This is a genomic window from Actinomycetes bacterium (genome assembly GCA_036000965.1).
Classification (GTDB): domain Bacteria; phylum Actinomycetota; class CALGFH01; order CALGFH01; family CALGFH01; genus DASYUT01.
Map to the genome: position 1 here is coordinate 1 of DASYUT010000133.1, position 55,338 is coordinate 55,338.

Annotated in this window: 58 protein-coding genes (1 of these 58 only partly in view); 28 read left to right on the plus strand and 30 right to left on the minus strand. The window is 73.4% G+C overall.

Annotation, left to right across the window (positions count from 1 at the left end; translation table 11 throughout):
• Nucleotides 1-161 precede the first annotated feature (161 nt).
• From VG276_11480 to VG276_11500, 5 genes are all read right to left on the minus strand, one after another.
• The gene (locus VG276_11480; protein HEV8649997.1) at nt 162-572 is read right to left on the minus strand and encodes a nuclear transport factor 2 family protein; all 411 of its coding nucleotides are present in this window, start codon (nt 570-572) and stop codon (nt 162-164) included.
• Between the two features lie 126 nt (nt 573-698).
• Nucleotides 699-1,160 carry an SRPBCC family protein gene (locus tag VG276_11485; GenBank protein HEV8649998.1) on the minus strand — a complete coding sequence of 154 codons (462 nt, stop codon included), beginning with the start codon at nt 1,158-1,160 and terminating at the stop codon, nt 699-701.
• Nucleotides 1,157-2,104, minus strand: coding sequence for a fumarylacetoacetate hydrolase family protein (locus VG276_11490; GenBank protein ID HEV8649999.1), 948 nt, complete (start codon nt 2,102-2,104; stop codon nt 1,157-1,159). Before VG276_11490 ends, VG276_11485 begins: the two co-directional genes overlap by 4 nt.
• Nucleotides 2,101-2,997 (minus strand): NAD(P)-dependent oxidoreductase, encoded by an 897-nt coding sequence (locus VG276_11495; GenBank protein HEV8650000.1) that lies wholly within the window; start codon nt 2,995-2,997, stop codon nt 2,101-2,103. The genes VG276_11490 and VG276_11495 overlap by 4 nt, the downstream gene beginning before the upstream one ends.
• Nucleotides 2,998-3,028: 31 nt before the next feature.
• Nucleotides 3,029-3,394, minus strand: coding sequence for a YciI family protein (locus VG276_11500; protein ID HEV8650001.1), 366 nt, complete (start codon nt 3,392-3,394; stop codon nt 3,029-3,031).
• Nucleotides 3,395-3,502: 108 nt separating this feature from the next.
• On the opposite strand from VG276_11500, the gene VG276_11505 reads away from it, so the two are divergent.
• Nucleotides 3,503-4,279, plus strand: coding sequence for a GntR family transcriptional regulator (locus VG276_11505; GenBank protein ID HEV8650002.1), 777 nt, complete (start codon nt 3,503-3,505; stop codon nt 4,277-4,279).
• Between the two features lie 112 nt (nt 4,280-4,391).
• On the opposite strand, the gene VG276_11510 is transcribed toward VG276_11505, so the two are convergent.
• Nucleotides 4,392-5,354, minus strand: a complete 963-nt coding sequence (locus VG276_11510) for a VOC family protein (GenBank protein HEV8650003.1) — start codon at nt 5,352-5,354, stop codon at nt 4,392-4,394.
• A 296-nt stretch (nt 5,355-5,650) separates the two neighbouring features.
• On the opposite strand from VG276_11510, the gene VG276_11515 reads away from it, so the two are divergent.
• From VG276_11515 to VG276_11525, 3 genes are all read left to right on the plus strand, one after another.
• Nucleotides 5,651-6,154 (plus strand): redoxin domain-containing protein, encoded by a 504-nt coding sequence (locus VG276_11515; protein HEV8650004.1) that lies wholly within the window; start codon nt 5,651-5,653, stop codon nt 6,152-6,154.
• Nucleotides 6,151-6,714, plus strand: coding sequence for a DsbA family protein (locus tag VG276_11520; GenBank protein HEV8650005.1), 564 nt, complete (start codon nt 6,151-6,153; stop codon nt 6,712-6,714). Before VG276_11515 ends, VG276_11520 begins: the two co-directional genes overlap by 4 nt.
• 119 nt (nt 6,715-6,833) lie before the next feature.
• Nucleotides 6,834-7,259 (plus strand): cupredoxin family copper-binding protein, encoded by a 426-nt coding sequence (locus tag VG276_11525; GenBank protein ID HEV8650006.1) that lies wholly within the window; start codon nt 6,834-6,836, stop codon nt 7,257-7,259.
• Nucleotides 7,260-7,392: 133 nt separating this feature from the next.
• Here the strand turns inward: VG276_11525 and VG276_11530 are convergent, their stop codons facing one another.
• The gene (locus VG276_11530) at nt 7,393-7,821 is read right to left on the minus strand and encodes a nuclear transport factor 2 family protein (GenBank protein HEV8650007.1); all 429 of its coding nucleotides are present in this window, start codon (nt 7,819-7,821) and stop codon (nt 7,393-7,395) included.
• A 381-nt stretch (nt 7,822-8,202) separates the two neighbouring features.
• Here VG276_11530 and VG276_11535 point away from each other — a divergent pair, with 381 nt between their 5' ends.
• Nucleotides 8,203-9,528, plus strand: coding sequence for an NADH-ubiquinone oxidoreductase-F iron-sulfur binding region domain-containing protein (locus tag VG276_11535; protein HEV8650008.1), 1,326 nt, complete (start codon nt 8,203-8,205; stop codon nt 9,526-9,528).
• Between the two features lie 219 nt (nt 9,529-9,747).
• On the opposite strand, the gene VG276_11540 is transcribed toward VG276_11535, so the two are convergent.
• The 5 genes from VG276_11540 to VG276_11560 all read right to left on the minus strand — a co-directional run bounded on the left by VG276_11540 (nt 9,748) and on the right by VG276_11560 (nt 13,092).
• Complete coding sequence (locus VG276_11540; protein ID HEV8650009.1) at nt 9,748-10,140, minus strand: hypothetical protein; 393 nt, start codon at nt 10,138-10,140, stop codon at nt 9,748-9,750.
• Nucleotides 10,141-10,225: 85 nt separating this feature from the next.
• Complete coding sequence (locus tag VG276_11545; GenBank protein HEV8650010.1) at nt 10,226-10,675, minus strand: cellulose synthase; 450 nt, start codon at nt 10,673-10,675, stop codon at nt 10,226-10,228.
• Nucleotides 10,676-10,982: 307 nt separating this feature from the next.
• Nucleotides 10,983-11,696 (minus strand): DUF2461 domain-containing protein, encoded by a 714-nt coding sequence (locus VG276_11550; GenBank protein ID HEV8650011.1) that lies wholly within the window; start codon nt 11,694-11,696, stop codon nt 10,983-10,985.
• 53 nt (nt 11,697-11,749) lie between these two features.
• Nucleotides 11,750-12,412, minus strand: coding sequence for a nucleotidyl transferase AbiEii/AbiGii toxin family protein (locus VG276_11555; protein HEV8650012.1), 663 nt, complete (start codon nt 12,410-12,412; stop codon nt 11,750-11,752).
• Nucleotides 12,409-13,092, minus strand: a complete 684-nt coding sequence (locus VG276_11560) for a helix-turn-helix domain-containing protein (protein ID HEV8650013.1) — start codon at nt 13,090-13,092, stop codon at nt 12,409-12,411. Before VG276_11560 ends, VG276_11555 begins: the two co-directional genes overlap by 4 nt.
• A 269-nt stretch (nt 13,093-13,361) precedes the next feature.
• Here VG276_11560 and VG276_11565 point away from each other — a divergent pair, with 269 nt between their 5' ends.
• Nucleotides 13,362-13,859, plus strand: a complete 498-nt coding sequence (locus tag VG276_11565; protein ID HEV8650014.1) for an Lrp/AsnC family transcriptional regulator — start codon at nt 13,362-13,364, stop codon at nt 13,857-13,859.
• Entirely contained in the window at nt 13,856-14,389 is a 534-nt protein-coding gene (locus VG276_11570) for a DinB family protein (protein HEV8650015.1), read from the plus strand. The genes VG276_11565 and VG276_11570 overlap by 4 nt, the downstream gene beginning before the upstream one ends.
• An 89-nt stretch (nt 14,390-14,478) precedes the next feature.
• On the opposite strand, the gene VG276_11575 is transcribed toward VG276_11570, so the two are convergent.
• Nucleotides 14,479-15,429, minus strand: a complete 951-nt coding sequence (locus tag VG276_11575) for an LLM class F420-dependent oxidoreductase (GenBank protein HEV8650016.1) — start codon at nt 15,427-15,429, stop codon at nt 14,479-14,481.
• 453 nt (nt 15,430-15,882) lie between these two features.
• Between VG276_11575 and VG276_11580 the strand changes: the two genes are divergently transcribed.
• Nucleotides 15,883-16,395: a hypothetical protein gene (locus VG276_11580; GenBank protein ID HEV8650017.1), complete on the plus strand. Its 513-nt coding sequence runs from the start codon at nt 15,883-15,885 to the stop codon at nt 16,393-16,395.
• 57 nt (nt 16,396-16,452) lie between these two features.
• Here VG276_11580 and VG276_11585 read toward each other — a convergent pair whose 3' ends face one another.
• The 3 genes from VG276_11585 to VG276_11595 form a co-directional block, all read right to left on the minus strand.
• Entirely contained in the window at nt 16,453-18,585 is a 2,133-nt protein-coding gene (locus VG276_11585; GenBank protein HEV8650018.1) for an FAD-dependent oxidoreductase, read from the minus strand.
• A gap of 66 nt (nt 18,586-18,651) precedes the next feature.
• Entirely contained in the window at nt 18,652-19,212 is a 561-nt protein-coding gene (locus VG276_11590) for a sigma-70 family RNA polymerase sigma factor (protein HEV8650019.1), read from the minus strand.
• 67 nt (nt 19,213-19,279) lie between these two features.
• Nucleotides 19,280-20,635, minus strand: coding sequence for a hypothetical protein (locus tag VG276_11595; protein ID HEV8650020.1), 1,356 nt, complete (start codon nt 20,633-20,635; stop codon nt 19,280-19,282).
• 959 nt (nt 20,636-21,594) lie between these two features.
• Between VG276_11595 and VG276_11600 the strand changes: the two genes are divergently transcribed.
• The gene (locus VG276_11600; protein HEV8650021.1) at nt 21,595-21,738 is read left to right on the plus strand and encodes a hypothetical protein; all 144 of its coding nucleotides are present in this window, start codon (nt 21,595-21,597) and stop codon (nt 21,736-21,738) included.
• On the plus strand, nt 21,735-21,905 hold the full coding sequence (locus VG276_11605; protein ID HEV8650022.1) for a hypothetical protein: 171 nt from the start codon (nt 21,735-21,737) through the stop codon (nt 21,903-21,905). The genes VG276_11600 and VG276_11605 overlap by 4 nt, the downstream gene beginning before the upstream one ends.
• Nucleotides 21,906-22,097: 192 nt before the next feature.
• Here the strand turns inward: VG276_11605 and VG276_11610 are convergent, their stop codons facing one another.
• Nucleotides 22,098-23,309, minus strand: a complete 1,212-nt coding sequence (locus tag VG276_11610; GenBank protein ID HEV8650023.1) for an MFS transporter — start codon at nt 23,307-23,309, stop codon at nt 22,098-22,100.
• A 295-nt stretch (nt 23,310-23,604) separates the two neighbouring features.
• Here VG276_11610 and VG276_11615 point away from each other — a divergent pair, with 295 nt between their 5' ends.
• Together VG276_11615 and VG276_11620 are read left to right on the plus strand one after the other, a co-directional pair.
• The gene (locus VG276_11615; GenBank protein ID HEV8650024.1) at nt 23,605-24,864 is read left to right on the plus strand and encodes a CAP domain-containing protein; all 1,260 of its coding nucleotides are present in this window, start codon (nt 23,605-23,607) and stop codon (nt 24,862-24,864) included.
• 129 nt (nt 24,865-24,993) lie between these two features.
• On the plus strand, nt 24,994-25,500 hold the full coding sequence (locus VG276_11620) for an FABP family protein (GenBank protein ID HEV8650025.1): 507 nt from the start codon (nt 24,994-24,996) through the stop codon (nt 25,498-25,500).
• 222 nt (nt 25,501-25,722) lie between these two features.
• Here VG276_11620 and VG276_11625 read toward each other — a convergent pair whose 3' ends face one another.
• Both VG276_11625 and VG276_11630 read right to left on the minus strand, forming a co-directional pair.
• The gene (locus VG276_11625) at nt 25,723-26,217 is read right to left on the minus strand and encodes a thioesterase family protein (protein HEV8650026.1); all 495 of its coding nucleotides are present in this window, start codon (nt 26,215-26,217) and stop codon (nt 25,723-25,725) included.
• A gap of 28 nt (nt 26,218-26,245) precedes the next feature.
• Complete coding sequence (locus tag VG276_11630; protein HEV8650027.1) at nt 26,246-26,914, minus strand: haloacid dehalogenase type II; 669 nt, start codon at nt 26,912-26,914, stop codon at nt 26,246-26,248.
• A gap of 334 nt (nt 26,915-27,248) precedes the next feature.
• On the opposite strand from VG276_11630, the gene VG276_11635 reads away from it, so the two are divergent.
• From VG276_11635 to VG276_11655, 5 genes are all read left to right on the plus strand, one after another.
• Complete coding sequence (locus tag VG276_11635; protein ID HEV8650028.1) at nt 27,249-27,617, plus strand: DUF2203 family protein; 369 nt, start codon at nt 27,249-27,251, stop codon at nt 27,615-27,617.
• 132 nt (nt 27,618-27,749) lie between these two features.
• The gene (gene bcp / locus VG276_11640; protein HEV8650029.1) at nt 27,750-28,220 is read left to right on the plus strand and encodes a thioredoxin-dependent thiol peroxidase; all 471 of its coding nucleotides are present in this window, start codon (nt 27,750-27,752) and stop codon (nt 28,218-28,220) included.
• 63 nt (nt 28,221-28,283) lie between these two features.
• Complete coding sequence (locus tag VG276_11645; GenBank protein HEV8650030.1) at nt 28,284-28,811, plus strand: DUF3995 domain-containing protein; 528 nt, start codon at nt 28,284-28,286, stop codon at nt 28,809-28,811.
• A gap of 195 nt (nt 28,812-29,006) precedes the next feature.
• Entirely contained in the window at nt 29,007-29,447 is a 441-nt protein-coding gene (locus tag VG276_11650) for a hypothetical protein (GenBank protein HEV8650031.1), read from the plus strand.
• Nucleotides 29,448-29,696: 249 nt separating this feature from the next.
• A complete protein-coding gene (locus VG276_11655; GenBank protein ID HEV8650032.1) occupies nt 29,697-30,554 on the plus strand; it encodes an MBL fold metallo-hydrolase in 858 nt (285 codons plus the stop codon).
• A 116-nt stretch (nt 30,555-30,670) separates the two neighbouring features.
• Here VG276_11655 and VG276_11660 read toward each other — a convergent pair whose 3' ends face one another.
• The 3 genes from VG276_11660 to VG276_11670 form a co-directional block, all read right to left on the minus strand.
• Nucleotides 30,671-32,554: an acyclic terpene utilization AtuA family protein gene (locus tag VG276_11660; GenBank protein HEV8650033.1), complete on the minus strand. Its 1,884-nt coding sequence runs from the start codon at nt 32,552-32,554 to the stop codon at nt 30,671-30,673.
• Complete coding sequence (locus tag VG276_11665; protein HEV8650034.1) at nt 32,551-33,342, minus strand: enoyl-CoA hydratase-related protein; 792 nt, start codon at nt 33,340-33,342, stop codon at nt 32,551-32,553. The genes VG276_11660 and VG276_11665 overlap by 4 nt, the downstream gene beginning before the upstream one ends.
• A gap of 94 nt (nt 33,343-33,436) precedes the next feature.
• Nucleotides 33,437-35,284 carry an AAA family ATPase gene (locus VG276_11670; protein HEV8650035.1) on the minus strand — a complete coding sequence of 616 codons (1,848 nt, stop codon included), beginning with the start codon at nt 35,282-35,284 and terminating at the stop codon, nt 33,437-33,439.
• A gap of 311 nt (nt 35,285-35,595) precedes the next feature.
• On the opposite strand from VG276_11670, the gene VG276_11675 reads away from it, so the two are divergent.
• A complete protein-coding gene (locus VG276_11675; protein HEV8650036.1) occupies nt 35,596-36,261 on the plus strand; it encodes a hypothetical protein in 666 nt (221 codons plus the stop codon).
• Nucleotides 36,262-36,387: 126 nt separating this feature from the next.
• Nucleotides 36,388-37,707 carry a histidine--tRNA ligase gene (gene hisS / locus VG276_11680; GenBank protein ID HEV8650037.1) on the plus strand — a complete coding sequence of 440 codons (1,320 nt, stop codon included), beginning with the start codon at nt 36,388-36,390 and terminating at the stop codon, nt 37,705-37,707.
• 205 nt (nt 37,708-37,912) lie between these two features.
• Here hisS and VG276_11685 read toward each other — a convergent pair whose 3' ends face one another.
• The 6 genes from VG276_11685 to VG276_11710 form a co-directional block, all read right to left on the minus strand.
• Complete coding sequence (locus tag VG276_11685) at nt 37,913-38,578, minus strand: DUF6766 family protein (protein ID HEV8650038.1); 666 nt, start codon at nt 38,576-38,578, stop codon at nt 37,913-37,915.
• A gap of 137 nt (nt 38,579-38,715) precedes the next feature.
• Complete coding sequence (locus tag VG276_11690; GenBank protein ID HEV8650039.1) at nt 38,716-39,132, minus strand: PRC-barrel domain-containing protein; 417 nt, start codon at nt 39,130-39,132, stop codon at nt 38,716-38,718.
• A 183-nt stretch (nt 39,133-39,315) separates the two neighbouring features.
• Nucleotides 39,316-39,702, minus strand: a complete 387-nt coding sequence (locus VG276_11695) for a TraR/DksA C4-type zinc finger protein (protein ID HEV8650040.1) — start codon at nt 39,700-39,702, stop codon at nt 39,316-39,318.
• 195 nt (nt 39,703-39,897) lie between these two features.
• Complete coding sequence (locus VG276_11700; GenBank protein ID HEV8650041.1) at nt 39,898-40,521, minus strand: response regulator transcription factor; 624 nt, start codon at nt 40,519-40,521, stop codon at nt 39,898-39,900.
• Between the two features lie 175 nt (nt 40,522-40,696).
• Nucleotides 40,697-41,905, minus strand: coding sequence for an ATP-binding protein (locus tag VG276_11705; protein HEV8650042.1), 1,209 nt, complete (start codon nt 41,903-41,905; stop codon nt 40,697-40,699).
• The gene (locus VG276_11710) at nt 41,902-42,390 is read right to left on the minus strand and encodes a MarR family transcriptional regulator (protein ID HEV8650043.1); all 489 of its coding nucleotides are present in this window, start codon (nt 42,388-42,390) and stop codon (nt 41,902-41,904) included. The genes VG276_11705 and VG276_11710 overlap by 4 nt, the downstream gene beginning before the upstream one ends.
• Before the next feature lie 234 nt (nt 42,391-42,624).
• Between VG276_11710 and VG276_11715 the strand changes: the two genes are divergently transcribed.
• Nucleotides 42,625-43,104, plus strand: a complete 480-nt coding sequence (locus tag VG276_11715; protein ID HEV8650044.1) for a phosphoglycerate mutase family protein — start codon at nt 42,625-42,627, stop codon at nt 43,102-43,104.
• Here VG276_11715 and VG276_11720 read toward each other — a convergent pair.
• Nucleotides 43,062-43,967, minus strand: a complete 906-nt coding sequence (locus VG276_11720; protein HEV8650045.1) for a glycosyltransferase — start codon at nt 43,965-43,967, stop codon at nt 43,062-43,064. The two genes, VG276_11715 and VG276_11720, sit on opposite strands and share 43 nt — an antisense overlap.
• 255 nt (nt 43,968-44,222) lie before the next feature.
• Between VG276_11720 and VG276_11725 the strand changes: the two genes are divergently transcribed.
• The 8 genes from VG276_11725 to VG276_11760 all read left to right on the plus strand — a co-directional run bounded on the left by VG276_11725 (nt 44,223) and on the right by VG276_11760 (nt 54,549).
• Nucleotides 44,223-45,863 carry a carbamoyltransferase C-terminal domain-containing protein gene (locus VG276_11725; protein HEV8650046.1) on the plus strand — a complete coding sequence of 547 codons (1,641 nt, stop codon included), beginning with the start codon at nt 44,223-44,225 and terminating at the stop codon, nt 45,861-45,863.
• The gene (locus VG276_11730) at nt 45,860-47,671 is read left to right on the plus strand and encodes an HAD-IIIA family hydrolase (GenBank protein ID HEV8650047.1); all 1,812 of its coding nucleotides are present in this window, start codon (nt 45,860-45,862) and stop codon (nt 47,669-47,671) included. Before VG276_11725 ends, VG276_11730 begins: the two co-directional genes overlap by 4 nt.
• Nucleotides 47,668-48,780 (plus strand): glycosyltransferase family 9 protein, encoded by a 1,113-nt coding sequence (locus tag VG276_11735; protein ID HEV8650048.1) that lies wholly within the window; start codon nt 47,668-47,670, stop codon nt 48,778-48,780. Before VG276_11730 ends, VG276_11735 begins: the two co-directional genes overlap by 4 nt.
• 98 nt (nt 48,781-48,878) lie before the next feature.
• On the plus strand, nt 48,879-49,877 hold the full coding sequence (locus VG276_11740; protein HEV8650049.1) for a glycosyltransferase: 999 nt from the start codon (nt 48,879-48,881) through the stop codon (nt 49,875-49,877).
• Complete coding sequence (locus VG276_11745; protein HEV8650050.1) at nt 49,874-51,178, plus strand: glycosyltransferase; 1,305 nt, start codon at nt 49,874-49,876, stop codon at nt 51,176-51,178. The genes VG276_11740 and VG276_11745 overlap by 4 nt, the downstream gene beginning before the upstream one ends.
• A complete protein-coding gene (locus VG276_11750) occupies nt 51,175-52,647 on the plus strand; it encodes a PfkB family carbohydrate kinase (GenBank protein HEV8650051.1) in 1,473 nt (490 codons plus the stop codon). The genes VG276_11745 and VG276_11750 overlap by 4 nt, the downstream gene beginning before the upstream one ends.
• 184 nt (nt 52,648-52,831) lie before the next feature.
• Nucleotides 52,832-53,500, plus strand: coding sequence for an SDR family oxidoreductase (locus VG276_11755; protein HEV8650052.1), 669 nt, complete (start codon nt 52,832-52,834; stop codon nt 53,498-53,500).
• Nucleotides 53,497-54,549 (plus strand): glycosyltransferase family 9 protein, encoded by a 1,053-nt coding sequence (locus tag VG276_11760; GenBank protein HEV8650053.1) that lies wholly within the window; start codon nt 53,497-53,499, stop codon nt 54,547-54,549. The genes VG276_11755 and VG276_11760 overlap by 4 nt, the downstream gene beginning before the upstream one ends.
• Nucleotides 54,550-54,597: 48 nt before the next feature.
• Here the strand turns inward: VG276_11760 and VG276_11765 are convergent, their stop codons facing one another.
• Nucleotides 54,598-55,338, minus strand: partial view of a spermidine/putrescine ABC transporter substrate-binding protein gene (locus tag VG276_11765; GenBank protein ID HEV8650054.1) — the 3' portion only. Its footprint extends 399 nt past the window's final position; the window shows 741 of its 1,140 coding nt (coding positions 400-1,140); its start codon lies off the right edge, out of view — the gene reads right to left on this strand; it ends in the stop codon at nt 54,598-54,600.

Genomic DNA, 55,338 nt, shown 5'->3' on the forward strand with positions numbered 1-55,338 from the left:
GTGGTCTGGACCGATGAGGTCGCCTTTGAACCGCGCGCCCAGCTGATCGGCGATGCGCAGCCGCATCTCCTGATCGATGGCAGGAGGTGCCACAGACGTTGTGCCAGAGGATGAATTGGCGCCGCCCGTGACGACGGCGACGCGCCCGTCGTGCCGCCCGCTCACGCGGTCACCGTCTTGGGCCGCTCAGCCGCCTGCTCGGCGCCGATCTGCTCGAAAAGCGGGGCCAGGTCGATGTGGACACGCAGGGAGGTGACCTTGCCGTCGGCGTTCCGGTCGAGGATGGAGACGCAGGGCACGGCGACCGCCGCGCCGCCCTTGGTCGTGTAGTGGGTGACGACCTCGACGACCCCCGTGTCGCCGTCGTTGACGAACCAGAGGTTGCGCCGCTCGTGGCGCAGACCGCCGATCATCGACCAGAAGCCGCCGATCGTCGCGCCGATCGCCTCCTTGCCGACGGCCGGCGGGTTGTTGCCGAACACGACGACCGCATCGTCGCTGTGCCGCTCGACGTACGCCTCCAGGCGCATGGCGTCGACGTCGGCGTAGTAGTCGTCGATCCAGGTGGACATGCTTCCTCCTCTGATGGTCTCGATGTGGGACGGGGGGACGAGTGATGGTCTCGATGTGGGACGGGGGGACGAGGGGCGGTGGTACAGGGTCGTGACGGGCATGCGGCTGAGCGGCAGGGCGGGCGGTCAGGCAGCCTCGCCGCGGGCGATGCGGCGCATCGCGTCGAGCGTGGCGGCGACGGCCTTGAGGTAGTCCGCCGTCATCCCCTCGGCGTACTCGCGCTCAGCCTGCGAGCCGCCCTGGACGCCGGCGACGACGAGGGCGAAGCTGAAGCGCAGCCGCAGGTCGTCGTCCGGGCCCTCGATCTCGTTGGCGATCGTGCCGAGCACGGGTCCCGAGATGCGGGTGAAGACGACGCGGTGCGGCTCCTCGAGGGTGATGCGCTCTCGGAACTGCTGTCCGCGGAACTCGATGTCGCGGTCGAAGCTCGCGGGTCCGTGCCGCTCCACGATGTCGCACCGCGTCATGGCGGGGACGAAGGGCAAGGCGTTGTCGGCCTTGAGCACGAGGCCGTTCCACACGGCCGCGCGGTCCAGGTGCGGCTGGCCGTCTTCGTTGACGGGCAGAGCGTAACTGACGAAGATCATGGCTCCTCCAGGCGCGAGCGGGGCGGGTTCCGCGGGCGGTGCGCGTGCACCGGCGAGTCAGCGGCGACGATGCGGTTGACGAGGACGCCGAGGTGCTCGATCTCCGTACGGACCACGTCGCCGGGCCGCAGGGACACGCCTCGGCCGGCGCCCACCCCGGCCGGCGTCCCGGTCGAGATGACGTCACCCGGCTCCAAGGTCACGGCCTGGCTCGCCGCGGCGACGAGCGTGGGGATGTCGCAGATCATGTCCGCCGTGCTCCCGTCCTGCTGGAGCTCGTCGTTGACCCACAGGCGAATTCGTAGATGTTGCGGGTCCGGGACGAGCCAGGCCGGGGTCAGGCCGGGGCCGAGCGGCAGCGAGCCGTCGCGGGCCTTCGAGGCGAACCAGTCGTAGCGGAAGGCGGGTGCGGGCACGCTCGCCCGACGGTGGTACCCGCGCGCCGTGATGTCGTTCGCTACGCAGTACCCCGCGACGTGCGCGAGGGCCTTCTCACGCGGGATCTCCCGGCCGCCGACGCCGATGACGACGGCGAGCTCGGCCTCCCAGTCCAGCCGCGCCGCCTCCGGGCCGTCGACGGGAACGTCGTCGAACGGACCGACGACGGTCGTCGTCGGCGGCTTGAGGAAGAAGAACGGCGTCCAGTCCGCCGGCGGCGGCTCGGTGCCCATCTCCGCGATGTGCCGCCGGTAGTTGACGCCGGCGCAGATCACCTTGCGTGGGTAGCGCAGCGGCGCGAGCAGCCGGACGCCGACGAGCGGGGCTGCGGCCTCGACGTCCATCGCGCGGAGGGCCTCGGCGGCCGCGGGCCAGCCGTCGACGAGCTCGGTGAGGCTCGCCCACCCCTTGAGCGCGGGCACCTCCCGCAGGCTCCCGTCGCCCACCCGGGCGGCGACGAACGGCTCGTCATCGGCGACGACGGTGACGAGGGACCAGATGGTCACGAGGCGCTCCCGGGCTCGGCGGACGCCGGGCTCTGGCCGGACAGGACATCGTGAACGGCGGCGATGTCGAGGGCTCCCCACCCGTCGGCGAGCGCTTGGTCATACAGCTGCTTGGCGACGGCGAAGAGGGGCAGCACGGTCCCGATCGCCTCGGCCTGGTCCTCGATCTGCTCGAGGATGTGGTGGAGCGTCGCGATGGGCCCGGGCGCGGGCGTCCAGCGTCGCTCTTGGACGAGAGGGCCGCGACGCTGCCAGATCGCCGACGAGGCGATCGAGTCGTCGAGGGTGCGCTGGACCAGCTCGAGGTCCAGGCCGCTGCGGCGGGCCAGCAGCATCGCCTCCGCGGTCGCGACGGTGTGCACCGCGACAAGGAGGTTGGCGACGTACTTCAGGCGCGCCGCGGTGCCGAAGGCGCCCGTGTAGACCCACGGCCCGGAGATCGCGTCGAGCACCTCGCGGACGGCGTCCACGCTCGCCTCCTCCCCCGAGACAAACGTCGTCGCCGCTCGGGGCCGGACCATGGCCGGCGTGCCGCTGATCGGGCAGTCGAGGAGGTCGCCGCCGGACGTCCGGACGCGGTCGCGCAGCGCCGCCTTCTCCGCGACGTCGAGCGTGCTCATCTCCACGTGGACCGTGCCCGGGCGCAGCTTCGTCATGGTGCCGTGCGGGCCGAGGAGGACCTCCCGCAGCGCCGCGACGTCCGGCAGGATCGACAGCAGGACGTCGCTCGCGGACGCCACCTCGGCCGGTGACTGCGCACCGGTGCCGCCGAGGGCGGCGAGCTCGCCGGTGCCCGAGCGCCGGTAGCCCACCACGGCGAAGCCACGGTCCATGAGGTTCTGGGCGATGGGCAGGCCCATCTTCCCGAGCCCGATGACCCCGACGGTCGTCATCGTCCGCCTCCCTCCGGCCGGCCCGCGGCCATCAGCTGATCCGGTAGGTCGTCGTGCCGAAGGAGACCCGCACGGTGAGAGCGCCCTCCATGACGCGCCACCCAAGGACGTCGAAGGTGCGTAGCCCCTTGGCGACGAACGGGTCCTGGGCCGCGAGCGCGGCGGCCTCCTGCTCCGTGGACGTCCTGAGCACCGTGAGGCCCGCGCCCGGCGTGACGCCCGGCCCCGAGGTCAGAGGGCCGGAGGCGACGACGTGCCCGGCAGCCTCCAGCCCGAGCATCCATTCCAGGTGGGCATCGAGGGCGGCCTCGACGTCCGCCGCCGTGACCCCTTCGCGGGGGCTCCACCGGACGACCCAGAGCTGCGCGCCGAGCATCGCCGAGCGTTCGACAGGCATCGGGCACCTCCTCGTGACCTTGGCCAAACTGTATGCAGTTTTGCCTCACAGCGTCAAGACTCCGGCCAAGATGTGTATGCAGTTGAGGTCCATGCATACAATGCGCATATGGCACCTTCGGCAGCCCGCATCCCCGGGATCGAGCGCGTGGACCTCCCCGAGGTCCGGCAGGCCATCCCCCGCCTGCACACGTACCTGCGCGAGTGCATCCTCGACGGTCGCATCCCGCCGGGCACGAAGCTGTCGCAGGTGGCGCTCGCCGAGCAGCTCGGCGTAAGCCGGACGCCGCTGCGCGAGGTGCTGCGGATGCTCCAGGAGGAGGGCTACGTCGAGTTCGAGCCGAACCAGCGGATGCGCGTGGCCGACCTTGACCCGGTCGAGCTCGACGCCGACTACGCGTGCCGCATCCTGCTCGAGACGCTCGCGCTGTCGATGACCCTGGAGTCCATCGGCTCACGTCAGCGCCGGGAGGCGGGCCGGCTGCTCACCGCGATGCGCCGGGCCGCGCGGACCGGGGACCTTCCCGGGTGGTTCGAGGCGCACCACGCCTATCACCGGGTGATGACGGCCGGGGCGGGCGAGCCGCTCCTGCGCACGCTGCAGTCGCTCGAGGACCGCAGCGTGCGCTACATCCGGATCTACCAGCAGTCCGAGCCGGCCGACTGGCAGACCGCGGGTGACGCCGAGCACGCGGCCATCCTGGACGCCCTCGCGGCCGGAGACGACCGCGCGGCCCTCTCCGGGCTCGCCCACCACCTCGCCCGCACAGCGCTGCGGGTGCTCTCGGACTGCGCGCCGGACTACACGCCGCGGGCCGTCCCGCAGGCCGTCGCCCTCGCCGAGGGCGCCGACCCTGCCGCGCTGCGCACGGCGTCCGCGGGCTAGTGCCGTCCCAATTTAGGTCTGCCCGGTCGACGCCTCGCGGGATCCATGCATGGCTGCAGGTCGAGTGCGTGCCAGCCCGGCGCCAACCGGGCAAACCTTGTCGGGGTCGGCACTAGACGGAGAGCGCCGCCGGGAGCGTCGCGGGCACCCGCGCCGGATCCCCGGACGGCGCCCCAGGTGCAGCGCCGTCTGGCACGTCGTCGCGCGCCTGCGGCTGCGTCGTCGGTCGCGAAGTCGGCCCGAGCCACATGTCGATCGACCCTGGCTCGGCGGGGTCGAAGGTCCGTGGCCGCCACGCCGCGTCGTCCTCGATCCGGCGCACCCCGAAGGAGTACTCATAGGTGAAGCTCTCGGGACCGCGGAAGTAGACGAAAACGGCTGTCGACTGCGGGTGCCGGCCCGGCCCCATCTCGATCTCGACGCCGTGGTCGACGAGGAAGTGCCAGTTCCGGAAGATGTCGTCGATCGAGGCGACCTGGAAGTTCATGTGGCACAGCCCCGGCCCGTCGCCCTTGAAGACGGCGAGCTTGTGGTGCACGGGGTCGATCCGCATGAGGCATGCGGCATCGCCGATCCAGTCGGACACCTTCGCGTTGAAGGTGCCGGACCAGAACCGGTAGGCCTCGTGGACGTCCGGCGCGTCGAGGCACAGGTGACCGAACTCCGTGATCCCCGACGCACGCCCGAAGGCGACCGGCCGGGCGAGGCACTCCTGCTGCGTCACGAGCTCGAGCCGGTTGCCGAAGGGGTCGTCGAACGCGATGCCGGAGCGGACCCGGCGCGACCGCGCGGCCGCGGCGTCGAGACGCTGGACAGCGAAGCCACGACGTTCGAGCTCGCGCTCCGCGCCCGCCAGGGCGCCGTCGTCAGCAACGGTGAAGCCGGACGCGATGACACCGGACTGACCCGCGACAAAAGCGAGGCAATGGTGGCGCGCGTCGGCCCGAAGGTGCGCAACCCCTTGCTCATCCGAGGCCACCAGCTCAAGCCCCACGATGTCGGTCGCGAAGCGAACGGCGGCCGGCAGATCCGTGACGCCGGAACGCACGTATGCGATGTCCTCGAGCTCGATCACCTCAGCCTCCCTCCCGCCGGCAGAAACTGTACACAGTTTCTAGGGTCGGGACAAGGATTCCAGTGGCCGTTCAGTCCGCCGGTCGAGGCCTCGACCCTCGAGCACGACCCCTTCGTCGTACCTGCGTCGTACCTGAGGAGGGGCGATGACCGTACGCGACACGGCGCGGGGGGCCGTCGATCACCTCGTTGACGAGTACGGTGGCGCTACGACGAGTCCAGCGAGGAGGACTGAACAAACAGCGAGGAGGCACCTAGTCTCACTCGACATTCGCCGCCGCGGAGGAGGTTTCGGAGATGACCAGCACGAGTGTCGGCCACCGTGCAACGCCACTGCCGCCCGGGACCAAGGCACCCGACTTCGAACTTCCGTCCACGCCAGACAATACGATGTCACTCGCCGAGTTCCGGGGTCAGCCCGTGATCCTTGCCTTCTACCCGGCGGACTGGAGCCCGGTCTGCTCCGATCAGATGGCGCTGTACCAGGAGGTGCTTCCCGAGTTCCAGAAGTTCAACGCAGCGCTGTTGGGCATCTCGGTGGACGGGGTCTGGAGCCATCTGGCCTTCGCGAAGGACCGCAACCTGCACTTCCCGCTGCTGGCCGACTTCGAGCCCAAGGGTGAGGTGGCTCGGGCGTATCAGGTCTACCGAGCCGAGGAAGGCACCAGCGAGCGGGCCCTGTACGTGATCGATGCCGACGGCACCGTGCGGTGGAGCTACGTCTCGCCGGTGAGCGTGAACCCCGGCGCGGACGGGATCCTTCGCGCCCTTGAGAACCTGGGGGAGGAGGGCGCCTCATGAGCGCAACCGAGTGGGAGGCCGTCCTTACCATGCCGGTCTCCGAAGACCGGGACCACATCCAGGGGCCGGCGGACGCGGCGGTGACGCTGGTCCAGTACGGCGACTACGAGTGTCCATACTGCGGCGCCGCGTATCCCATCATCAAGGAGGTGCAGGCCCGGATGGGTGAGAGGCTCCGGTTCGTCTTCCGCAACTTCCCGATCACGACCTCGCACCCCCACGCCGAACAGGCCGCGGAGGCCGCCGAGGCTGCGGCCACCCAGGGCAGGTTCTGGCAGATGCACGACCTTCTGTACGAGAACCAGCGGCGCCTGCGCGACCGGGACCTCCGCGCTTACGCCGAGAAGCTCGGGCTCGACGTCGAGCTGTTCGGCGAAGAGCTGGCCGGGCACGTCCACGCCGAGCGGGTCCGTGAGGACTTCATGAGCGGCGTGCGGAGCGGCGTGAACGGCACGCCGACCTTCTACATCAACGGTGCGAGGCACGACGGCTCCTACGAGATCGAGACCCTGCTCACCGCCCTGGAGCGAGCCGCGGCCTCGGAACGAGGGACGGGATGAAGGATTGCCGCTCGACAGCCTTGCCGTTGTGGAGTCGGGGTGGGCCTGGGAACCAGGACCCGCGGCGCAGTCGCACAGGAGTACCCGAGTTGAGGTCGCATCCCGGGAGGTTCGCGTTCATGCGCCGCACCCTTGTCGCGCTCATCCTGCTCGCAGCGGCAGGGGTGCTCGCCGCCGGTTGCGGCGGCAACAAGTCAGGCTCCGGGGGGTATGGCGGCGGCTCCCCGGCGACCACCGCCGCCCCGTCGGCCACCGGTTCCGGCGGCGGTCCGACCACCAGCGGTGCTGGCACCCCTGCGAGTGGGACCGCGGTGGCCATCGACAACTTTGCGTTCTCGCCGGCGACCCTGAAGGCCAAGGTGGGCCAGAAGGTTACCTGGACCAACCAGCAGGGCGTCGCGCACACCGTGACCGCCGACGGCGGCGCGTTCGACCATCCCATGCCGTCGGGGGCGACGTTCTCGTTCACCTTCACCAAGGCGGGCACCTTCGCCTACCACTGCACGATCCACCCGTCGATGCATGGGACGATCGTGGTGTCGTAGCGACCTCTCTTGATCCTTTGATCCTCGCACGAGAGGGCGAGCACGTCGTTGCGTCTGGTCGGCGGGTGGCATATTGATGCCCGCCCTCACGGAGGGTCAGAACGACAAGGCCAGCTCGTCGAACGCGACTTTCTCACATCTCGGGTATGAACCCCAGCTGCAGCATCAGGCCGGCGACATCCGGGTGCGAGCTGAACTGCACGACCTTCCCGTCGATGACGCGCGCGAAATAGGCACCCCTGCCGACGACATTCCTGCCGGTCGGCGGGATCTCCCTGCCGGCCATCAGCATTGGGCCGGAGTTGGTGCCGGTGAACTCCACCTCGGCGGCGGCCGCGTCCTCGCTGACGACCCGGTTCGCCTGCCTGACGCGCATGTCCGGGAATGCCGTGAACCAGGCCTGCATGTACTGGCGGGCCTGGTCCTTGGTCCGCATCGGCTCCGGCAGCGTGAGATCCGTCCAGACGAAGTCGTCGGCGAACAGGGCAATGAACGCGTCCACGTCGTGGCCGTCCCAGGCGGCCATTCCCTGGTCATCGAGCTGCTCGATTTCTCTTGACAACGTAGCTCTCCTCTCCTGGGGTCGAGCCGGTAACCTACGCTGCTTTTTGGGTGTGTCAAGACCGCGTATCCGCAGGGGTGGCCAGAATCCGCACAACCGGAATTACAAAGCCCGGCGAGGGCTACCGAATCACCAGGCTGGACGCAGCTGGACGCAAGGCCCGCAGCGCCCGAAACAGCGAGAGGCCCGCCTTCGCCGTGGACGCTCCGCTGTCCGTAAGGGACGTACTCGCGTGTCCGTAAGGGACGTACTCGCGATCGATCGAGAAGGAGGAGACCGACCGGGCTGGGCCGGGCGGTGACCGGTCGCGCCGGAGCGGTTCCGCCGGAGCGGTTCCACAAGCCGCTCGGGGAATGGCTTGCGAAGGCGTAAGCTCCCGCCGTGCCCCTCCTCGACCTGGTCCCACGATCCTTCGGCGAATACGAGGCCGCCGGAGGTGGACGCGGGCTCCAGAGCGCCCTCGCCGCATGGCCCCAGGCGGTGATCGGGGAGGTGGCACGAAGCGGGCTCCGCGGCCGGGGAGGTGCAGGATTCCCGACCGGTGAGAAGTGGCGGGCGGTCCGGGCGGTCGGCGCCGGCCCCCGGTTCGCGGTCTGCAACGCCGCCGAAGGCGAACCCGCCACCTTCAAGGACCGGCTGCTGCTTCGGACGAACCCCTATCAGGTCCTGGAGGGCCTGGCCATCGCCGCCTACGCGGTCGGAGCCGAGCGCGCCTACGTCGGCCTGAAGGAGGCGTTCACCCCGGAGATCGAGGCCCTGCGCCGGGCGCTTGAGGAGATGCGGGAAGCGGACGCGCTCGGAGGCATCCCGGTGGAGATCGCCCTGGGCCCGGACCTGTACCTGTTCGGAGAGGAAACCGGACTGGAGGAGGTGATCGAGGGGCGCCTGCCGCTGCCGCGGGTGGCTCGCCCGTTCGTCCAGGGGCTGTTCGCCAGGCCTCCGGAGGACAACCCCACGCTCGTCAACAACCTCGAGACCCTGGCCAACGTGCCCCACATCCTGGCCGACGGGCCCGACTGGCTCCGGGCCAACGGAACCGAACGCGCTCCCGGCACGATGGTCTTCACCGTCTGCGGGGATGTGCGGCGGGAGGGGTTGTTCGAGCTTCCACTCGGCTCGCCGCTGCGGTACCTGGTGGAGGAGCTGGCCGGCGGCCCGCCAGAGGGCCGGACGGTGAAGGCGATCTTCCCCGGCGCCTCCAACACGGTCATCGGTCCAGCCCAGCTCGACACGCCGCTGGACTTCGACTCGATGCGTCAGGTGGGGTCGGGCCTCGGGGCGGCCGGGTTCGCCGTGTTCGACGACTCGGCCTGCATGGTGCAGGCGGCCTACCGGTACTCGCGGTTCCTGTTCGTGGAGTCATGCGGTCAGTGCCCGGCGTGCAAGTTCGGGACCGGCGAGGTCACCCAGGCACTGGGTGCGATCGAGGCGGGCGGCGGATCCGACCGGGACCTCGAGCTCATCCTGGTGCGGGCAAGGGGCTCCACCGGCGGACAGAAGTGCGCCCTGCCAACCGGGGAGAGCCTGCTCATGCAGAGCCTGGTCCAGGTGTTCGGCGAGGAGTTCGGCAGGCACATCGGGACGTCGTGTCCGCTGCCCCGCGAGCTCCCCTTCCACAAGATCGTCGACTGGGATGCGACGGCAGGACGGTTCGCCTACGACCTGGCGTACGCAAAGAAGCAACCCGACTGGACCTACGCTTCCTGACCGGCTGTTCCCCAACGGCGGGTCGCGGTAGCGACGTCGATGCTCACGACCGGGCACCGGGCAGACCTCGCCGGGGTCGCCACTAGGAGATCTTCTGACAGGCGTGCTGTCAGATCGGCGCCTCGATGCGTCCCGGCGCGCTCGTCGACGCCAGGGCGACGGCAGGTGCGGCAGGCCCGCTCACGTTCCGGCTTCGGACGGCGGGTGCGGCAGGCTCTCTCACGTTCCGGCTTCGGGGAGCAGTTGCACCCAGGCTTCCCGAGCCTCCTTGTCGGCGAGAGCCTCGGTCGCGTTGCCGCTCGGGAGGCCGGTGAAGACGATGATCTTTCGGTCGCCGTCGATGTCGACGCGAACAGCCGTGCCCGCCAGCGCCTTGATCCCGAACGGCGGTGGTGGGTCACCGAGATAGCGCACCTTCTCGAGCGGGACCTCCCAGACATCGCGATCGCCGTTCTCGACGAAGACGACGAAGAGCCCGTCGTCAGTTCGAACCAGGGCGAGGACTCCCTCGACGTTGAGGAGGCGCAACCCCCACAAGGTGCTGTTTCGGTCCGTGACGATCTGGACCCTGTCGACACGGATCGCCACCGCTTCGCGGGTGTCATCGGCCATCGTCATCACCCCTCGTAACTGAGAGGCGGTTCAGAGTCCTCTGATACATGGGTGCCGATGCTCAGCGGAGCATGGGTGCCGATGCTCAGCGGATGCCGCGGCGGCGCAGGATCTCCTCGATCTCGGCGAACTCGTCGTCGTCGCCCTTGCCGGCCCGCCGCGACGGCGCCGGCGGCTTGGGCTTGGGCGCGGCCGGGTCGATCGCGGGCCGGGACGGCGCCTGGGCCGGTGCGCGGCGCCGCAGCAGCCCGGAGACGGCGAAGCAGGCAGCGGCGAGCCCGGTGACGGCGAGCCCGGCCCACACCGCCGGCGAGAAGGCGAACCCTGCCACCCAGCGGGTGCCTGCCGTCCCCACCTCCCACAGCAGCGTGACCACGCCGGTCAGGTAGGCGGCCAGGGGCAGCAGCGACCAAGCGGCACCACGCAGCCCCGCGGCGGCGCCCCGGCGGCGCCAGGCGAGCCAGCTCCCGGCCAGGCCGAGCAGGGTGAGCCCGGCACACAGGGGAAGCCACGCAACCGAGTCCAACCCTGCCATGTCCCGCATCCTCCATCCGCGATCGCCCGTGGAGCCACGGTCGAGCACCCACGGCGAGCGGGTTCCCGCTCCCTGACGCCACAGGGGTGCACGACCGCGGTGCCGGTACTCGACCGGGGCTGCAACCATCGTGGCACGAGAAGGGCACTTCCGGGTCCCATCCGGTAGCTCCGGCCGAACCGCAGCGACCGGGCGGCGGCGGCGAGCAGTCGCGGGTCCAGGCAGGGCACCAGAAGTCGTGCCCGTAACCTCTCCGTTGCGAGCGTCGCGGGACGATGTCTTGGCCTGGAGCTTCGCCGGGCGGGCGCTACGGGCCGGTCAGGCAGCGGTCGAGCCAGCGGTGGAGGGGGGCGATCTGGCGCCAGTCCTCGACCAGGCGGTCGAGCACCTCGGTGGTGACGAGCCAGGGGCCGCGCTGGTGGTGGCGGCCGAGGACCAGCGACCGGGCCCGCAGCAGGTCGGCGCGGGGGTGGTCGGCCGGGTAGGGCTTGGGCACCCGCTGCAGGGGATCGAGCCCGACCTCCAGGCCGTGGCCGGCCGCCTCGGCGAGCAGGGCGGCCAGGGCCGGCCCCTCGGCGCCGGAGGCGACGGCAGCCCGGACCCGCTCGAGCCGCGGCCGGGCCGGCCGGTACAGGCCGCCGCCGACATACAGCCCAGAGGGGGCGAAGCTCACGTAGTAGCCGGTGTCGGCATCGGCGCCGCCGGCTGGGCGGTGCCGGACGTACCCGGCCATGTTGGTCTTGTACGGGGTCTTGTCCTTGCTGAAGCGCAGGTCGCGGTGGATTCGGAACACCTTCGGCGGCCCGACCCCGATCCCGGCCGCCTCCATCCTCGCGCTGGCGCTAGCCAGCAACGCCTCGAACGGAGCCTGCAGCCGGTCCCGGAAGAGCTGCTTGTTGGGCTCGAAGAATTCCTTGGTGTTGTGTTCCTCCAGATCCTCGAGGAACGCCAGCCCTTCGTCAGGGATCCCGGCGAACACCTCGCCGCCCGGCCCCCCGCTGTCCGTGCGTGCTGCCTTCATGACCCCGGATCCTACCGCCCGGAAGGGCAGCAGGCTCATTCGTCGAGCCCGCCTCAGCGTTCGCGGGACAGGTTTGCGTTGATCTCGGGGAGTCGGGTGGCCCAGTAGCGGGCAATCGCCGCCTTCGGCATCGGGATGGCTGGATCCTCCTCGACGTCATCGAGGTACCCGAGCGCCCGTACCAGCGACTCGACGAACTGCTCCTCGCCCTGGGGTCTGTACTTGCGGAGCGCCAGCGCGATCCCCTCCTCGACCGGCCGGCGGGCGTCCCGCTCGATCACCAGGACATCGAAGTAGTCGCGCAGTTCCCCGCGCTCGCGGACGACCTTGAGCTTCATCGCGAGGAGATCGCCGATGCCCGCGACGCGTAGGCCCTCGACCTGGGTGGTCGGCTCGATCATGGCGAGCGATGACGCTTCGAGGATCTGCAGCTTCGTTGCGCCGAGGTAGCCGTTCAGGGTTTGGCGACCGGGAACGGGCTCGAACGTGGTGACGTGCAGCCCGCCTCGGCGGTCCAGTTCTTTGCGTAGATGCTCGAGGTCGATGGGCGCCTCCAGGAACAGGTCGAGGTCGCGGCTCACGCGGTGGTGCAGGTGGACCGCGATCGCCGTGCCACCGCCGAGGTAGGCCTCGGCGGGGACGGCCTCCCTGACGGCCTGCCAAGCGAGGCCGGTGTCTGGGGGCAGAACGGCAGCGAGCCAACCAGGAAGGGTCATCGCGCCGCGGCCAGCAGTTGCCCCAGCCTGGCACGCCGGGGATCCAGGCCGCGGGACCGCGAGGCCCGTTCGATCGCGTCGCGGGGGAGGGTCTGGCTCATCCACGCTGTCGCCTCGGGATCGTCGGCCCGCAGGATCCGGCCCGCGATCAGCACGGCATCGCGTTCGACGTCGAGCCGGGCCAGGTCCTCGTTCCAGAACACGTGCGCCAGCCGGGCCGGCACGCGGCGCGGGAGGGGGTCGGTGCGTGGGCGCTGGGGCAGCACCGCGGTCGAGACGGTGGCCGCAACCGCCAGCCACTCCGGAGACTGCCATCGGACCATCCACACCGGCACGTCACGGACCCGCCCTTCGACGACCCGTACCAGCCGCCGTTCCACGTAGCCGGCGGCTGCGAGGCGCTCGAGCGCCCGGCCGGCGGCCGTGGGGCTCAAGCCCGTGGCCCTGGCCAGGGCCCGAGCGGATCGCAGGCCGAAGGGGCGGCGCCCGAGCGCCGCCAACGCGAGCGTGTCCTCGCGGCGCAGCCCCTGGATCCGCGGCACCACCCCCCACCGGTGCCGCAGCCGCTCTACGGCGTCGGCGTCGAAGAGGGCGCGGTTGCCTCGCCTGGCAACGGGCACGAGCCCGTGCCGGGCCGCCCGCAGCACGCGCGGCACCGACGTGCCCAGCAGCCGAGCCACCTCACCTGAGGTCCTCAATCTGTCCACATCGTTATGATAGCTGAGAGCTGCATCGCAGGTGGCTCTTGCTACCCGGCGTCGAGGCTTGGAGGCCGAGGACTGCAAGACAGCCTCCGAACCGACCGAGGGGGTTGCGAGCTCCCCGGCACCGGCCGGGGCTGCGAACCAGCCGTAAGTCGTTGCCTGTGCGGCGGCCTGACGGTCACCTCCGGGGCGAACGATCCGTTCGATTTCCAACGACCCTGGTGACGGATTGTCGCCCACTCCGTATGATCTTCGACGTTCAGGCAGGAGTCGGACGGAGGGCGGCCATCGATCCCGTCGACCTGGAGATCGTGCGGGCGCTGCAGCGCGACGGACGCCTGAGCCAGGAGCAGCTCGCCCAGCGGGTGGGGCTGTCCAGGCCGGCCGTGCACCAGCGGGTGAAGCGGCTCGAGGCGGCCGGGGTCATCCGCGGCTACCAGGCGCTGGTCGACTGGCGGGCGCTCGGCAAGCCGATGACCTCGTTCATCTGGGTCCGCACGGCAGGGCCCGACTGCGTGGACACCGGCGCTGCCATCCTGCGCACCGGGAACGATCGGGCGGTGGTCGAGGAGTGCCACCGCGTCACCGGCGAATGGTGCATGTTGCTGAAGGTCCGGGTCGCAGACCCGCTCGCCTTGCAGGACCTGCTCGACCGCGTCCGCGGCCTGCCCAACGTCCAGGCGACCATGACCACGCTCGCGCTCTCGTCGCTGAGCGAGCCCGAGAGAGAGGACCCAGGATGACCGAGGCCATCGAGATCCCCAGCGCAACCGAGGACCCCAAGGCGTACGTGGATGCGCTGCTGGCCACGCTCGGCGACCGCGACCCGCTCGACGTGCTCGCAGCCGCGCCGGCCGTGGTCGCCCGGACCGTGGCCGGCCTCCGCGCCGAGCAGTGGACCAGGCCGCTTGGGCCCGGCGAGTGGTCGGCCGAGCAGGTGCTCGGCCACCTGTTCGACGTGGACCTGGTCTACGGGTTCCGCTGGCGGCTGACGCTGACCGAGGACCGGCCGAGCTACCCCGGCTACGACGAGAAGCGGTTCGCCGGGCTCCCGAAGCCTCGCGCGGACGAGCTGCTGGCCACCTGGGAGCGGCTCCGCGCGGCCAACCTCGCCCTGCTCGCCGGAGTGCCGCGATCGGCCTGGGAGCGCCTCGGGGTGCACGGCGAGCAGGGCGAGGAGCGCTTCGACCTGACCGTGGCCAAGGTGGCCGGGCACGACCTCGCCCACCTCAACCAGCTCCAGCGCACGGTCGAGTCGGCCCGCTCGGCCTGAGCCGGGCCTGCGGGCTGGGATCAGCCCTCCCCAGGCCTGGGGGCTGGGGTCAAGCCCCCGCCCCGCGCACAACGGCCTGCTCGAAGCCGTCATCTGCCCGTAGCCGGTTGCGGCAGCCCAGGAACCACCTCAGTGGCGATCAGACCCAGATGCTCCAGATCGTCCAGGTCGAGGACCTGCAGGTAGACGCGGCTGGCGCCGGCGCCGGCGAATGCCCGCACCCTGGCCACGACCTCGTCCGGGGTGCCGGCGACCGCGTTCTCGCGCAGCTCGCGCGGGTCACGGCCGATGGCGGCGGCTCGCCGGGCGACTTCTGCCTCGGTCGCGCCGCAGCAGACCGTCTGCGCCACGGAGAACACCATGCCGGCCGGGTCGCGGCCCTGGGCCTCGCAGGCCGCGCGGACGCGCCCGAACTGCTTCGCGGTGGCCTCGACCGAGGCGAACGGGAGGTTGAACTCGTCGGCGAACCGGGCGGCCAGCCGGGGCGTGCGGGTGGGGCCTCCCCCACCGACGATCACCGGTGGGCGGGGCCGCTGCACCGGCTTGGGCAGGGCCGGGCTGTCGGCCAGGGTCCAGTGCCGGCCAGAGTAGGAGAACCGCTCGCCCTCGGGCGTGGTCCACAGCCCGGTGATGATCTCGAGCTGCTCGGTCAGGCGGTCGAAGCGCTCGCCGAGGGGCGGGAACGGTATCCCGTAGGCGCTGTGCTCCTGCTCGAACCAACCGGCACCGATGCCGAGCTCGACCCGGCCGCCGCTCATGGCGTCGACCTGGGCCACGGCAATGGCCAGCGGCCCTGGCAGCCGGAAGGTGGCCGACGTGACGAGCGTGCCGAGCCGGATCCGGCTCGTCTCTCGGGCGAGCGCGCCGAGCGTGACCCAGGAGTCGGTCGGCCCGGGCCGCCCGTCGCCGTCGCCGATGTGCAGGAAGTGGTCGGAGCGGAAGAACGCGTCGAAGCCGTTGGCCTCGGTCGCGCGGGCGACCGCGAGGAGCTGGTCGTAGGACGTGCCCTGCTGGGGCTCGGTGAAGATGCGGACCTGCATGGGCAAGGTCTCCTCGGGTCGGGAGGGCTCCGGCTCGGCGCCGCCGGCCGGCAGCGGCGGCTCGATGCTACCGTCGCCGGTGGCGTCAGCGGCCCGCAGCCGCAGCGCAGAACCTACGAGACCGGTCACGCACGGCCCACGGCTGCACGGCTGCTGCGTTCCCTGCCCGTCCGAGGGTGCCCGGTTGGCCGCACTGGCAGCTCATCGGCAATTTGCCCGATCGATGGGGCGTTGCTAGCCTGACCAGGACCCGTAGCGCCCTTGGGTGCCCCCACACCCGATCCCACCCCCCAGGAAGGGCCGGTCCCAAATGCGAGGTCGTCTGTTCGCTCGCGCGCTCGTGCGCTGCCCGCTCACCGCGGGCGGCGGTCGCGTCGTGACGTGCGTGCCGTCCTGGCCGAGCCACCAGCCACCGCCGGCCTCCCGGCCGTTCGTCCCCGAAGGAGCGATGCGATGAGCATGCAGAGCTGGCGCGAGCCACCTGACCAGTGGGAGCCGCAGGGGTGGGAGCCCCAGACGCGGGAGCCCCAGACGCGGGAGCCCCAGGAGCCGTCCTGGGAGGCCGACCCCTGGGAGGCCGACCGGTACGGCGAGCCTGGCGCCGACGGGGTGGAGGAGGCCGCCTACCTCGACGACGGAGAGGCACCGGCCGAGCCGAACGGCGGTGTCGTCGCCGCCATCGTCGCCGCCGGCCTCGCCTGCGCGATCTTCGGGTCCCTGGTCGTGGCCACGGCGGCGAGCCCGGCGATCGCCAAGCTGATGACCTTCTACTGGCCGGCCGGACCGCTGACCGGCAAGTCGACCGTGACCATCGTGGCATACCTGGTCATCTGGCCCAACCTGCACTACCGGCTGCGCGACCGGCACCTCGACCTCTACAAGGCGTTCCTCTTCACGCTGTTCCTGGTCGGCCTCGGGCTGGTCGGCACCTTCCCGCCCTTCTACCAGATGTTCCAGCCGCGGTAGCCACCCGGCCGGGCCTCGGGGTCGGGGCGATGGAGCGGCAGCGCGGCGAGGCCGGGGTCAGGCCACCCGGTTCGGGCTGGCGCTCCGGGACCGGGAGGTCTGGGGCACCGGGTCGTTCATGGTCAGCGCGATGTCGCGCGGGAAGAACAGCTCCACGATCCAGTCGAGCAGCACGCGCAGCCGCTTCTCGGGACCGGGGAGCTTGCTGAGGTAGATGCCGCGCCACATGAGCCAGGCCAGCAGCCCGGAGAACCGCCGGCCGCGGATGTCGGCCGCTGCCTTGCCGTGTCCCAGCGTGACCAGGAACCCGACCGTCCTGAAGGCGAATGGTCGCGGCCGCCGGCCCTCCAGCGACCTCACGATGCTCTTGGCCGCCGCCTTGCCCTGGCGGAGCGCGTGCTGGGCCGTTGGTGGGCAGGGCTTGCCGTGGTTGCCGCGGTCGGGGACGTGCGCGCAGTCCCCGACCGCCCAGACGTTGGTGGTGCCGAGCACCTGCAGGGTGCTGTCCACCAGCACCGCTCCAGCCAGGCTGCGCTCGAAGGGGAGCTGGGCGAGCAGCGGCGCCGGCCGGTTGCCGGCAGCCCAGACCAGGGTGCGTGTCGGGAGGTGGCTGCCGTCGCTGAGGCCGACCGCCTCGGCGCTGGCGCTCGTGACCCGCGTGTCGAGCAGGAAGTGCACGCCGCGCCCCTGGAGCTTGCGCTGGGCGTACTCGCCGAGCTCGCGACCGGTCTCGGGGAGGATGCGGTCGCGGCCGTGCACCAGCACGAAGCGCGGGTCGGCGGCGGTGACCCGCGGGAAGTAGCGCCGCACGCCGTGGACCAGGTCGCACAGGCCGGCCATCATCTCGACCCCGGCGAACCCTCCCCCGGCGACCACGAAGGTGAGCTGGCGCCTGCGCTCCCGCGGGTCGGTCTCGACGTCGGCCTGCTCGAGCCGGGCGATCACGTGGTTGCGCAGCCGGTTGGCGTCCCCGATCGTCTTGAGGGGCAGGGAGTTGGCCTCAACGCCGGGCAGGTTCAGGTAGTTGGGCACGGCGCCGAGGGCGACGACCAGGTGGTCGTAGGGCAGCGCCTCGGCCGCCTGGGAGCCGCTCGCGCGCAGGCTCAGCACCTGCCGCTGGGTGTCCACGCTCTCGACTTGGGCAAGCCGGAACCGGGTCCTCGGGCAGGCCGCCCGCACCGGGACGCTGATGTGGCTGGGCTCGAGCGAGCTTGAGGCGACCTCGGCCAGCATCGGGGTGAACAGCAGAGCGTTGCTCTGGCTGACCATGGACACCTCCATGCTCGGGAGACGCGGGAGGAGCCGCTCGAGCTGGCGCGCCGTCCCCACCCCGCCGAAGCCTCCGCCGAGGATGACGACCCGGACCGGCGTCACCGGCGGGCGGCGGTCGTCCCCGGACCCGGCGCCTGCCCCGCCGGCAAGGTGCCTGGCCGCTGCCTCGTGGAAGAGCAGCCCGGCCGTCGAGCTGAGCAGCAGGGCGCCGAGGAGGCTGGGGAGCCGCTCCCCCACGCCAGCTCCGGACCAGGCCACCTGCCCGGTCGTCAGCAACGGCCAGGAGGTGAGCGGCACCGTCACCCACCAGGCCAGGCCCAGGAGCAGGCCGCCGGTGAGCGCGCGGGCGTGGCTGCGGGGACGGTGGCGGAACACGACCGCCCTGACCCGGATGCGCCCGGAGGCCCCCACTCCGCGCCGGCCTTGCGCCCGTCCCGAGCCGGGCGAGCTCGCCCCGGCTCCCAGCCGCGCCGCCGGCGCGGCATGCCGCCCGCGGCGGCCGGGCCCGGGTGCCGCCCCGCGACCGAGGCGCCCCGGGACCGGCTCGGGCGCCGGCCGGCGCGGGACCGGCTCGGGCGCCAGCCGGCGGCCGACGAACGCCACCAGCAGGAAGCCGAACCCGGTGACGACCAAGCCGGCCAGGAGGGCGGCCCGCGACCGCACGCTGGTCAGGGGGAGGTTCCCGCTGTCGGCGCCGGTGGCCAGGTAGGTGGGGGCGGTGGGTGCGGCGGCGGCGTTCTGCCGCGGCGGCGGAGCGGGGCTGGCCTGCGGGACCGGAGCCGGCTGCGCGGCGGCGCTGCCCCCACCGGTCGCGTTCCCGATGTACGCGCCACCGTCGTAGCCGGGCGGGACGAGGGCGGCGGCGAGGATAGCGGCGGAGGCCACCACGAGCGTCGCCAGGAGGAGCTTCCTCGCCACCTCAGAGCCCTTTCGAACGCGCGCGGGGGCCTCCGGGACGACCTGCCGCTCTTGCCGGATGCGGGCTCACGACGCCTTCGCCCGCTCGGCCGCGTCCACCGCCTCCGCCTGCAGCACGAGGAGTTGGCGGAGACGCCCGCGGGCACGGTGCAGGCGGGAGAGGACGGTCCCCCTGGGCGTGCCCATGACCTCGCCGGCCTCCGCGCACGACAGACCGTGGATCTCGACCAGGGTCACCGCGTCCCTGAACGGGTCTGGGAGCTGGGCGAGCGCCCGGTGCAGGGCCTCGCGGTCGAGCAGGCGCAGGACCTGCTCCTCGGGCCCAGGCGTGTCGCTGACCAGGTCGGCGACCAGGTCCGTCTCGTTGTCGACCTGGTCGGCCCTTGGCATGCGCAGGCGGCGGCGGTAGTCGTTGCAGGAGACGTTGTAGGCGATGCGGAGCAGCCAGGCACGGCAGTTGGTGCCGGGCTCGAAGGAGTCGAAGGACCGGAACGCCCGCAGGAAGGTCTCCTGGGCGACGTCCTGGGCCTCGGTGGGGTCGCTGGTCAGCCGATAGGCGTAGTCGTAGACGACACCCAGGAAGGGCAGGGCCGTCGCCTCGAACCGCTTGCGTGTGAGCTCGTTCATCGCGTCATACCTCCACCACCGACCGCCTGCGCGTGTCCGCCGTTCCGGGGATCGCCGTGCCTTGCGCTCATGGCTGCCAGGGCCTGTGCATGAAGTCGTTCGGGGCGACGACGTTGATGATGGCGCCGAGCATCGAGCCGAGCAGCGCCGCCGCGAACGCGATGATGAACAGGTTGGTGAGCATCTTGCGCAGGCGAAGGTCGTTCAGCAGGAGACGGTGGTAGCGCAGCACCACGAAGGCGACGGCGGTGGCCAGGAAGGGGGTGATCCAGCCCGAGTTCACCTTCCACTCCATGGCGAAGGTGTCCCAGAAGGCCAGCTCCTTGTGGGCCAGGAGGAACTGCTGCGGGTAGGCGTTGAGGTTGAGGGACCCCGGCCGTGGCTTGGCCCGGTAGCCGGCGTAGCCGAGCCAGGTCCCGACCAGCACCGTGATCCAGGCGACCACGGCCATGACCGCCACGCTCCACTTGCGGACGAGCTCCTTCGGCCGGGACTCCTTGGTCATGACCAGCGTGGTGAGGCCGCCGCCGAAGGCGTGGACGATGATGATCCCGCAGGTGCTGTGGGTCATGAAGAAGAGCTGCCTGGTGGTCAGGCCGTGGCCGGTCAGCGCGGCCATGACCGCGACGAGCGTGGCGGCGCCGATGCCGGCGGCCAGGGTCAGCGTCACGCCGTTGACGAGCGAGGTCCCGCGCCGGCTGGCGGCCCGGCTCGACTCGAGCCGGCGCAGGCGGCGCACGGGCAGCGAGCGCGGGTCGACAGCGGGCTCCTCGGGCTCCTGCTCGAAGAAGTCCGTCTCGTCGGCGTCGTAGCCGGCATCGCCGCTGCTGCCGTCGTCGTCGTCGTCGTACTGGTAGGCGTACCCGTCCTGGTACACGCCGTCGTCGTAGCGGGGCTCGAGGACGGTGCCGCCGGACCGGTCTTGACCCAGGTAGGCGAGGTCGACGTCGTCGCGGTCGTCGTAGAAGGGGCCGGTCGAGTCGGGGTCGGCGTAGGCCGGGTCGGCGCTCGGCGGGGTCCTGTACAGCGACCGGAGGTAGGCGAGGTCGGTGTCGCCCTGGTTCGCAGGGTACGGCTCGCCGTGCTCGACCCCACCGTACCCGGGCAGGGCGGGGTCGGTGCCAGGCTCGTCGTAGGGGTGCACCGGCTGGGCGTGGAGCGCGCGGGCATAGGCCGAGTCGGTGAGGTTGGGGTCGGTGACGTCCGGATCGACGTAGGCGGCGCCCTGGTAGAGCGCCTGCGCGTAGGCCGGGTCGGCATAGGGGTCGGCGTAGCCGAGGCCGGTCCCGGGACCGGCGTGGACCTGGTCGCCGTAGAGGGCTCGGGCATAGGCCGAGTCGTCACCGGCGTCGTCGAAGGCCGCCGGGTCCGCATGCCACTGGCCGTTCGGGTTCGCCTTCATCTGGCTCACTCGGTTGCTCACCCTTTCCCGATCGTTGCTTCGGGCCGGCTGGCTGGGCCAGGCAGGCCGGTCGCGGGACAGCGGCTGCCAAGCGCCTGGCTGGTTGTGGTGTGGTCGAGCGCGCGTCATGGGGACCTCTGTCGAGGCAAGGAGGAAGCAGCCGCGGTCGCGCCAATGTCCGGCCTTCGCCGATGGGCGACGGCGCACACGTGGGGGCGTGGCGCCGTCGTGGACCGTGCCGATGCACCGGACCGGTCCGGCATCGAAGCTACCGTGAACCTGCTGAGGTGCGTATTACGGTTGGGGGACAACAGTGGCGGTGCCTGACGCGGTCAGGTCCTGCCGGGCTGGATGGCGCAGTGGGGGCTGGCCGTCCGATTGGAGCTTTGGGGTTGCTCGGGCGAAACCGTACGGCACGGGCACATCGCAGTCAAATCGAACGTTGACCGTCACCATTCCGTGACGTTTTGTGCAAATGCGAGCTGCCGCGGCACCGGCACCGACTGGACCTGCCGACCAGCAGGCTGGTCAGCGAGCAGGTCGTGGTTGGGCGGCCGGTCCGCCGCGTGCCGCTCTACGTCCGGCTGTTCAGCTTCACCGAGCTGCGCGACCGGCTTGCCGCTGCGGGTTCACGCCTGCTGACGGCTGCGGCGAGGGCGGCGAGCCGCTCTCGCCGTCCAGCCGCCGGATGCCGGTGGTCGCCACTGCTGACCGCCGTGCGGGGCGGGCGGCGCAGCCGGGCGGCGGGCGCGATGGACGGCCAGGAACTTGAGGCCCCGGTCTTGTCGGTCGTGATGGCGGGGGGGATGTCACACCCCCGGCGTAGTGTTGCGTAAGGACAGGACTCATCACCCTCGCTCCGCACAAGCTCGTGATGAGCCACTGATATTCTACTGATTCGTTACCATCAAAGATAGTTCAGCAGTGACGTTACTGGTATAATGAGATCGATGGTGACAGGCACAGGAAGGGAGGGCGGCATGAACGCCCTGTTCCAAGAACTCATGGTCTACGAGCACATCGCCGACCTGCAGGCAGAGGCAGCGGAGTCGCGGCTGGCCTCAACTGGCCGCCGCCGCAGGATTGCCAGGCGGGCGCTGCGCAAGAGGGAGGCCCACCGATGACTACGATCCAGAGAGACCCCGACGGCCCCGGCGAGCCCATGACCACTCCCAGGAACCCCCCGCAGGCGACGGTGTGGGCGTGGCTCGGCGACTGGGCCGCCACCGTGCGGCTCGGCCCCGTGCTCGGGCAGCGGGCGGTCAGCCGCCACACCGGCGCCCGCTGCTGACAACAACCGGAAGCGCCCGGCCTCCCACCCCGGGCGCTTCCGGTTCTTCTTCTCCTTCCGGTTTTCTTCTCCAGAGACCTGGTCCCTCACGGGCGCGGTCCTCACGCGCCCAGTTCTCGCGGGCGCGGTCCTTACAGGGGCGCGGCTCTGAGGGATCAAGCATCCGGGGATCCGAGGGGTGGGAACCGCCTCTCACCACCCGCGGGGTGCACCCGCCTCCCCCCGCAGGGGGCACGGCTGGCCGGTCAGGCGGTCCTGGGGGACCGGGGCTTCACGGTCCCGCGCCCAGCGCCGCGCGTCGTAGGCGCGGAAGACCGGCAGCGCCACGGCCACGACGCCAACCCCGAGCACGCTGAGCAGGCCGCCCGACACCACCGAGACGCGGACGCTGAACAGCGAGGCGACCGCGCCGGCCTCCACGTTGCCGAGCAGTGGCCCGGTCGAGTAGCTGAGCAGCTCGATGCCTGCCAGCCGGCCGCGCAGGTGGTCGGGGATGGTCTGGTTCCAGATGGTCGAGCGGAAGATGCCGCTCACCATGTCGGCCGCGCCGGCCAGGGCGAGCAGGCCGAGGGCGAGCCAGAGCGGCCCGGCGAAGCCGAAGCCGGCGATGGCGGCGCCCCAGACCGCGGCCGCGATCAGGATGGCCCGCCCGTGCCGGTGCACGTGCCCGGTCCAGCCGCTGGTCGCGTTGGCCAGGAAGGAGCCGACGGAGGGGGCGGCGTAGAGCAGCCCGAGCGCGCCAGGCCCGCCGTAGCGGGCCGCGATGGCCGGGAACAGCGCGGTCGGCATGCCGAACAGCATGGCGACGATGTCCACGATGTAGGTGCCGAGCAGTTCCTGGCGGCTGCGGGCGTAGCGCAGGCCCTCGAGCACGCCGCGCAGGCTCGGGCGCTCGGCGCCGGCCGGGGGCGGCAGCGCCCGCATGAGGCTGAGCGCGACCAGCGACACCATGAAGCTGACCACGTCAACGCCGTAGGTGGCGGCCAGGCCGAACTGGGCGATCAGCAGGCCGCCGAGGGCGGGGCCGCCCACCAGGGAGGACCGGGTGAGCTGGAAGACCTGGTAGGGGATGGCGACGTAGGTGATCATGCTGCCCGCGAAGGAGACCGCCTGGCCGGCGAACAGCAGCCGCAAGTCCCGGTGCCGCCGGAGCGGTCCGAAGTCCACCGTGGCCATCCGCAGCCAGCCACGCCAGCGCCACTGGCGTCCAGCGTCAGCTTTCCCGGTCGAGGGCCCGGCCATCGCCACCGGGTCAGCACTCCCGGTCGAGGGCCCGGCCATCGCCACCGGGTCAGGGCCGACCCGGCTCGGCGGCCGGACCGCCTCGGGCTCGACGCCGGGCAGTCCGGGGCTGTCCGGGTCCGCCGCCGGCCCCTCGGCCGCGGGCGATGCGTCGTCGTCCACGGCGGCATGGTGGCAGCCGGCGTCCGCGAGCGTCCACCCGACTTCGCCGCGCCGCCCTTGACGGGCGGTTTGACACCCGGCGGCGGTCTTGGCAACCTACGTCGCGCCGCTCGTCCCCCCGAAGTCCCAGAGCGGCACGAGCTGAACACCCAAACCGTACCGGTCCCGCCCGCGATCGCTGTGGCGCTGGCTCTCCTGGGCGGGACCCCGACATCCCGCCTGGTGGCTTGTGCTCCTGGGCCGGGCGGCATCCGCGAGCACCTTTCCGGTCCCGGCAACGAGAGGTTGGGCAACGGTGCGACACGCGCGAACCACCGCCAGCGGCAGCGGCGATTCCTGGGACCTGCCGCTCGCCCAGACGCCGCCGGGCCGGGCGGTGGGTGACCACGGGCCGAGCGTCCGGACCGCGCTGCTCACCCCCGTGAGGTCCCGCGCGGTGTCGAACCGGCCCGCGTGGGTCCGCAGCAGCGCCATGACCGCGGCGATCGTCGTCCCCGTCGTCATCAGCCTGGTGCTGCTCGCCACGGCGGGCCCGGGCAGGATCTTCCCCCGTCCCACGGCCGAGTCCCGGCTGGTGGCCACGCCGGCGCGCAGCGGCGACCCGACCCGGCTGGTGACCCTCATCAACCAGGAGCGGGTGCGGCACGGCTTGGCCCCGCTGATGGTGAGCCGCCGGCTCAACGCCATGGCCGCTGCCCACTCGGCCGACATGGCCGGACAGAAGCGCCTCTGGGCCGACCCCAACCCGGGCGCGGGCATCCTGAACGACATCTCGATCTCCGAGCACGTCGACTGCGCCGCCTCCGCCGACCAGGCGTTCGCGCGACTGATGAGCTCGCCCGAGAAGCGGGCCAAGGTGCTGCAGCCGAACCTCAACACGGTGGGCCTCGGCGCGGCCAGCGGCTCGTGCCTGTGGATCACCGCCATGTTCGCCAAGATACCGGTCAAGCAGCAGACCGGCTCGGTCAAGCGGAAGCCGATCGCCCCGACCACCACCGTCCCGGCCGCCCGCAGCCGCTCGACCCCGACCACTCGCCCGTCGCCGCCGAGCACGGCCCCAGCGGCGACCGCGCCCATCCGATCGCCCTCCACGGCCGACAAGATCGCCAAGGACCTGTTCGCCCGCGTCAACGCCGAGCGGGCCGCGCGCGACCTGCCCGCGCTGGCCTGGAGCACCGACCTGGCCAGGCTGGCCGCCAACTGGTCCGAGCACATGGCCAGCAGCGGCACCTTCGCCCACCGTGACCTGGGCGCGGCCAGGAGCCAGCCGGGCATCTCAAGGTTCTCCGCGCTGGGCGAGAACATCGCCTGGGTCGAGGGATACCAGAACGACGCCTTCCAGCTCCACATCGGCTGGATGAAGTCCGACGGGCACCGCCACAACATCCTCCAGCCCGGCTTCGACTCCATCGGGATCGGCGTGGTCTGCTCGGGCGGCAAGGCCTGGGCCACCCAGAACTTCGGCCGCGCGTCGTCGTCGACCCCAAGCCTGTCCTCGACCACGCCCCCACAGGACCCGATCACCGCGGTCAAGCTGGACGGGCTGGTCTGCTGACGGCCGCAGCGCGTCACGGGACGGGTCGCGCTGTGGCCGGGGCTCGCCTGCCCATCGCCGAGCGCCGCACCTGGGGCAAGGTCATGGTCGTACCATGACCAGGCCGGCCGTTGACGCGAGGAGCACGAGATGACCGCCGCAGCAACAGACCTCCCCCTGCACGCCAGCGTCCAGCCGCTGGCCGGGCTGCTCGGCACCTGGCAGGGCGAGGGCGCCGGCGAGTACCCGACGATCGAGCCGTTCCGGTACCGCGAGGAGGTCCGCTTCTGGCACATGGGCAAGCCGTTCCTGGCCTACGCCCAGCGGACCTGGGCGCTGGACGACGGCCGGCCGCTCCATGCTGAGACCGGCTACTGGCGGCTGGCAGCGGGCGGGACGGTCGAGGTCGTCCTCGCCCACCCCACCGGGATCGTCGAGGTGCTGGAAGGCCGCCTGCAGCGGCTTGCCCATGGGGCGCGGATGGAGCTGGCCAGCACCGCGACGGCCCGCACGGCCACCGCCAAGGAGGTCACCAGGCTACGCCGGGTGTTCGAGCTGCGTGAGGGCGTCCTCGCCTACACCCTGGCGATGGCCGCGGTCGGCCAGCCGCTCGTCCACCACCTGGCCGCCGAGCTCCACCGCGCCGGCCAGCCGTGACCCTGGCCGGCCCGGCCTTCCCGACCACGCGTTCTCGGCCCGGCGTTCTCGGCCGGCGTTCCCGGCCGGCACTCCCGGCCCGGCGTTCCCGGCCGGCACTCCCGGCCCGGCGTTCCCGGCCGGCACTCCCGGCCCGGCGTTCCCGGCCGGCACTCCCGGCCCGGCGTTCCCGGGCGGCTGATCCCGGGCGGCTGATCCCGGGCCGGCGCTCCCGGCCCGGCGCTACGGCGCGATGACCCGGCCCAGGTCGGCTGGGCGGCCCAGCCTGCCCTGGGCCGCCTCCAGCGCCTCGACAGCGGCCAGGCCCTCGGGCGGGAGCGGGCTCGACCGGCGCAGCCCGAGGTCCACGTGGAGCGCGACCTCCTCGTGGGTGGCGGCCAGCGTCCCCCGGGACATGTTCTCCATGTAGAAGAGGTAGTGCAGCTTCTTGGCGGAGTGCCCGACGAGGCGGGCGAGGATCCGGTAGGCGTCGCCCTCGGCCGTCTCGGCGTGGTAGCGGGTGTGCTCCTCGAGCACCATCAGGGTCGCGTTCGCGCGCACGTTGTAGGTGTCGGGCGCGAAGCCGAGGTGCGCGAAGAGGCCGTCGGTGGCCAGGTCGAACGCGGCCCGGTAATGGACCACGTTCATGTGCCCGTTGTAGTCGATGGCGGCCCGGTCGACGACCCCGCGGCCGACTTCGAGCAGCCGGGGGCTGCGCCATTCCGGCTCGTCGGCCACGTCCACCCTCCCAGCTCGGACCGGCGGGTCAGGACCGCGCCAGCACCTGGTCGGCCACCACGTCCAGGTCGGCGCCGACGATGTCGGGCCGCTCGAACAGCGGGTCGAGCACGGCGCCGGGCCGGGCCACGAAGGCCGCGGCGCAGCCCGCGCGCAGCGCCCCGGCCACGTCCCAGGAGTGCGCGGCGACCAGGCGGACCTCGGCGAGACCGACGCCGAGCTGCTCGGCCGCCATGCGGTAGGGCTCGGGCGCCGGCTTGAGCCGGCGCACCATGTCGGCCGAGAGCACCTGCTCGAACAGGTCGACGATCCCCGCATTGCCGAGCTGCGCCTCGGCCACCCGCAGGGTCGAGTTGGTCAGGGAAGCGAGCCGCGCGCCGGCGTCCCGCAGCCGTCCCAGCGCACCCGCGACCTCCGGATGGGGCGGCAGGTGGGTCATCTGCTCGCGCACCGCGTCGCGGTCGTCGTCGGTCAGGCGCACGCCGGCCCGCTCGGCGGTCATGTCGAGCGCGGCCATGCCGATCCGGCCGAAGTCGATGTAGACGCCGGTCACCGTCGAGACCAGAGCCGACTGCAGGAGCTGGCCGAACCAGAGCCGCCGGACCTGACGGTCGCCGAAGATCCGCTCGAAGTGCGGATCCATCGCCCCGAGGTCGAGCAGCGTCTCGTTCACGTCGAACACGCACACCTCGCGCACGCGCGCGCCTCCTTCCCGCAGAGGTCAGGTTGGCTCTCGTCCGACGAGCATTATCGACCGGAACCGGCGCGGCGGGACCAGGACGAGGAGGCGGCCGCGAGCGGAGCGGCCGGGCTCGGGTCGTGGATGCCGGCTCGCCCGAAGACGCGCTCGCGCGGCGCCTGCTGTTTGAGAAGTACCAGCCCGGCTACGGCGGCGACCTCGCCAGCTGGCGGCAGGCCGCACTGCCCGTCGCCGTCGACCTCGACCCCGGCTTGCGCGCTTCAGGCAGGCCGGCGGAGCGGGCTCGCCCTGACTGCTGGCGCCGGGACGGAGCGGGCGGTAGCGTTCGGCCATGCGGGTATGGACCGCGGTCGAGGCCAACGCGGCGCTGCCGAGGGTGCGCGCGGTCGTGGAGCGCGTCCGCTCCCTGGCCGGGGTGGCGCGCGAGCGGGCGGGTGCCGCCGGAGAGCAGGTGCGCGGGAACGGCCACGCGCCCGCCAGCGACGTCCGCGCCGAGTTGGGCGCGGCAATGGGCGAGCTGGCCCGCGAGGACATCGTGCTCCGCGACCTCGACAGCGGGCTGGTCGACTTCCCGGCCGTCTCTCCGAGCGGGCGCCCGTACTGGCTGTGCTGGGTGGTCGGCGAGCTAGAGGTCGCCTGGTGGCACTGGCCGGAGGACGGGTTCGCAGGCCGGCGGCCGTTGAGCGACCCTCCCGGCTGATCAGGGTTCGGCGCTCGAGCAAGCGAAGCGACCGGCCCCGGCCGTTCCTGTGCGCCGCCGCCCACGTGCGGTCCCCGGCGCCGACCACTACAGTCTGCTACCCGATCGGCCACCCCAAGCGAGGACCCCGTCATGGCCAAGCTCGAAGCCGGCGCCGAGGCCCCACCGTTCAGCCTGCCCGACCAGGACGGGAACACCGTCTCCCTGGACGACTTCAAGGGCCGCAAGGTGCTGGTCTACTTCTACCCGGCCGACGACACGCCCGGGTGCACCAAGGAAGCCTGCCAGTTCAACGACAACCTGGCCGCCTTCCAGGCCGCCGGCGTGCCGGTGGTCGGCATCTCCCCCGACGACGCCCAAAGCCACCAGCGCTTCCGCAACAAGTACGGGCTGGGTTTCCCGCTGCTGACCGACGCCGACCACCAGGTCATGGGCGCCTGGGGCGCCTGGGGCGAGAAGACCCGCTACGGCCAGACCACCACCGGCGTGCTGCGCTCCACCTTCCTGGTCGACGAGCAGGGCCGCATCAAGCGGGCATGGCACAACGTCAAGGCCGACGGCCACGCCGCCAAGGTGCTCGAAGCGCTCGGGCCCAGGGTCTGAGGGCGGCCGACCGCGCCCGGCCCATGCTTCCGCCGGGCTTGGCGCTGCTGATCGAGGTGCGCCATGACTGGACGATCGGGCGCCCGCAGCACGGCGCCGCTCCCCACGTCGTCACGCTCGGCGGCGTGGGCCGCGTACGCAGCGTGCGCGTGCGCGTTGCTGTACGCCGTTCCGAGCTTCTACTGGGCTTTCGGAGGCACGGCCGGGCTCGACACCGTGGGTGGGAGGATCGAGGAGCTCGGCCGGGCCGGCGGCCCCAGGGCCATCGCGCTGGGGCTGGCCGCCGGCGTCCTCAAGGTCGCCGGGGGGCTCCTCGCCCTTGCCCTGGTCCGGCCGTGGGGCCGTGCAGTCTCCCGCCGGCTGCTGCTCACCGCCGCCTGGGCCGGCAGCGTGGTCCTGACCGTCTACGGCGGGCTCATGGTGGTTGCCGGGACGCTGGTGCTGACCGGTGTCATCGCTCCGTCCGGGCCCGTGGACCGGACGGCCCTGCGCTGGCACGTCATGCTCTGGGACCTGTGGTTCCTGGTCTGGGGCGTCCTGCTCGGCCTTGCCGCCTGGCACTACGGCCGGGGACAGCCTACTCGGGCCTGAGCCTGAGCGGTCTCCACGGATGCTCGCCGCCCTGGCTATGACCATCCCCGGTCCTGCCCTGAATCTACGATCATCCCCGGTCCTGCCCTGAATCTACGATCATCCCCGGTCCTATCCTGATCTACGATCATCGTGGTCCTGCCTTGACCAGCGTCAGGAACAGCGCTCCGAAGACGGTTGCGCGAGGAGGATGGGATGGCTGCCAGCGGTCCGACGGGCCGCCTGCTTGTCGGCGCGTGGACTGGGATCGCCATGCTGATGGCCGGGCAGGTCGTCGACCTGCGATGGCATGCGGCGCACGGTCGCCGCTTCGAGCGCGCTTCTGACCAGGTCGGGGCCCACTGGCTCATCTGGCTTGGGGTGCTCGTCCTGCTGCTGGTCGCCGTGGTGGGCGCCAGGCGAGCCCAATCACGGTGGTACACGGGCTTTCGCCTGCTCCTGCTCGCGGTCGTCTGCCATGTGCTGATCGACGGCTGGCACTTCTGGGAGCACTACAACCTGCGGGACCCGGTTGTCCCCCATGTGCTCCTGGCGAGCTTGAAGGCCGTGATGCTGGCAGGCGTGATCACGGCGATACCAACCACGACGACCAGCATCTCCATCTGGTCAGGGGACGGCAAGGGACCGCTGCATTGATGCGCGACGCTCCGGCGACGCTCACATGCCTGGCCGGCCAGCTTGGCGTCGACCCTGAGCGTCGACCCTGATCGACGGGACCGAGGATCGACGGGACCGAGACGTCCCAGGCCTTCCATCGCGGCGTGGTCACCCTGGGCGAGCTGCGCGGCTGGACCGGGCGGCCCCGACCCGGGACACTCAAGACATAGCCGGGTGACCGGCCGGGCACACCGGCCCCGTGCCGGCGATGGCGATGAGGAGGCCGGCGTGCCGCACGGGTCGATCAGCGTCGGGGACGTGCAGGTGACCGCGTTGTGCGACGTGGTAGGAGACTTCCCGGCGCCCCTCGGCGAGGTCTTCCCAGGCGTCGGCCGCGCCGCCTGGGAGCCGTACCGGCACCGCTACCCGGAGACGTTCAATGGCGCCGACGCCTGGCGCCTCCACGACCACTGCTACCTGGTGCGGTCTGGTAGGGGGACGATCCTGGTGGACACCGGCGTGGGGCCGGCGTCGGCGCCGGGCGCGCAGTGGATCGGGACGCCGGGCCGGCTGCTCGACGAGCTGCGCGAGGCCGGCACCGGACCCGAGGCGGTCGACACGGTGGTCATCACCCACGTGCACCTCGACCACGTGGGCTGGAACGTCACCTGGGACGGCGACCAGCCGCGGCCGGTGTTCCCGCGTGCCCGCTACGTGGTGCAGCGGGCGGATTGGGACGTGTTCGCGGCCGGGGGCGACGACAACGACCGCGACGCGTTCGAGCACACCGTGCGGCCGCTGGAGACCCTGGGCGTGCTCGACCTCGCCGCTGGAGACCGCCCACTGACCGGGGAGCTCGAGCTGCTGCACACGCCCGGGCACACACCGGGATCGCAGAGCGTGCTCGTCTCGTCCGGTGGGGAGCGGGCCGTCCTCTGGGGCGACGTCGCCAACCATCCCGCCCAGGTGACCGAGACGGCATGGTGCTCGCGGGCCGACATGGACCCCGGGCTGGCGGACCGGACCAGACAGGCGCTGCTCGACCGCATCGAGGCCGAGGGCATGACGGTCTCCACCGCGCACTTCCCCGAGCCGTTCGGCCACATCGTGTGGGTCGAGGGCCGGCGGTACTGGCGCGGCCTCTAGCCCAGTGCCGGGGACGTACGGCAGCTCCGCGGCGGCCCGGCCGGGGTGACCGCCGCGCTGCCCGCAGCGGAGAAGGGGCGGAGTCGTCTGGCCCGTGAGGCCGCCGGGCGGGTGGCTCAGCCCGGCGCCGCTCGTGCGGCTGGCGGGCGCGGGGCGTCGGCGTCGACGAGGGCGGCGGGGATGGCGACCAGGCACGCGCGGAGCTGCTCGCCGAGGCCTTTGGCCTGCGGGTCGGGCCGGGTCGAGGCCGCGACGCCCTCCCCGAGCAGGCCGGCGACCACGAAGTTGAGGGCGAGCAGGTTCGGCAGCTCGTAGCGGCGCACGTCGAGGCCGGCCGTCTCCGGCAGCAGCTCCTGGAACCGCTCCACGGTGAGGAGCCCCTCGAGCCAGGCGTACCCCTGCCGGCTGCGCGCCCAGACGCCGAGGTTGGCATTGCCACCCTTGTCGCCCGAGCGGGCCCCGACCACGGTGCCCAGCGGCAGCCCCCGGACCTGGCCGCCGGGCAGGTCGGAGGCTGGGGGGCGGGCCGGGACGAGCGGGTCCGCGAGGTCCAGCTCGGTGGCGCCCGGCGCGGGGGGTACGGGCACGGCGCTCCCGTCGGCGAGCACGACCCGGTGCGGGACCAGCTCGCTCGGGACGAGCGCGGGCCAGTACACCGCGAACGCGCTCTCCCGGCCGGGCGGCGCGGTGAGCGTGAAGCCAGGGTAGGAGGACAGGCCGAGCTCCACGCAGGCGCCAGAGAAGCGCCGGCCGACCCTGGCCGGGTCGGGGTCCACGACCGTGACGCGCAGCTCGGCCGCTGCGTCGCCGGTCGCCGGGTCGAGCGGGCCGGCCCGGAGCAGCCGGACGTCGGTGCGGGCGAACGCGCGCCTGCCGCCGACCCGGGGCCAGAGCGCCCGCTCGACCAGCGCTGCCTTCTCCTCGGGGTCGAGGCCGGTGAGCAGGAACCCCACGGTGTTGCGGAACCCGCCCGGGTAGTTGATGGCGACCTTGGTAGTCGGCGGCGGCGGCTCGCCCCGCACCCCGGAGACGCGCACCCGGTCGGCACCATCCGGATCCAGCCGCACCGTGTCCAGGCGCGCGACCACGTCCGGGGACGCATACCTGGGACCGGCCACCTCGTAGAGGAGCTGCGCGGTGATGGTGCCCACGCTGACCAGCCCGCCGTGCCCGTCGTGCTTGGTGACGACCGCGCTGCCGTCGGCGGCCACCTCGGCGACCGGGAAGCCGGGGGCGAGCAGGTCGGGCACCTCCTGGAAGAAGGAGTAGTTGCCGCCGGTGGCCTGCGCGCCGCACTCGAGGACATGCCCGGCGACGAGCGCGCCGGCGAGGGCGTCCCAGGCGTCCCTGGCCCAGCCGTGGTGCCAGGCGGCCGGGCCGATGGTGAGCGCGGCGTCGGTGACCCGCGGGCAGACGACGACGTCCGCCCCCGCGTCGAGGGCCTCGACGATGCCCCACGCGCCGAGGTAGGCGTTGGCGGTGACCGGCGGGGCCGGGATCTCGGCCAGCGGCCGGCCGGTGTCGAGGTTGGCGAGGTCGTGGCCGGCGGCCAGCAGCTCGGGGAGCTGGCCGAGCAGGTCGTCGCCCTCGACGTGGGCGACCCGGAGGTCGAGCCCGAGCCGGGCCGCCACGTTGCGGACCGCGCCGGCCAGCCCGGACGGGTTCAGGCCGCCCGCGTTGACCACGACCTTGATGCCCCGGTCGGCGACCGTGCCCGCGATCTGCTCCCACTGGGCCAGGAAGGTGGTGGCGTAGCCGGCCGAGGGGTCGGCCAGGCGCGCCTTCCAGAGGATCGCCATGGTCAACTCGGCCAGGTAGTCACCGGTGAGCACGTCGATCGGCCCGCCCTCCACCATCTCGCGGGCGGCAGACAGCCGGTCGCCGTAGAAGCCCGAACAGTTCGCGATGCGAAGAGGCCGGTGCGCCGCGGCCCCGCCGGGCGAGCGCGGCGCGGACCCGCCGGGCCCGTGCGATGCGCGACGGCCTCGGCCGGCGCTCATCGGGCTCCTCCTGGAGCCCAGCTGGGCGGGCGGCGCTCGGCAAAGGCCCGCATGCCCTCGCGGGCCTCGGCCGAAGTGAAACGGTCCCGGGACAGGGCCAGCATGCGCTCGAGGGCGGCGTCGAAGTCGAGCCCGGGCACCTCCCGGGTGACCGCCTTGGTATGCGCGAGCGCCTCCGGCCCGCCGCGGAGCAGCATGCCCGCGTAGCGGGCCACCTCGGCGTCCAGGTCGGCGTCGCCGACGGCCCGGTTGACGAGCCCGATCTCCACGGCTCGGCTGGCGTCGAAGACCTCGCCGGTGAGCAGGTACTCCACCGCCGCCCTTGGCTGCAGCCGGGGCAGGCAGACAACCGAGATCAGGGCGGGGACCACCCCGACGCGCACCTCGGAGAAGGCGAACGTGGCGCTGGCGGCGGCCAGGGCGACGTCGCACGCGGCGACCAGCCCGATGCCGCCAGCGCGGGCGGGGCCGTTCACCCGCGCGAGGACCGGCTTGGGCGAACGCCACAGCCGGCGCAGCACGTCCGGGAGCGGGAAGCCGGCGGCCGGCGCCACCCCTCTCTCGTTCATGGTCTGCTGCTCGGCCAGGTCGGCGCCGGAGCAGAACGCCGGGCCGGCACCGGTCAGCACGATCACCCGGACCTCGGGGTCCCCGCCGGCCCGGTCGAGTGCCTCGGCGAGCTGGCCGAGCAGCACGCCGGACAGCGCGTTGCGGTTGGACGGCGAGTCCAGCGTGACGGTGGCCACGCCCGCGCCGGCCTGGTACCGCACGAGCTCGGGGTGGGGCATGCGGCCTTCCTCTCTCGTGGCGGACTGGTGACAGGGAAGATGGCCGACGATCGCCCCGCTGCCAAGCCCTACCCGCGGAGGACCCAGCCGGAGACTACGAGAGCAGCTCGTTGAGGGTGGCGAACAGGGCGGTGAACCGCTGCACGGCCTCGGGTGGCAGTAGGGGCAGCAGGTCGGCCTGGTCGACCAGGAGGACGCGGGCGGGTCGGTAGCGGTCGAACGGGCGCCCGAGCGCGAGCTCGACCCGCCCGACCAGCCGGCCGGGGCCGGGCACGTCCTCGACCGAGAGCCGGCCCACCCCGGCCGCCGCCAGCAGGCGCAGGTAGAAGGCGTCGCCGAGCAGGTCCTCGAGGCCCGCCTCGGCGTCGCCGGTGAATTCGGTCAGCGCGACCAGCCGCTCGGGCAGCAGCATCCCCCGCTGCACGAGCGAGCGGACCCAGCGGTGCCCGGCGCCGACGTCGAGCAGCATGGCGAGGTCGAGGGGCGCGCCGAGCAGCGTCGCGAGCGCCGCGACCGCGTCCAGTCCGCCGGCCGGTACGAGCAGCCAGCGCGGGTCCAGGCCGGTCCGGCCGGTGTCGCGCAGGAACCCGCTGACCACTTCGAGGTAGAGCAGGTCGGCGGGCCCGTCCACGACCAGGGTGTGGGGACCCAGCGTGAGCGGACGCAGCAGCTCCAAGCCGACCGCGGTCCGCAGCGGCTGGACGGTCTCCGGGCTGGCGCCCTCGACGCCCTCCCCGACCTTGGTGCCCTCGCCCTCGACGTCCTCTACGGTCCGCGTCCGGTGCAGGTGCTGGGGGTCGACCATGAACGGCGAGTGGGTGGTGTAGATCACCTGGTGGTGGCGGGCGAGCTGCTCGTGGAGGAAGCGCAGCAGGTCGGCCTGGCCCGCGGCGTGGAGCCCGAGCCCGGGCTCGTCGAGCAGGAGGATGACGTGGTCGGAGTCCCGCAGCTCCGCGAACGCGACCAGGAACGAGAAGAACCACACGAACCCCTCGGACCGCTCGCCGAAGTTGAGGGTGACCCGGTGGCGGTCGTTGCGGATGCGCACGTCGAGGAACGGGGGGTCCCCGCCCGCGGGCGTGCGGGGGCTGCGGAAGTCGACGTCAAGCTCGACCGCGAGCTGCCGGTTCTGGCTCCAGTAGGCGAAGACCTCGTCGCTGATCTGGTTGGCGGCCGCTTCGAGGGCGGCCCGGCGTGCCTCGTAGCGGTCCTCGGTGAACTCCTCGGCGTCCACGCCGGCCAGGCGCAGGAGGGCCAGGGCGGTCCGCTCTCCTCCGGACAGCTCGGCCTCCGGGGTGCGCTGCAGCCTGGGGATGGAGACCCGGCCGGGCATGACGCTGAAGGCGTCGAAGTAGAGGAACCGGGGCAGGCGGGCGGCGAGGAACGTGCCCAGCTCGGCGGACAGGTCGCGCCCCTTGAGCTCGTGCAGTAGCTCGGCCGCCTCGGTCGGCCGCGTCTGCTCGAGCTCGCGCTCGAGCCGCTCGACGACCGCCTCGAGGTTCGACCCTTCGGCCAGCCCGGGGTCGAAGCCGGCTTTCTCGAGAAGGATGCGAGCCTGGGCGGTCCTGTCCTGGTGCAGGATCATCCGGTGCCGGTTCGCGTAGGTGCGCTCGACCCGCAGCTCGCGGGAGGTGAGCACCCCCGGCCCGAAGCGGCTCCAGACCGCCTCGATGTCCTCGTCCTGCAGCTCGAAGGTGACCGACACCGGGACGGTGTCGCCGATGGCCTGGCGCTCGCGGCCGCGCAGGCGCCGGGGGTAGTCGCGGAGCTCGTCGAACCCTGGGGGCCGGCCCTGGGGGTTGGCCCACGCCAGGGCCTGGAGCAGGGCGGTCTTGCCGCTTTCGTTCATGCCGACGAAGCAGGTGACGTCCGGCTCGAAGCGGATCGGGCCGGAGTCCTCGATGCTCCGGAACTTCCTGACGTGCGCCGATTTGAGGATCATGCATGTCCTTGGACGTCACGCCCAGCGCCCTGGACCCGGGGGGGTGTCGCCGATCCTATGGACGGCCCGCGTGGCGGTCAACGCGGGGGCTGAGCAATGCGGTGCTCGCCGCGCGATCCAGCGGACCCAGCGGACGACCGCGTGGCGGTCAACGTGGGGCGGAGCAATGGCGACGCATCGCTCCGCAGAACTACAGGTGGGGCTCGGCTCTACTACGTAGCTTTCCAGCTGCGTGCCCGCGCAATTTGACCCTCAGATCGCTTTTCGCCACGCTCCGTTGGTCATGCGACCAACGATGGAAAGGATCCGGCGTGACCCAGTCAGACGTCACCCCGTCCGCCGGCGCGCCGGAGAACTCCCGGGCCAGCCTGTCGACGGCGTCGGGCGGACGTAGCGCCCAAGCCGTCGACCTCGAGCGGCCCGCTCGCAACTTCGGTGGTGGCGGAGCCCCGGTTCAGCTGGCCGAGTTCGAAGAGCTCGACGTCCGTTCTGTCTTCCCGCGCGACGGCGACGCGTTCAGCAACTGGCTGTCCGCCAACCTGGACAAGCTGGCCAAGGAGCTCGGCATCTCCGGTCTGCGCGAGGTGGGCCGGGACATCCCGGTCGGTTCGTTCAACGTGGACCTGCTGGCCCAGACCGACCGGGGCCGGCGCGTCGCCATCGAGAACCAGCTCGAGCCGAGCGACCACCCGCACCTCGGCCAGGTGATCACCTACGCCGCCGGCCTCGACGTGTCGGCGGTGGTCTGGATCGTCACCCGGATCGGCGAGGAGCACCGGGCCGTCCTCGACTGGCTGAACCAGCACTCCGACGACGACGTCCGCTTCTTCGGCGTCGAGCTGCGCGTGCTGCGGATCGGCAACTCGCAGGCGGCGGCGGCCTTCCGGGTGGAGTCGCGGCCGAACGACTGGCAGAAGGTCATCCGCCAGCGCCAGCGGGTCGGCTCCCCGATCACCGCGCGCATGCGGGAGTTCTGAGGTCGCACAGCCCGGGGCCCGGACCGGCTGGTCCGGGCCCCGACGCTTTGGGCGAGCCCGTACCATCTCCTCTCGAGCACCCGAGTCGAGCACCCGAGTCGAGCACCCGAGGAGAGAGGCCTGCCAATGAGCGACCAGCAGCTCGTCCGACCCGCCCCGATCAGCGGCTTCCCGGAGTGGACGCCCGAGGTCAGGCTGGTCGAGCTGCAGTGGCTCGACCGCATCCGCCAGACCTTCGAACGCTACGGGTTCTGCTCGATCGAGACCCCGTCGGTCGAGGTGCTCGACGTGCTCCTGGCCAAGGGCGAGACCTCCCAGGAGGTCTACACGCTGCGCCGGCTCCAAGCCGACGCCGACGACGACAGCGACGCCCGGCTCGGCCTGCACTTCGACTTGACCGTGCCCTTCGCCCGCTACGTCGCCCAGCACTTCAACGACCTGGTCTTCCCGTTCAAGCGCTACCAGATCCAGCGCGTCTGGCGCGGCGAGCGCGCCCAGGAGGGCCGCTACCGCGAGTTCACCCAGTGCGACATCGACGTGATCAACATCGACCAGGTCCCGCTCCAGTTCGACGCCGAGCTCCCGCGGATCATCCACGAGGTCCTCACCGGCCTGGACCTGCCGACCTGGTCGATCAGCGTCAGCAACCGGAAGATCCTCCAGGGCTTCTACGAAGGCCTGGGAGTCGGCGACCCGCTCGGAGTCATCCGGGTCGTCGACAAGATCGACAAGATCGGCGCCGACGGCGTCGGCCGGCTGCTGGCCTCGGAGCTCGGCCTGACGCCCGAGCAGGTCACCGCGTGCCTGGACCTGGCCCAGATCCGCGGCACCGGGAGTGCCGTGGTCGACGAGGTGAGCGAGCTCGGGGTCAAGTCGGACCTGCTCGCCGAGGGCCTGAACGAGCTGGCGTTCGTCATGGACTCGCTGTCCGACCTTCCGGCCGGCAGCGTCGTGGCCGACCTGTCCATCGCCCGCGGCCTGGACTACTACACCGGCATCGTCTACGAGGGGAGGTTCGCCGACTGGCCCGGCTACGGCAGCATCTGCTCCGGCGGTCGCTACGAGAACCTCGCCGGGTCGTTCATCCGCCGCAACCTGCCCGGCGTCGGCATGTCCATCGGGCTGACCCGGATCCTCGGCAAGCTCGTCACCGAGGGGGTGCTCCAGACCGGGCCCAGCACGCCCAGCGAGGTCCTGGTGGTGATTCCGAGCGACGAGCGCCGCTCCGAGGCCGTGGCCACCGCGGCCCAGCTGCGCAGCCGCGGGCTCAACACCGAGCTGTACCACCAGGCCGACAAGCTCTCCAGGCAGATCCGCTACGCCTCCCGCAAGCGCATCCCGTTCGTGTGGTTCCCACCCTTCGAGAACGGCAAGCCCCACGAGGTCAAGGACATGGCCACCGGCGAGCAGGTCACCGCCGACCCGGCGACCTGGCGACGCCCCTGACCGGCCAGCGCTCCTCCCGCCCCGAGGGCGGCCGTCGTCCTGGTGTCGGCCCGGCAAAGGCCTACCTGGTCGGCGCCGGCTCCCAGGGCGTCCAGGCTGCCGGGCTCCCCAGGGCGTCCAGGCTGCCGGGCTCCCAGGGCGTCCAGGCTGCGGCGACGTCCATTCCAGCGAGGCGCCGACCGGGCAGACGTTGGGAGGGAAGTCACTAGCCGCTGCCGGTGTGGGCGTGAGGGGCGGCGACCGGCTTGGACTCGGGCGAGCCGCGCTGGCGCAGGAAGATCCCGAGCACGACCAGCGCCCCGACTGCCAGGAACTCGCTCTGCCAGTTCTGGAAGGACTGGAACCAGAAGTGCGAGCTGCTCACGAACCCGAGCACCCCGACCGTGGGCTGCCCGTGGGCGGTCTGCTCCGCGTTGAACTCGGCGGTGCCGCCGACCGCGTGGGCCACGAAGCAGAACAGGAAGATGCCGAACAGGGCCAAGCTGAGCGAGTTCTCGTAGAGCTTGAGGACGAGGCCGCCCCGGCGGACAGGTCCGGGCGCGTCCGGCTCGTCCTTGGCCTCCCGGGGGTCAGCCTCGAGCTGCTCGTCGCCCTCTGGCGGCTTGGACTCGGGCGACCCCTTCTGGACCAGGAACGCCGTCAGGAACACGTACGCCGCCATCTGGAGGAACTCACTCTCCCAGTTCTCGGTCGTCGCCTCGACGAAGTGCCCGCTGCCGAGGTACTGCGCGTAGCTCTGGGTCGGCTGGCGATGCTCGCGGTCCTCGGTGTTGGCGACCAGGTAGCCGGTGATGCTCTGGGCCACCCAGAGCAGCAGGAACGTCCCGAACATGACCACCGAGAGGCTGTTGTTCCGCAGGAAACGGCGCATGGCTCCTCCAGGGAGGCCGGCCGGTCGCCGGCTGTCGTGACCTGTAAGTTCACCCACTCCAGGCAGAGCAAACACCACCGCGGCCGGGTGGGCCGCCACCGCGGCCGGGTGGGCAGCTACCGCGGCCGGGTGGGCCGCTACCGCGGCCGGCGCCTGGCCGCCGGCCCGGCCCCGACCGCCCTGAGCGGCTCGAACGGCCTCGGAGCGGGAGGCTCGGCCTCCTCGGCGTCCTCTGCCGTGGCGCCCGAGTAGTCCAGGTCGTAGTAGGCGTAGAGCGCGGCCACCTCCTGTGGCCACAGCCGGGCGCCGGGCTCCATCCCGGGCGCGCCCGCGACGGTCGAGCGGTCCAGCGGGACCTGGACCGCTGCGCCACGCTCCTCCGCCTCCGTCACCGGGACCAGCCGCGGCCCGAAGGCAGCGGTCGCCACCAGAGCCCAGCCTGGCTGGTCGGTTTCCTCGTCGTAGTAGACCTCGACGATGGCGCCCAGCTCCGCGCCGTCGCGGTCGACCGCGGCGCGGCCCTTCCACCTGCGCACGACGTCGAACGCCGGCATGCGCCCCCCTTTCGACAGCGTGCTGGCACGCCGGTCCGGATCGCGCGCGCATGGTACCCAAGGCCCGTCGGCTGCGACACACAGCCGGGAGCACCGGCCGGGCCGGTCCACGTCAGTCCCGCTCGGGAAGTCCTCCCGGAGTGGCGGGTCCTCGCGGCTCCTCCAGCGTGTCGTCGTCGAGCGTCATGTCCGTACTCCTGGGAGCCCCAGGTCGCGCTCGGCTTTTGCCTGGTCCTCGATGCAGAAGCGGGTGGCGGGCATGGCCTCGAGCCGTTCCGGCGCGATCGGCCGCTGGCAGGCCTGGCAGATGCCGTAGGTTCCCGCCTCGAGGCGCTGGAACGCCTCCTCGACCTCGACCAGCTCGGCCTGGACGTGCTCGAGCAAGGACTGGTTCTTCTCGTGCTCGAAGACCTCGGTGCCGATGTCGCCCGGGTGCTGGTCGTAGGCTGACAGCTCGCCGACGGCGGCCACGTCCGACTCGGTCTCCGGGTCGGCCCGGAGGCCGTCCAGCACCCGGTTGAGGCGGCTGCGCTCCTCCTCCAGGCGGGCTCGGGCCTGCTGCTCGTCCATGACGTCTCCTCGCTCGGTCCGGCGGTCGGTGGTCGGGCTCGGTCCGGCGGTCGGTGGTCGGGTTCGGTCCGGCGGTCGGTGGTCGGGTTCGGGGTTCGGGGTTCGGTCCAGCGGTCGGGGTCGGGACGCGTCGCCGCGGCGCGGTGCGCGAGTCAGGTGGCGTACCCGGATCAGCCCGAGCTAACCCCGCCCGTGCTAGGAGCGGTCCAGGCCCCGCTGGATGGCGTAGCGCATCAGCTCGTAGCGCCCGGCGAGCTGCAGCTTGGTGAGGATGTTCTGGACGTGGTTCTGGACTGTCTTGGTGCTGATGAACAGCTTGTCGGCGATCTCGCGGTAGGCGTAGCCCTTGGCCACGAGCTTGAGCACCTCGGTCTCGCGCGCGGTCAGGCCGGGCTCGGTGGCGGCCGCGCTCATCCGCCGGAACTCGCCGAGGACCAGGGCGGCCAGCGAGGGCGAGAACACCGGCTCGCCCGCGCGCACCCTGGCCACCGCGTCGGCCAGCTCCGCCGAGGTGGCGCTCTTGAGCAGGTAGCCGCTGGCCCCCACCTTGACCGCCTCGAGCACGTCGGCCTCCTCGCCCGACGCCGACAGGACCAGCACCTTCACGTGGGGCGACTCCTCGACGATGCGGCGGATCGCCTCCACCCCCCGGACCGTGGGCAGGTTCAGGTCCATGAGCACCAGCTCGGGCATTGCCTCGCTGGCGAGCTCGATCGCCTCACCACCGTCGGACGCCTCGGCCACCACAACCGCCTTGCCCGACGCCTCCAGGTCGCCGCGCACCCCGTCCCGCCAGACCGGATGGTCGTCGACCACCATCACCCGTACGCGCTCGTCGGCCACGCTCAACTCCTCTGGTGCCCCGCCGCCTGCACAAGTATGACGGACCGGCCCACGCTGCCTGAAGCGCGCGAGGCCCACCCGCCTGAAGCGCGCGAGGCCCGACGGTCAGCGGCTGCCGTCGGGGGCGGCCGCGTCTGCGACGGAACCGCGGCTACCGACCATCGTCCGGGGCGATCGGGACCCGGAGCTCGACCTCGGTGCCGCCGCCAGGCCGGCTGTCGACCCGCATCGTCCCACCGAGCTGCTCGACGCGGCCTTTCATGCTCTTGAGCAGGCCGATCTTGCCCTGGGCGGCCAGGCTCGGCTCGTCGTACTCAAACCCCACCCCGTCGTCGCGCACGGCCACCACCACCGCGTCCTCGTCGGCGTCGGCGAACAGCGACACCCGGGAGGCCCGGGCGTGCTCGGCGACGTTGTCGAGCGCCTGCCGGACCGCAGCGGCCAGCTCGTCGACATGGCGGACGGGCAGGGTGATGGGGCCGGTGGCGCTGACCGTGACCGGCACCGGCGACCCGGCCCGGGCGAGCGCCTCCAGCTCGGCGCGGAGCGACGCCGTCCCCGTCGGCCACTCCCGCGGCTCGCGTAGGACCAGGGCGCGCAGGGCCTCCTCCTGGGCGCCGGCCATCTCGGCCAGCCTGGCCACCTCGGCGGCCGGGACCGGACCCCCCGTGGCCAGCTCGCGGCCCCGCTTGTGGACCATGGCCAGCGCCTGCAGGACCGAGTCGTGGATCTGGCGGGCGAGCGACTCGCGCTCGGCCAGCCGGGCGGCCCGCTCGCGGGCCTGCATCGTCTCCTCGGCCGCCTGCTGGAGCTGCGCGGCCGAGCGGCCCAGGAGCTCGGCGACCAGCCCCACCGCCCCACCCGCGATGACGTGGTTGAGCATCCCGCTGGCCAGGTGCAGCAGCTGGGGCACTGACTCGTCGGCGACGTCGATGCCGTTGACCAGGTGGCTGCCGGCCAGCGACAGCCCGACCACCGCCCCGGCGACCAGGCCGCCCCGGAAGCCGAGCGTCGCGCCCCAGAACGCGTCCGCGGCCACCGGGTAGGCGCTGGCGAAGAACGGGTGGTCGCCGACCACCTGCCCGGCCGGGACGACCCAGCCGGAGAGCAAGGTCAGCGCCACGGCGAGGCCGAGGTCGACGGCGAGCACGGCGGGCGAGGGACGGGGCCGGACCACGGTGAGCCAGGCGGTCCAGGCCACGGTGACCACGATCGCGCCGGCCGCGACCAGCGGCCGTTCCAGCTCGCTGCCGAGCGCGACCAGCGACAGCCAGACCAGGGTCACCCAGCGGAAGGAGAGGATCGCGAACGCCAGCACCGAGCGGCCGCGCTCGGGCTCGGAGGTGGCTGCAGGCGTCAACGCCTCTCCTCGTCGCAACTGTCCAGGAGGCGACCCTGGAGCCGGGCCGCTCCGGCCACCTTGGCCAGGGCGGCGTGGAGCACCTCGGCCTCGGCGCTGTCGAGGTGCCCGGCGAAGTGCTCCTGGATGCCGCGGAGGTGGACGGGGGCCGCGCGCCGGAAGGCGGTCCTTCCCTTGGAGGTGAGCACCGCAAAGGTGCCTCGGCGGTCGGACGGGCAGCTCTCGCGGCGGACCAGGCCGCCGCGCTCCATGCGGTCGACCAGGCGGGTCAGGCCGCTCTTGGACAGCAGCACGGACTCGGCCAGGTCCTGCATGCGCAGGCGACCGCCAGGCGCCTTGGCGAGCCGGAGCAACACCTCGTAGGAGCCCAGGGGGAGCCCGCGCTCGTCCTTGAGCTCCCGGGCGAGAAGCTCCGTGACGGCGGCGTGGGCCTCGAGCAGGCTCCGCCAGGCGGCCAGGTGCCCGTCGCCGGGACGCTTGGACATGGTCCAGTATCCCTCGACCCCATTATCGTTGCAAGGGCAACTACTATCGCCAGCGTCGGTTGGCGACCTGGAGGAGCAGCAGCCGCAGCCGCGGCCTCCGGGCGGCGCTCCAGCCTGCCCGCGTCTCCCCCGATCTTCGCGACGAGGGCGGCGGTCTCCGCGCCAGTCGAGTTGACCAGCCCAAGCTCAGCTTGTGCAATATGCCCGCATCCCGACCGGTGGGAGGAGGCCGTATTGATCTATCTCGTGCGCCACGCCCACGCCGGCCGCAAGGAGACCTGGGCCGCCCCTGACGCGCTCCGCCCTCTCAGCGAGCCCGGCCGCCACGAGGCCGCCGGGCTGGTGGCCACCCTCAGCGACCTGCCGGTCACCCGGATCCTGTCCAGCCCCACCACCCGCTGCCTGCAGACCGTCGAGCCCCTGGCCAGGCAGCGGCGGCTGCCCATCGAGGTCGACGATCGGCTCGGCGTGGAGGCCGAGCCCGCCCGCGCCCTGAAGCTGATCGACGACCGCGCCATCGCCACAGCCGTGCTGTGCAGCCATGGCGAGCTGATCGGCCGGGTCATGGAGCAGCTCGTCGCCGACGGCCTGCGCCCGGCCGCCCCGCTCCGCTGGGCCAAGGGCTCGACCTGGGTGCTCGACTGGGACGGTGACGGGGCGCTGCGGGCCAGCTACCTGCGTCCGGTCCGCCTGCGGCCAGAACCCGTGCCGTAGGTGCCGAGCGTGCGGAGGTCGGCCTCCAGCTCGGGGGCCACCGGGCGCCGCTCGCGCAGCACCCAGGGCAGCCCCCGCACCGCGTCGAGCACGCCGGCCCGGGCCGCCGGGTCGCCGACGGCGGCGGGCAGGAGAGAGAGGGTCTGCCTGGCCACGCCGCCGAGCGGGCGCCGCAGCCAGGCCGACCAGAGCCCGTTGCGGACCTGGACCCGCCGCCGGCCGTCCGGGTCGCGGCTGGGCGAGGGGTGATGGTGGGCCATGACCTCCTCCACGTACGCGAGCCCCCAGCCCCGGGCGGCCAGGTCCATGGCGAGCAGCTCCTCCTCCCCGCCAACGCCGAACCTGGGGTGGAACCCCCGCACGGCGAGGAAGGCGCAGCGGCGCACGACCGCTCCGCAGGCGACGAACCCGAGGACGCTGGGACCGGGCAGGTCGGCGGCTGCTGGGAGCGGGCTTGCGGCCATCGCCGCGCACACCGGGTCCAGGCGCTCCCCGGGGCCGACCAGGACCCGGGCGGCGACCACCGCAAGCCTCGGGTGGCGCTCGAACAGCTCCACCGCCCGGGCCAGCGACCCGGACGCCCACCAGGAGTCGTCGTCGCTGAACGCGACATAGGGCTCGCTGACGTGCCGGGCCCCGACCGTCCGGGCAGCGGCGCCCAGGTTCCGGTCGAGCTCGACGAGGTCGACCGCCGCGTGCTGTTTGCGAACCCAGGAGACGGTCTCGTCCCCGGAGTCGTTGTCGACGACCACGACCCGGGGGCGCTCGGGCAGCCGCTGGAGGGCCGAGAGCGTGGACAGCAGCTCCTGGACGCGGTTCCTGGTCGCCACCACGACGGCGACGTTCGGGGCGGACGGGGGCATTCAACTCCTTCCGGTCGGCAGCGGATGCCTCCCCCCGGTATCCCGACCGGACCAGCGCAAACAAATGGGACCTGAGAGACAGCTAAGAGAATCACCTTAAGGTTGTTTGCTCCCCGGCTCGCCGGTTACTCGAACCTCCCACCGCAGAACCGCCTGAGCAAGCAGCGCGCAGGTTCGAGCAGCGGAAAGGACACCGATGGACCACGGAGCTTCGGGCTGCCCGCTCGGCCCCCCTGCCCGGCGGGAGGGCTGAGCGTGCGGGTGCTCGGGATCAACGCCGTCTTCCACGACCCGGCCGCCGCGCTCGTCGTCGACGGGGAGATCGTCGCCGCCGCCGAGGAGGAACGCTTCAGCCGGCGCAAGCACGGCAAGCCGCCCGTGCCGTTCGCGACCTGGGAGCTGCCGGAGCGGTCGGCAGCCTGGTGCCTGGCCGAGGCCGGCCTGGCCCCCGAGGACCTGGACGCGGTCGCCTACTCCTACGACCCGGCCCTGGCCCCGCCGGTCGGCCCGGACGTGAGCGCCGACGGCTGGGAGGGACTGCGGACCCTGTACGCCGAGCGGGCGCCGCTGTTCCTGCGGACCGCCCTTCCCGGGCTCGACCCGGCCTGCCTGCGCTACGTGCCCCATCACGTCGCCCACGCCGCCTCGGCCCACCTGGCCGCGCCCTACCGGTCGTCGAGCGTGCTGGTGCTCGACGGGCGCGGCGAGCACGCCTCGCACCTGGCCGGCAGGTCGGTCGACGGCGAGCTGGAGATCCTCGCCGCCCAGCAGCTCCCCCACTCCCTCGGGCTGCTCTACGAGGAGGTCACCGACCACCTCGGCTTCCGGCGGTCCTCCGACGAGTACAAGGTGATGGCGCTGGCCGCCTACGGCCGGCCCGCCCATCTCCGCGAGCTGCGCGAGGCGGTCCGCACCACCGGGGACGGCGGCTTCACGGTGGCCCCGATCGAGCTGGACAGCCTGGTCAAGCGGGTCCGCGCGGGCGAGCCGCTGACGTCGGAGCACGCCGACCTGGCCGCCAGCGTCCAGCTCCGGCTCCAGGAGGTGCTGCTCGAGCTGGTCCGGTGGCTCCACGCCCGCACCGGCGACCGCGACCTCACCATGGCCGGCGGCGTGGCCCTCAACTGCGTCGCCAACTCCTACCTGGCCGAGCAGGGGCCGTTCGAGCGGATCTGGGTCCAGCCGGCCGCTGGCGACGCCGGCACCGCGCTCGGCGCCGCCCTCCACGTGGCCCGGGCCCTGGGCGACCGGGTCGGGCCCATGCGCACCGCCGCACTCGGCCGCGGCTGGACCGACGAGGAGCTCGAGGCGTGGCTGGCCACGGCCAAGGTCGCCCACGAGCGCCCCGCCGACGTGGCCGACGCCGTCGCCGAGGTGGTCGCGGCCGACGGCGTGGTCGGCTGGTTCCAGGGGCGCAGCGAGTACGGCCCGCGCGCGCTCGGGCACCGCAGCCTGCTCGCCAACGCTGGCCGGGCCGCCAACCTCGAGCGCCTCAACGAGGTGAAGGGGCGGGAGCAGTTCCGCCCGGTCGCCCCGATGGTCCTCGCCGAGCGGGCCGCCGAGGTGTTCGAGGGCCCCATGCCCAGCCCTTACATGCTGTTCACCCACCGGGTCCGGCCGGAGTGGCGCGACCGGATCCCGGCGGTCGTCCACGTCGACGGCAGCGCCCGTATCCAGACCGTCGACCGGGACGACGAGCCGCTGGTGGCTCGGATGCTCGAGGCGGTCGAGCGCCGCACCGGGGTCCCCGTGGTCGTCAACACCAGCCTGAACACCGCCGGCCGGCCGATGGTCGACGACCCCAGGGACGCGCTCGAATGCTTCGGCTCGGCACCCGTCGACGTGCTCGCTCTCGGCCCCTTCCTGGTCCGCCGGGCGGCCCTCAGCAGCCGATGACCGAGCAGGCGTCACTCCCCGGCCCCCGGTTCGACGTGGTCGTGCCGACCGTTGGGCGGCCGTCGCTCGCCGTCCTGCTCGAGGCGCTCGCCAGCCAGGCCGAGCGCCTGCCCGGCCTGGTCGTGCTGGTCGACGACCGGCGCGACCGGGGACGGCCGCTGCTGCCCTGTGGGCCCCCGGCCGCGCTGGCCGGGCTGGTCAGGGTCGTGCCCGGGCGGGCCCGGGGCCCGGCGGCGGCCCGCAACGCCGGCTGGCGGGCCGGGCGGCAGCCCTGGGCCGCCTTCCTCGACGACGACGTCGTGCCCGGCCCGGCCTGGGCCGCGGAGCTGCGGGCCGATCTCGCCGGCCTGCCCCCCACGGTCGCGGGCAGCCAGGGCCGGGTCGAGGTGCCGCTGCCGCGCGGGCGGCGCCCGACCGACTGGGAGCGGAACGTCCACGGCCTCGAGTCGGCCCGCTGGGCGACCGCCGACCTCGCCTACCGGCGGTCGGTGCTGGCCGAGGTCGGCGGCTTCGACGAGCGCTTCCCGCGCGCCTACAGGGAGGACGCCGACCTCGGCCTGCGGGTTGTCCGCGCCGGGTACCGGATCGAGCGCGGGCAGCGCACGGTCCGGCACCCGGTCCGCCCGGCCGGCCCGCTGGTCAGCGTGCGCCTGCAGGCCGGCAACGCCGACGACGCGCTCATGCGGGCGCTGCACGGGCCGGGCTGGCGCGCGGCGGCCGGGGTGCCCCGCGGCCGCCGCGGGAGGCACCTGGCCGTCACCGCTGCCGGCACCACCGCGCTGGCCGCGCTCGCGGCGGGCCGCTCCCGCCTGGCCGCGATCGGGTCGGCGTTGTGGCTGGCCGGCACGGCCGAGCTGGCCTGGGCCCGTATCGCGCCCGGGCCGCGCACCCGGGCGGAGGTGGCCAGGATGCTCGGCACCAGCGTGCTGCTGCCGGCCGCCGCGACCTGGCACTGGCTGGCCGGCCTGGCTCGCACCCGCCTCCTGGCCGGCACGACCCGGAGGCCCCGGGCCAGGCCCCCGGCGCCCGGTGTCGCACCCCGGGCCAGGCCCCCGGCGCCCGGTGTCGCGCCCCCGGTCGACCCCCAGGCGGGCCCCCGGCGTCCGGCCCGGCCCGACCCGTGGCACCGGGACCACCCGGCCCGGCCCGGGCGGGATGCCGTGGTCCCGGCCCGGCCCGGGCCGGACGCCGGGACCACGGCCCGGGCCGAGCCGCTCCCGGAGGACCAGGCGACGCCAGCGCGGCCGGCGGCGGTGCTGCTCGACCGGGACGGCACCCTGGTCGTGGACGTGCCCTACAACGGCGACCCGGCGCGCGTCGAGGTCATGCCGAGCGCCAGGCGGGCGCTCGAGCGGCTGCGGGCGGCCGGCGTGCCGACCGCCGTGGTCTCAAACCAGAGCGGCGTGGGCCGCGGGCTCCTCACCCTCGAGCAGGTGGCCGCGGTCAACCGCCGGGTCGAGGAGCTGCTCGGGCCGCTCGGACCCTGGGTGGTCTGCCCGCACGCCCCGGGGCAGGGCTGCGGCTGCCGCAAGCCGGCCCCCGGCCTGGTCGAGCAGGCAGCAGGCCGGCTCGGGGTCGACCCCCGCGGCTGCGTCGTGATCGGCGACGTCGGCGCCGACGTGGAGGCCGCCCTGGCCGCCGGCGCCCGGGCCGTGCTCGTCCCCACCCCGGCGACCAGGCCCGAGGAGGTTGCCGCGGCCCCGGAGGTCGCCGCCGACCTGGAGGCCGCCGTCGACCTCGTCCTCGGCGCCCGTGCCGGTCGAGCCGGTGCCGCGCCAGCCCCCGGCCTGGAAGGACCCCGGACATGACCCCGGCCGGCACCCTGCGCGGGCGGGCAGGCGGGCCGGTGGGCAACCCGGACGGGCCTCACGTGCTCGTGGCCAGACAGGACAACGCCGGCGACGTGCTGCTGGCCGGGCCCGCGGTGCGCGCGGTGGCGGCCGGAGCGGCCCGGGTCACCCTGCTCTGCGGCCCCCGGGGCCGGGCAGCGGCGGAGCTGCTGCCCGGCGTGGACGAGGTGGTGGTCGAGGCGGCCCCCTGGATCGAGGCCGAGCCTGAGCCGGTCAGCCAGGCGGCCACCGACGCGTTCGTGGCCAGGATGGCCCGGCGCGGCGTGGACCAGGCGATCGTGCTCACCTCGTTCCACCAGAGCCCGCTGCCCCTCGCCCTGCTACTGCGGCTGGCCGGGGTCAGGACCATCGCAGCGATCAGCGTCGACTACCCGGGCTCCCTGCTCGACGTCCGCCACCGGGTCGACGAGGAGGTCCACGAGGTCGAGCGGGCCCTGTCGCTCGTGGCCACCCTCGGCTACCGGCTGCCCCAGGGCGACGGTGGCCGGCTCGCCGTGCTGCGCCCGAGGGCGGGCGAGCCGCCGCCGCTGCAGGCACCGTACGTGGTGGTCCATCCGGGTGCGTCGGTGGCCGCCCGGTCCTGGGCGCCCGGGCGCAACGCCGCGCTCGTGCGGCTGCTCGCCGACCGGGGACGCCGGGTCGTGGTCACCGGCGGGACCGGCGAGCGGGAGCTGACCGCCCTGGTCGCCGGGCCGCCCCGGCCCGAGGTGACCGACCTCGGGGGCCGCGTCGACCTGGCCGGGCTGGCCGAGGTGCTGGCCGGCGCCGACGCGGCCGTGGTGGGCAACACCGGCCCTGCCCACCTGGCCGCCGCGGTCGGCACCCCGGTGGTGTCGCTGTTCGCCCCGACGGTGCCCGCGGCCCGCTGGCGGCCCTGGGGGGTCCCGCACGTCCTGCTCGGCCGCCAGGACGCCGCCTGTGCCGGCTCCCGGGCCCGGGTGTGCCCGGTCCCCGGCCACCCGTGCCTGAACGAGGTGGACGCCGGCGAGGTCGCGGCCGCCCTCGACCGCCTGGCGGCCAGCCCGGTCACGGCCACCGGGGTGCTCGAGGGGGTGGCCGGCCGATGATGCGGGCGGGCGCACCCGGAGCGGGTGGGGTGCCGGAGGTGCGCCAGGCGCGGGCGGGCGCACCCGGAGCGTCGCGCAGCGAGGAGGGCGCGCCCAGCATGCGGGCGGGCGCACCCGGAGCGTCGCGCAGCGGGCAGGGCGCGCCAGCCAGGATCCTGCTGTGGCACGTACACGGCGCCTGGACCACCTCGTTCGTGCAGGGCCGGCACCAGTACCTGGTGCCGGTGCTCCCCGGCCGGGGCCCGGTCGGCCGGGGCCGGGCTCGCACGTACGCCTGGCCGGACTCAGCCGTCGAGGTCACCCCGGAGCAGTCGGCTCGCGCCGAGGTCGACGTGGTCGTGCTCCAACGCCCGGGGGAGCTGGACGGGCTCGCCGCCCACTGGCTCGGCGGCCGTCGGCCGGGTCGGGACGTGCCTGCCGTCTACCTCGAGCACAACGCTCCCCAGGGGCGGATCGGGGAGCTCCGCCACCCGGCCGCGGACCGCCCCGACCTCACCGTCGTCCACGTCACCCACTTCAACGACCTGTTCTGGGACTGCGGCAGCACCCCGACCCGGGTGATCGAGCACGGCGTCGTCGACCCCGGCCGGCGCTACACCGGCGAGCTGGCCCGTGCCGCCGTGGTCATCAACGAGGCGGCCCGCCGGGGCCGGGTCACCGGCACCGACCTGCTGCCCCGCCTGGCCGCCGCCGTCCCTGTCGACCTGTTCGGCATCGGGGCCGAGCAGGTCGGCCCGCCGGTGCGAGCCGTCGACGACCTGCCCCAGGCCCGGCTGCACGGCGAGATGGCCAGGCGCCGCGTCTACCTGCACCCGGTCCGCTGGACCTCGCTCGGGCTGTCGCTGCTCGAGGCGATGCACCTCGGCATGCCGGTGGTCGCACTGGCCACCACCGAGGTCGTCGAGGCGGTGCCGCCCGAGGCCGGCGTGGTCTCGACCAACGTCGACGCGCTGGCCGCCGGGCTCGCCGCCTTCGCCGCCGACCCGGAGCGGGCCCGGCTGGCCGGCCAGACGGCCCGCGCCGCCGCGCTCGCCCGCTACGGCCTCGACCGGTTCCTGGCCGCGTGGGACCGGCTGCTCGAGGAGGTGCGCGGATGAAGGTCGCGATGGTGAGCGAGCACGCGAGCCCGCTGGCGATGCTCGGCGGGGTCGATGCCGGGGGCCAGAACGTGCACGTCGCCGCCTTGTCGACCGCCCTGGCCAGGCGGGGCGTGGAGGTCGTGGTCCACACCAGGCGGGACGACCCGGAGCTGCCCGGGCGGGTCGCCTTCCCACCTGGCGTGACCGTCGAGCACGTCGACGCCGGCCCGGCCGGGCCCGTCGCCATGGACGGCCTGCTGCCCTACATGGACGAGTTCGCCGACCGGCTGCGCCGGTCCTGGCAGGCCGACCCGCCTGACCTGGTCCACGCCCACTTCTGGATGTCGGGCCGGGCGTCGCTCGCGGCCGGGCACGCGCTCGGCCTGCCGGTGGTGCAGACCTTCCATGCGCTCGGCGTGGTCAAGCGCCGGCACTACGGCGCCAGGGACCCGAGCCCACGCGAGCGCATCGGCGAGGAGGCCGCGATCGTGCGGCGGGCCGACGCCATCGTGGCGACCTGCTCGGACGAGGTGTTCGAGCTGGCCAGGATGGGCGCCGACCTGCACAGGATCGCGGTGGTGCCATGCGGGGTGGACCTCGGCCTGTTCACCCCGGCCGGGCCGGCCGAGGCGCGCCCGGCGCGGCCTGTTCAGCGCCTGGTGGTGGTGAGCCGCCTGGTCGAGCGGAAGGGCATCGGCAACGCCATCACCGCCCTTGGATCCGTGCCAGGGGCCGAGCTGGTGGTCGCGGGCGGCCCGGACGCCGGGCGGCTCGGACAGGACCCGGAGGCACGCCGCCTGGCCGCCCTGGCGGCCGAGGTGGGTGTGGCCGACCGGGTCCGGTTCCGCGGCCGGGTCGGCCGCCGGGAGGTGCCGGCGCTGCTCCGCTCGGCCGACGCGGTCGTCTGCGTGCCCTGGTACGAGCCGTTCGGGATCGTGCCGCTCGAGGCGATGGCCTGCGGTGCCCCGGTGGTCGCCTCGGCCGTGGGGGGGCTGGTCGACACCGTGGTCGACGGGGTCACCGGCCTGCACGTGCCGCCGCGCCGCCCTGACGTGCTCGCCGAGGCGCTCGGCGCCCTGCTCGGCGACCCGGACCGCCGGGCCGCGCTCGGCCGGGCCGGGGCGCGCCGGGCCAGGCGCCGCTACGGCTGGGACCGGATCGCCGGCGCCACCCTCGACGTGTACGCCAGCCTGGTCCAGGGGCGAGCCGGGCGCACCCTGCCGGAGGGGTCCGGGGAACCCCGCAGGGGTGCCCCGGTCGGCTGGGAGGGGTCCGGGGAACCCCGCAGGGGTGCCGGCATGGGACGGGTGCTGCGATGATCGTGGTGCTCGGCGACGCCCTGCTCGACCGCGACCTCGACGGCCGGGTCGAGCGGCTCAGCCCGGATGCGCCCGTTCCCGTGGTCGACGAGCCCGAGGAGCGCTGCCGACCGGGCGGCGCGGCACTGGCCGCGGTCCTGGCCGGCATGGGCGGCCAGGAGGTCGTCCTGCTGACCGCCCTGGCCGGGGACGAGCCGGGCCAGATGCTGGCCCGGCTGCTCGGAGGCGCCGGGGTGACCGTCGTCGACCTCGGCCTGGCCGGGTCGACCCCGGAAAAGGTCCGGGTGCGGGCCGAGGGCCGCTCGCTGCTCCGCGTCGACCGCGGCGTGCGGCCGGGCGCCGTCGGCGCCCTCACCGCCGCCGGCCGCCGCGCGCTGGCCGGCGCCCGGGCCGTGCTGGTCGCCGACTACGGCCGGGGCTTGGCCGCCGGGGCCGGCGTGCGAGCCGCGCTCGCTCGCCTGCCGTCCCGGGTGCCGGTCGTCTGGGACCCGCACCCGCAGGGTGCCGAGCCGGTCCCGGGGGCGCGCCTGGCCACCCCCAACCGGGCCGAGGCGGTCCGGTTCGCGCCGGAGGCGGCCGGCACCAACCCTGGCCTGGCCGCGGTGACGGCCCGGGCCCGCGCGCTCGCCAGACGCTGGGGTGCGGCCGGTGTGGCGGTGACCCTGGGCGCTCAGGGCGCCCTGCTGGTCGGTGGGGATGCTCCGCCGCTGGTGGTGCCGGCCCCGCCAGCGCCCGGCGGGGACCCGTGCGGTGCCGGGGACCGCTTCGCGGCCGCCGCGGCCGGCCTCCTGGCCGGTGGCGCGCTCCCGTCCGAGGCGGTCGCGGGTGCGGTGGCGGCCGCCTCGGCGTTCGTGGCCGCCGGGGGCGCCGCAGCAGTCCGGCTGCCGGGCTGGCCGGACGCCCCCGCACCAGCCGTGATCGTGGACATGGCGGCGGACGAGGAAGTGGCTACCGCGGCGGCCGGCGCGACCGGGGGCGACGCCTCCCGCCGGGACGTCGCCGTGGGCATGGCGGCGGCCAAGGAGGTGGCCGCCGCGGTGCGCGCCCGGAGCGGGACCGTGGTGGCCGCCGGCGGGTGCTTCGACCTGCTCCATGCCGGGCACGTGGCGACCCTGCGGGCCGCCCGCTCGCTCGGGAGCTGCCTGATCGTCTGCCTCAACTCCGACGGGTCGGTGCGACGGCTCAAGGGCCCCGGCCGGCCTCTGGTCCCCGAGGCGGACCGGGCCGCGGTGCTGGCCGCCCTCGGGTGCGTCGACGCTGTGGTGGTGTTCGAGGAGCGCACCCCCGAGGCGGTGCTGGACCGGCTCCGGCCGGACGTGTTCGCCAAGGGTGGCGACTACGCCCTGTCCGACCTGCCCGAGGCGGGCCTGCTCGCGTCCTGGGGCGGCCAGGCCGTGGTGCTCCCCTACCTCCCCGGGCGCTCCACCACCAACCTGATGAAGGAGGTCGTCCGCCGTGGCAACCGATGAGATGGCAGCGCGCCGGGCCTTGCACGCTGCAGGCGAGCAGCCCTTGCACGCTGCAGGCGAGCAGCCCTTCCGCGCTGCAGGCGAGCAGCCCTTGCACGCTCCAGGCGCGGCCGGCCCGGCGAAGGATGCCTTGCGTGCTTCAGGCAGAGATGCCTTCCGTGCTTCAGGCAAGGAGGCCGGCCCGGTGGTCGTGACCGGCGGGTCGTCGGGCCTGGGCGCGGCCGTGGTGCGGGCGGTCGCCGCGGTCGGCGGCACCCCGGTCGTGCTCGACCGGGTCCGGCCCCCCTCGGACGTGGAGCACGAGCTGGTCGACCTGGCCGACGGCAGGGCGGCCGAGGCAGCCGTGCGGGCAGTGGCCGAGCGGCACGCCGGCCTGCGCGCGGTGGTGACCGCCGCGGGCACCGACAGCTGCGGCCGGCTCGCCGACGTGCCCGCGGACGCGTGGGAGCGGGTGGTGCTGGTCAACCTGGTCGGCACGGCTGCGGTGGTGCGGGCCGCCCTGCCCTACCTGGAACGTGTGCGCGGCAGGGTGGTCACCGTCGCCTCGACCCTCGGGCTGCGCGCGGTGAGCGACGCCACCGCCTACTGTGCGAGCAAGTTCGGGGTGGTCGGGTTCACCCGTGCGCTGGCGGCCGAGACCGCCGGCCGCGTGGGGGTCACCCTGCTCGTCCCCGGCGGCATGCACACCGCGTTCTTCGACGACCGCACCGAGCAGTACAAGCCGCCGCCGGACACCAAGCTGAACCAGCCCGAGGACGTCGCCGAGGCCGTGCTGTTCGCGCTCGAGCAGCCGCCCGGCTGCGAGATCCGCGAGCTGGTCGTCGCCCCGTCCACGGAGACCTCCTGGCCATGACCACCCGCCAGCCGCCTGGTGGCACGCCGGTCACGGGACGGCCGCTGGTGGCCGTGCTGCGCGCGCTCGGGCTCGGCGACCTGCTGACCGGCGTGCCCGCCCTGCACGCTCTGGCCGACGCCTTCCCCCGCCACCACCGGGTGCTCGCCACCCGAGCGGCGCTGGCGCCGCTGGCCCACTGCACGGGTACGGTCGACGAGGTGGTTCCCACCGACGGGCTCGCGGGCCCGCCGCACCCACGGCTGCGCCACGCCGCGGTCGCTGTCAACCTGCACGGCGCCGGTCCGCAGAGCCACCGGCTCCTGCTCGCGGCCGAGCCCGGGGCCCTGGTCGCCTTCGCCCACCCCGCGGTCGCGGGCAGCGCCCTGGGCCCGGGCTGGCGTGCCGACGAGCACGAGGTGGCCCGCTGGTGCCGCCTGCTCGGCGAGCACGGCATCCCGGCCGATCCGGGACGCCTCGACCTGGAGCTGCCCCCCGGCCCCGCGCCGGACGGCGCCTGCGGGGCCACCCTGCTCCACCCGGGCGCCGGAAGCCCGGCCCGGCGCTGGCCGCCGGATCGCTTCGCGGCCGTGGCCGCCGCGGAGCTGGCGCGGGGACGGGGGGTGGTGGTGACCGCCGGGCCGGGCGAGGCCGCGCTCGCCCGCGGCGTGGCCCGCCGAGCCGGCCTGCCCGGCCGGGCGGTCCACTCGGTCGGGGGCGACGTGCTCGCGCTCGGCCGCCTGGTCGCGGCCGCCGGCCGGGTCGTGTGCGGCGACACCGGCGTGGCCCACCTGGCCACCGCGCTCGGCACGCCCTCGGTGGTGCTGTGCGGGCCGGTCTCCCCCGCCCTGTGGGGGCCGCCGGCCGCCCGGCCCTGGCACCGGGCGCTCTGGGCCGGCCGCAGCGGCGACCCGCACGCCGCGCGGCCCGACCCCGGCCTGCTCGCCCTCTCGGTCGACGACGTGCTCCAGGCGCTCAGCGAGCTCTGGAGCCCCGGTCAAGTACCCACAGCGTGCGGCTCCGAGGCTCCAAGAAGGCCCAGCGTGCACGACCGCGGCGCCGATGCTTGACCAGGGCTCCAGGGGGGACGGGGACCTCGCCCGCTTCGGGCAGGCCTGTCAGGCCTTGACGATGCGGTCGTAGGCCGCCTGCCACTTCTGCAGCTTCTCTCCGCTCGGGGTGATGACCGAGAGCTTCACCGAGGCGGGCGGGTAGATGGTGGGGTCCTGGAGCTGCTCCTCGGGGAGGAGCGCCTTCGCCAGCGTCACCGGGGTCCCGTAGGAGACATATCTGGAAATCCGTGCGTTCACCGTCGGTGTGAGCACGTAGTTCATGAACAGGGCGGCGTTCTTCGGGTGGGGCGCGCCCTTGGGGATGCACATCACGTCCGTCCAGCGCAACGACCCCTCCTTGGGGATCGCGTAGGCCACGTTGCGGTTGCGCTCGGCCGCCTGGAACACGTCGCCGCTCCATCCGTGCGCGATCCAGGTCTGGTTCTTGGCCAGCTCGTCGATGTAGGTGTCGCTCGAGAACTTGCTGACCCTGCCCTTGAGCGAGCGGACCAGCCTGACGACCTGGGCCAGGTCGGCGTCCGCGGTGGAGTTCGGGGCCTTGCCGAGGTAGATGAGCGCGCAGTTGATCAGCTCGCTCACCTCGCGGAGCAGCGAGACCCGCCCGGCCATCTGGGGCGCGGGGTCGAACAGCGGCTTCCACGAGTCGATCTTCCCGCCCGGGACCTTGGCCACGTTGTAGCCGATGCCGGTCGTGCCCCACTGCCAGGGGATCGTGTACTGGTTGCCCGGGTCGTAGTCGGTGTCCACGAAGGCCCGGTCCAGGTTGCGCAGGTTGGGGATGAGCTC

Coding starts and splice junctions, on each gene's coding strand:
- VG276_11600 (HEV8650021.1), top strand. CDS start 21,595: ATGAACGCCCTGTTCCAAGAACTCATGGTCTACGAGCACATCGCCGAC.
- VG276_11495 (HEV8650000.1), bottom strand. CDS start 2,997: ATGACGACCGTCGGGGTCATCGGGCTCGGGAAGATGGGCCTGCCCATC.
- VG276_11620 (HEV8650025.1), top strand. CDS start 24,994: ATGACCGCCGCAGCAACAGACCTCCCCCTGCACGCCAGCGTCCAGCCG.
- VG276_11550 (HEV8650011.1), bottom strand. CDS start 11,696: ATGAAGGCAGCACGCACGGACAGCGGGGGGCCGGGCGGCGAGGTGTTC.
- VG276_11760 (HEV8650053.1), top strand. CDS start 53,497: ATGACCACCCGCCAGCCGCCTGGTGGCACGCCGGTCACGGGACGGCCG.
- VG276_11545 (HEV8650010.1), bottom strand. CDS start 10,675: ATGGCAGGGTTGGACTCGGTTGCGTGGCTTCCCCTGTGTGCCGGGCTC.
- VG276_11695 (HEV8650040.1), bottom strand. CDS start 39,702: ATGGACGAGCAGCAGGCCCGAGCCCGCCTGGAGGAGGAGCGCAGCCGC.
- VG276_11650 (HEV8650031.1), top strand. CDS start 29,007: ATGGCTGCCAGCGGTCCGACGGGCCGCCTGCTTGTCGGCGCGTGGACT.
- VG276_11565 (HEV8650014.1), top strand. CDS start 13,362: ATGATCTTCGACGTTCAGGCAGGAGTCGGACGGAGGGCGGCCATCGAT.
- VG276_11700 (HEV8650041.1), bottom strand. CDS start 40,521: ATGGTGGTCGACGACCATCCGGTCTGGCGGGACGGGGTGCGCGGCGAC.
- VG276_11485 (HEV8649998.1), bottom strand. CDS start 1,160: ATGATCTTCGTCAGTTACGCTCTGCCCGTCAACGAAGACGGCCAGCCG.
- VG276_11605 (HEV8650022.1), top strand. CDS start 21,735: ATGACTACGATCCAGAGAGACCCCGACGGCCCCGGCGAGCCCATGACC.
- VG276_11540 (HEV8650009.1), bottom strand. CDS start 10,140: ATGGCCGATGACACCCGCGAAGCGGTGGCGATCCGTGTCGACAGGGTC.
- VG276_11520 (HEV8650005.1), top strand. CDS start 6,151: ATGAGCGCAACCGAGTGGGAGGCCGTCCTTACCATGCCGGTCTCCGAA.
- VG276_11500 (HEV8650001.1), bottom strand. CDS start 3,394: ATGCCTGTCGAACGCTCGGCGATGCTCGGCGCGCAGCTCTGGGTCGTC.
- VG276_11525 (HEV8650006.1), top strand. CDS start 6,834: ATGCGCCGCACCCTTGTCGCGCTCATCCTGCTCGCAGCGGCAGGGGTG.
- bcp (HEV8650029.1), top strand. CDS start 27,750: ATGGCCAAGCTCGAAGCCGGCGCCGAGGCCCCACCGTTCAGCCTGCCC.
- VG276_11740 (HEV8650049.1), top strand. CDS start 48,879: ATGCGGGCGGGCGCACCCGGAGCGTCGCGCAGCGGGCAGGGCGCGCCA.
- VG276_11505 (HEV8650002.1), top strand. CDS start 3,503: ATGGCACCTTCGGCAGCCCGCATCCCCGGGATCGAGCGCGTGGACCTC.
- VG276_11590 (HEV8650019.1), bottom strand. CDS start 19,212: ATGAACGAGCTCACACGCAAGCGGTTCGAGGCGACGGCCCTGCCCTTC.
- VG276_11735 (HEV8650048.1), top strand. CDS start 47,668: ATGACCCCGGCCGGCACCCTGCGCGGGCGGGCAGGCGGGCCGGTGGGC.
- VG276_11660 (HEV8650033.1), bottom strand. CDS start 32,554: ATGAGCGCCGGCCGAGGCCGTCGCGCATCGCACGGGCCCGGCGGGTCC.
- VG276_11575 (HEV8650016.1), bottom strand. CDS start 15,429: ATGCAGGTCCGCATCTTCACCGAGCCCCAGCAGGGCACGTCCTACGAC.
- VG276_11720 (HEV8650045.1), bottom strand. CDS start 43,967: ATGCCCCCGTCCGCCCCGAACGTCGCCGTCGTGGTGGCGACCAGGAAC.
- hisS (HEV8650037.1), top strand. CDS start 36,388: ATGAGCGACCAGCAGCTCGTCCGACCCGCCCCGATCAGCGGCTTCCCG.
- VG276_11635 (HEV8650028.1), top strand. CDS start 27,249: ATGCGGGTATGGACCGCGGTCGAGGCCAACGCGGCGCTGCCGAGGGTG.
- VG276_11515 (HEV8650004.1), top strand. CDS start 5,651: ATGACCAGCACGAGTGTCGGCCACCGTGCAACGCCACTGCCGCCCGGG.
- VG276_11645 (HEV8650030.1), top strand. CDS start 28,284: ATGACTGGACGATCGGGCGCCCGCAGCACGGCGCCGCTCCCCACGTCG.
- VG276_11480 (HEV8649997.1), bottom strand. CDS start 572: ATGTCCACCTGGATCGACGACTACTACGCCGACGTCGACGCCATGCGC.
- VG276_11750 (HEV8650051.1), top strand. CDS start 51,175: ATGATCGTGGTGCTCGGCGACGCCCTGCTCGACCGCGACCTCGACGGC.
- VG276_11570 (HEV8650015.1), top strand. CDS start 13,856: ATGACCGAGGCCATCGAGATCCCCAGCGCAACCGAGGACCCCAAGGCG.
- VG276_11745 (HEV8650050.1), top strand. CDS start 49,874: ATGAAGGTCGCGATGGTGAGCGAGCACGCGAGCCCGCTGGCGATGCTC.
- VG276_11665 (HEV8650034.1), bottom strand. CDS start 33,342: ATGCCCCACCCCGAGCTCGTGCGGTACCAGGCCGGCGCGGGCGTGGCC.
- VG276_11710 (HEV8650043.1), bottom strand. CDS start 42,390: ATGTCCAAGCGTCCCGGCGACGGGCACCTGGCCGCCTGGCGGAGCCTG.
- VG276_11690 (HEV8650039.1), bottom strand. CDS start 39,132: ATGCCGGCGTTCGACGTCGTGCGCAGGTGGAAGGGCCGCGCCGCGGTC.
- VG276_11670 (HEV8650035.1), bottom strand. CDS start 35,284: ATGATCCTCAAATCGGCGCACGTCAGGAAGTTCCGGAGCATCGAGGAC.
- VG276_11580 (HEV8650017.1), top strand. CDS start 15,883: ATGAGCATGCAGAGCTGGCGCGAGCCACCTGACCAGTGGGAGCCGCAG.
- VG276_11730 (HEV8650047.1), top strand. CDS start 45,860: ATGACCGAGCAGGCGTCACTCCCCGGCCCCCGGTTCGACGTGGTCGTG.
- VG276_11555 (HEV8650012.1), bottom strand. CDS start 12,412: ATGACCCTTCCTGGTTGGCTCGCTGCCGTTCTGCCCCCAGACACCGGC.
- VG276_11685 (HEV8650038.1), bottom strand. CDS start 38,578: ATGCGCCGTTTCCTGCGGAACAACAGCCTCTCGGTGGTCATGTTCGGG.